Origin of the sequence: Cellulomonas wangsupingiae (genome assembly GCF_024508275.1) — a bacterium.
Taxonomy (GTDB): domain Bacteria; phylum Actinomycetota; class Actinomycetes; order Actinomycetales; family Cellulomonadaceae; genus Cellulomonas; species Cellulomonas wangsupingiae.
The window spans coordinates 3,441,695-3,499,365 of sequence record NZ_CP101989.1 but is presented as its reverse complement, the minus strand read 5'-3'; the positions used below and the strand labels follow the sequence as shown (position 1 = coordinate 3,499,365).

Below are 57,671 nucleotides of genomic sequence, written 5' to 3'. Positions count from 1 at the left end.
CACGTTCCCGCCATGCCCGTCGTCTCCGCCCGGGTGCGTGACCTGCACGCCCGGATGACCCTCGAGGAGAAGCTGGCGCAGCTGGTCGGCTACTGGCTCGACCAGAACGGCACCGTCGCCCCCATGCAGTCCGAGATGGCCTCGGGCCAGAAGGACTCGGGGCAGCTCGCCGAGATCACGCGGCACGGCCTCGGTCACTACACCCGCGTGTACGGGACGCGTCCCGTCGAGCCGGCCGAGCGCGCCGCGTGGCTGTGGGCCGAGCAGCGTCGCCTCAAGCGCGAGACGCGCCTGGGCATCCCCGCGCTGGTGCACGAGGAGTGCCTCACGGGCCTGGCCGCCTGGCAGGCCGCGAGCTACCCGACCCCGCTCGCGTGGGGCGCGTCGTTCGACCCCGAGCTGGTGCACGAGGCCGCGCGGGCCATCGGCGACTCGATGCGCGAGCTGGGCATCCACCAGGGCCTGGCCCCGGTGCTCGACGTCGTCGGCGACCCCCGCTGGGGCCGCGTCGACGAGTGCATCGGCGAGGACCCGTACCTCGTCGGGACCGTGGGCACGGCGTACGTGCGCGGTCTGCAGGAGGCCGGCGTCCACGCCACCCTCAAGCACTTCGTCGGCTACTCCGCCTCGGCCGCCGGGCGCAACCACGCCCCCGTGCACGCCGGGCCCCGCGAGCTGGCCGAGATCTACCTGCCGCCGTTCGAGATGGCCGTGCGCGACGGTGGCGTCCGCTCCGTGATGAACTCCTACGCCGACGTCGACGGCGTCCCCGTGGCGGCGGACCCCCACTACCTCACCGATGTGCTGCGCGAGCAGTGGGGCTTCGACGGCGTCGTCGTCGCCGACTACTTCGCGGTCGCGTTCCTGCAGGTCATGCACGGTGTCGCCGCCGACCGTGGCGAGGCCGCTGCGCTGGCGCTGGCCGCCGGCCTGGACATCGAGCTGCCCACGGGCGACGCGTTCCTCGAGCCGCTGGCCGAGCGCGTGCGGGCCGGGCTGGTCGACGAGGCGCTCGTCGACCGTGCCGTCCTGCGGGCGCTGGCGCAGAAGGAGGACCTCGGCCTGCTCGACGACGACGCGTTCGAGGACGAGCCGCCGGCGCACGTCGACCTCGACTCGCCGCGGCACCGCGAGCTGGCCCGCCGCCTCGCGGAGGAGTCCGTCGTGCTGCTGTCCAACGACGGCGTGCTGCCGCTCGCGCAGCCGCGCCGCGTCGCCGTCGTCGGGCCCAACGCCGCCCGGCCCGAGGCGCTCATGGGCTGCTACTCGTTCGCCAACCACGTGCTGGCGCACCACCCGGACCTGCCGCTCGGCTTCGAGATCCGCAGCGTCCACGAGGCGCTCGCCGCGACGCTCGACGGCGAGGTGACGTTCGCCGAGGGGTGCACGGTCGAGGGCGACGACACGAGCGGTCTCGCCGCGGCGGTGTCCGCGGCGGCGGACGCCGACGTGGCCGTCGTCGTGGTCGGCGACCAGGCGGGCCTGTTCGGCCGCGGGACCGTCGGCGAGGGCAACGACGTGCAGTCCCTCGAGCTGCCCGGCCGGCAGCGGGAGCTCGTCGAGGCGCTCGTCGCCACGGGTACCCCCGTCGTCATGGTGCTGCTCACGGGCCGCCCCTACGCGATCGGGTGGGCGCTGGACGGCGAGGGCCCGCGCCCCGCGGCCGTCCTCCAGGCGTTCTTCCCGGGCGAGGGCGGCGGCGACGCGATCGCCGACCTGCTGACCGGTGCCGCGACGCCGTCGGGCCGGCTGCCCGTGTCGCTGCCGCGCGCCGCGGGCGCGCAGCCGTTCCGCTACCTGCACCCGGTCCTCGGTGGGCCGTCCGACGTCACGTCGACCGACCCCACGCCGGTGCGGCCCTTCGGGTTCGGGCTGAGCTACACGACGTTCACGCACGAGGACCTGCAGGTGGACCCGACCGTCGACGCGGCGGGCACGTTCACCGCCGCCGTGACGGTCACCAACACCGGTGACGTCGCCGGCGCCGACGTGGTGCAGCTGTACGGGCGCGACGTCGTCGGCTCGGTGGTGCGGCCGGTCGCGCAGCTGCTCGGGTACGCCCGCGTGCAGCTCGAGCCCGGGCAGTCGCGACGCGTCACCTTCCGCGTCCCGACGACGCGCCTCGCGCTGGTCGACCGCCGCCTGGCGCGCGTCGTCGAGCCCGGCGACGTGCAGGTCTGGGTCGCCTCGCACGCCGGCGTCGCCAACCCGTCCGACGTCGCCGAGGCGACAGGCGGTGCGATCACCAGCACGGCCGAGGTCACGCGTCGTACGCTGCCGGGCCACAGCACACCGCGCGCGCTCCTGCGGGTGACCGGTGCTGTGCACGAGATCTCGGCCGCCGACCGGCGGATCGTCGACGTGGAGGTCAGCAACGCATGAGCACCGTCAGCAACCCCGTCCTGCCGGGGTGCTACCCGGACCCGTCGATCTGCCGGGTCGGTGACGACTACTACCTCGTCGCCTCGACGTTCGAGTACCTGCCCGGCCTGCCGGTGATGCACAGCCGCGACCTGGTCAGCTGGGAGCAGATCGGCCACGTCGTCGACCGGCCCGGGCAGCTGGACTACACGGGGATCGCGTCGTCGGGCGGGCTGTACGCCCCGACGATCCGGTACCACGACGGGCAGTTCTGGGTCGTCTGCACGCTCGTCGACCAGCGTGACGGCAGCCGGGGCGGCAACTTCCTCATGACCGCCACGGACCCGGCCGGGCCGTGGTCCGACCCGATCTGGCTGGAGTCGTTCGGCATCGACCCGTCGATCTTCTTCGACGACGACGGGCGCATCTGGGTGCACGGCACCCGGCTGGCGCTCGAGCCGCGCTGGCACGACCAGACCGAGGTCTGGGTGCGCGAGCTGGACCGCGAGACGATGCAGTGGGTCGGGCCGGAGACCGTCATCTGGCACGGGGCCGTCGAGGGCGTCGTGTGGTCGGAGGCGCCGCACATCTACAAGGTCGACGGCACGTACTACCTGATCGCGGCGGAGGGTGGCACGGAGTTCCACCACGCCGAGAGCGTCGCGCGCGCCGACTCCGTCACCGGCCCGTACGTGGGCAACAAGGGCAACCCGGTGCTCACGCACCGCCACCTGGGGCGGAAGCACCCGGTCGTCGGCGCCGGGCACGCGGACCTCGTCGAGGCCGCCGACGGCAGCTGGTGGGCCGTCCTGCTGGCGATGCGCACCTACGGCGGCTACCACTACCCGATGGGCCGCGAGACGTTCCTCGTCCCCGTGGTCTGGGAGGACGGCTGGCCCGTCTTCGCGCCGGGCGTCGGCATGGTGCCGTCCGAGGTCGAGGTGCCGTTCGCGGGCGAGCCCACCCCGGGTGTCGTCCAGGGCGGGGCCTCCGGGACCGTGCCGCCGGCCGACCTGCGGTGGACCGCCGTGCGGGCGCTGCCCACCGAGGTCGCGACCCCCGCGGGGGAGGGTTGGGACCTCCCGCTGCGCGCTGCGACGCTCGCGGACGTCGAGGTGCCCGCGTTCCTCGGCCTGCGGCTGCAGCACCCGGACGCGGACCTCGTGGCGCAGGTCGCCGTGGACCTCGCCGAGGGCGAGGAGGTCGGCGTGGCCGTGCGCCAGTCCGAGAAGGACCACGTGCGCCTCGCGGTCACCCCCGAGGGTGACACGCTGCGCGCGCGGGTCGTGCACCGGCAGCGCGGGGTGGAGACGGTCCTCGGCGAGGCCGTCGTGACCGGGGCGGGGACGCTCACGTTCGGCGTGCGCGCCCGCGGCGTGGACCTGGAGCTGCTGGTCGGCGCCGGGGACGCGACGCCCGTCGTCGTGGGCACGGCCGACGCGACGCTGCTCGACAGCGTGGCCACGGGCGGCTTCCTCGGCCTGTGGCTCGGCGTCTACGGCACGAGCAACGGCGCCCCGACGCACACGGTCGCCCACGTCGCCCACGTGGACTACACCCCGGCAACCTGACCCCCCGGGAGGGCGTGACCCCACCCCCTCCCCACAAGGCGTGAGAGAGCGATCCAGTCCTGTCCCCAGGACTGGATCGCTCTCTCACGCCGGGGTTGGTGATCGCACTGTCACGAGCACGAGCGTCACGAGCACGAGCGCTGCCCGTCCGCCCGGCCGCCCCCTCCCCCCGCGCGTGAGAGTGCCATCCAGTTCGGCACCGGTGTGCTGGATCGCACTCTCACGCGGGGGTGGGGTGCTGGATCGCACTCTCACGCGGGGGGGGTGCTGGATCGCACTCTCACGCGGGGGTGGGGTGCTGGATTGCACTCTCGCCGCCGGGGTGCCGCCGGGGGTGGGTGGGATTCCCCCCACGGGCGGTGAGAGAGCAATCCAGTCAGCCACGGGCGGTGAGAGAGCAGTCCCGTCAGGCTGGTCAGCGGCGGCGGGTCTGCGGGTTCGTGATCGACGGGGGGTGCCAGCCCGCGTCGGCGGGGTTGAGGGTGACGCCGGGCGGGACGATGCGGTCGATCTCGTCGAGGACGTCCGCGGGGAGCCGGACGTCCAGCGCCGTGAGGGCCGCGTCGAGGTGGGCCTGGGTACGCGGGCCGATGATCGCGCTCGACACCGCCGGGTGCTCCAGGACGAACCCGAGCGCGAGCTGCACGAGCGTCAGCCCTGCGGCCTCGGCGACCTTGGTGAGCTGCTGCACGGCCTCCGCCTTGCCGACGTTCTCCGGCAGCGACGGGTCGTGACGTCCCGGCTGCCGCTCGTGGCGGGGCGAGCCCGCGCGGGACCCGTCGAGCGCGCGTCCCGACAACCAGCCGCCGGCCAGCGGGCTCCACGGCAGCACACCCAACCCGTACTCCTGGGCCAGCGGCAGCACCTCGCGCTCGACGCCGCGCGCCAGGATCGAGTACGGCGGCTGCTCGGTCGCCGGCCGCGCCAGCCGGCGGTCGGCCGCGACCCACTGCGCCTGCACGATCTGCGACGGCAGGAACGTCGACGTCCCGACGTACAGCACCTTGCCGGCGCGCACGAGGTCGTCGAGCGCGCCCAGCGTCTCGTCGAGGGCCGTCCCCGGCTCGGGGCGGTGCACCTGGTAGACGTCGATGCGGTCGGTCTGCAGGCGACGCAGCGAGTCCTCGACGGCGCGCACGATCCAGCGCCGCGAGCTGCCCGCGTGGTTCACCTCGTCGGCCAGGCGGCCGTGCACCTTGGTGGCCAGGACGACGTCGTCGCGACGTCCCGCGAGCGCCTTGCCGACGATCGTCTCGGACTCCCCGCGCGCGTACACGTCGGCGGTGTCGACCACGTTGATGCCGGCGTCGAGCGCCCGGTGCAGGATCGCGGCCGTCTCGTGGTGGTCGGGGTTGCCCCAGGCGCCGAAGTTCATGGTCCCGAGCGTCAGCGGGGACACCTGGACCCCGGTGCGGCCGAGCGGGCGGTACGTGGTCATGCGCGTGCTCCTTCGTGGGCGGTGGAGGTGGCGTCGGCGGCGAGGACGCCGATGCCCAGGCCGGGCGTGGTGCGCGTGCGGGGGTGCGGGGGCCGCGCGAGCCCGTAGTGGTCGCGCAGCGTCGTGCCGGTGTACTCGCTGCGGAACAGGCCGCGGTCGACGAGCACGGGGACCACCTGGTCGACGAAGTCCTCCAGGCCCGACGGCAGCACGGCGGGCATGATGTTGAACCCGTCCGCCGCGCCCGCGTCCCACCACTCCTGGATCGCGTCGGCGACCTGCTCGGCCGTCCCGGAGAACGTGCGGTGTCCCCGCCCGCCGCCCAGGCGCCCGATGAGCTGCCGCACCGTGAGGCGCTCGCGCCGTGCCAGCTCGACGATCAGCGTGTACCGCGACTTGGCGCCCTCGATCTCGTCCTCGCTCGGCAGGTCGGCCGGCAGCTCGCGGTCCAGCGGCAGGTCGTCGGGGTCGACGCGCAGGGTCTTCGCGAGCTGGGCGCGCGCGTACTCGGGCCGGATGAGCCGGTCGAGCTCCTCCTCCTTCGCCCGCGCCTCCGCCTGCGTCGCCCCGATGACGGGCACGATCCCCGGCAGCACGAGCAGCCCGGCGGGGTCCCGGCCCCACTCGACGGCCCGGCGCTTGAGGTCGGTGGCGAACGCGAGGGCGTCGTCGAGCGTCTGCTGCGCCGTGAACACGGCCTCCGCGTAGCGCGCGGCCAGGTCCTTGCCGTCCTCCGAGGACCCGGCCTGCACCAGCAGCGGGTACGCCTGCGGCGACCGCGGGGTCGTCAGCGCCCCGGCGACGCGGAAGTGCTCGCCGACGTGCTCGGGCGGGTGGATGCGCGCGGAGTCACCCCACAGGCCGGCGTCCTTGTCGCCGATCTCGACGTCGTCCTCCCACGAGTCCCACAGCCGCAGCGCGACGTCGATGAACTCCGCGGCGCGCTCGTAGCGGGAGCGGTGCGACGGCAGCTCGTCCTGGCCGAAGTTGCGGGCGGCCTCCAGGTGCGCGGTCGTCACGATGTTCCAGCCCGCGCGCCCGCCGCTGATGTGGTCGACGGACGCGAACCGGCGCGCCAGGTTGTACGGGTCGTTGTACGTGGTCGACGCGGTCGCGATCAGCCCGATGCGGCTCGTCACCGCGGCGATCGCCGCCAGGACGACCGTCGGCTCGAGCGTGCCGGACGGCCGGCGGCCCACGTCGCGGAACAGCGCCGGGCCGTCGGCGAAGAAGATCGAGTCGAGGTGCCCACGCTCGGCCGTCTGCGCGAGCCGCTGCAGGTAGCCGATGTCGGTGCTGCGGTACGACGGGTCGGACTCGGGCAGCCGCCACGAGGCCTCGTGGTGGCCCGTGCTCATGAGGAACGCGTTGAGGTGCAGCCGGCCCTCGCGTCGGGGTGCGGTCATGGGGTGCTCCTGTGGGGCAGTGAGGTGGGCAGTGAGGTGGACGGGAAGGTGGACGGGGTGCCGGACGAGGGGACGACCGGGGGCACGCCGAGGGCGTCGAGCAGCCCTCGGCGCAGGGCCACGAACCCGGGGTCGGCCGGGTCGCGGTGGGTGACCGGGGTGTCCAGCGCGATGCGCCCGGCGTCGAGGACGACGACCCGGTCGGCCAGCGCGATCGCCTCGTCGACGTCGTGCGTGACCAGCAGGACCGCGGGCCGGTGCCGCGCGCACAGGTCCCGCAGCAGGGCGTGCATGCGGGTGCGCGTCAGGGCGTCGAGGGCCCCGAACGGCTCGTCGGCCAGCAGGAGCTGCGGCTCGCGGACCAGCGAGCGGGCCAACGACACCCGCTGCTGCTCACCGCCCGACAGCTCGGTGGGCCAGGCGCGCTCGCGGCCGGCCAGGCCGACCTCCGCCAGGCGCTCGGTGCCCAGGTCACGGGCGCCGGGGCCGCGGAGCCCGAGCACGACGTTGTCGAGCACGCGTGCCCACGGCAGCAGCCGCGAGTCCTGGAACACGACCGACACCCGCTCGGGCACCGCGATCGTGCCCGTGCCGTGCACGTCGTGGTCGAGGCCGGCCAGCGCGCGCAGCAGCGTGCTCTTGCCGGACCCGCTGCGTCCGAGGATCGCGACGAACTCGCCCGCCGCGATCGTCAGGTCCAGGCCGCGCAGCACGCGGCCGTCGCCCTCGCCCAGCCCGTACGCCCGGACCAGGTCCCGCACGACGACGGAGCCGTCGTCCGTCGTGACGCGCTCGTCCGCCAGGACGCCGTGGGCGGGTGCGGGGACGGCCGAGTGGGCCGGGACGCGCGCGTCCTCGGTGGGGCCGGGTGCGGTCAGCCCGCCAGCGTGCGCCGCCATGACAGGGCCCTCCTCTGCACGAGACGGACGAGCAGGTCGGAGCCGTAGCCGAGGATCCCGTACAGGACCAGCCCGACGACGATGACGTCGGTCTGCCCGTACGTGCGGGCCAGCTCCATCATGTAGCCGATGCCGGCGGTGCCGTTGATCTGCTCCACCACCACCAGCGCCAGCCAGCAGCCGGTGACGGCGAACCGCAGGCCCAGCAGGAAGCCGGGCAGCGCGCCGGGCAGCACGACCCGCGTGAGGAACCCCCAGCGCGTCAGCCCCACCGTCTCCGCGAGCTCGACGTAGCGCGCGTCGATGGTCCGCAGCCCGTTGTGGGTGTGGATGTACACGGGGATAAGGACGCCGAGCAGGATCGTGACGACCTTCATCGTCTCGCCGATGCCGAGCCACAGGATGAGCAGCGGCAGCAGCGCCAGGCTCGGGATGGCCCGCTTGACCTGCACGGGGCCGTCGACGAGCGCCTCGCCCCAGCGGCTCAGGCCGGCGACGACCGCGAGCACCGTCCCGGCGAGGACGCCGAGTGCGAGCCCGGACAGCGCGCGGCCGGCGGACACGGCCAGGTGCTCCTGCAGGCGGCCGTCGGCGACGAGGTCCGCGGCCGTCGTCACGACGGTCCAGGGTGCCGACAGCGTGCGCTGGTCGATGAGCCCGACGGCGGAGCCGACGGACCACACGGCGAGCAGCGCGCCGAGACCGATGAGGGTGCCGCCGCGCAGCGGGCGGCCCGGGCCGAGCCGCCGGCCCGGGCGCGCCGTGCGCCGGGCACGGGCGGCGCCCGGGGCCGGGCGGGCGACCGGCCGGCGGGTCAGGCCCTGGGGCAGGGACAGCGTCGACATCAGCCCGCCGTCCTCTCGCGGTAGGCGGCCGCGGCCTCGGCGACGACGGGGGCGAACCGCTCGTCCCACAGGTCGGCCGCGTCGAGCACGTCGTTGCCGGTGGCGGCGGCGAGCAGCTCGACCGTCTCCTGGTGGCGGGTGATGTGCTCGGTCCAGTCCGTCGGGACGTCGGGGATCCCGGCGCGCTCGACCAGGTAGTCCGCGTCGGCGGCGCTGAGGCCCTGGTCCTCCACGTAGTACCCGGCCTTCCACTCCTCCGGGTGGTCGTGGACCCAGAGCTTGGCCTGCACCCACAGCTCGACGTAGGCCCGCAGCGCGGCCGCCTTGGCGGGGTCGTCGACCACCGACGTGGGCACGTAGAGGTGGCTGGGGTCGTCGCGCAGGCCGTGGCGCACGGTGTGCGCGCCGTCGGCGCCGTACTTGTCGAGGTAGCGGGCGATCTGCACGCCCCCGATGGGCGCGATGTCGACCTCGCCGGCCGCCAGGGCGGTCGTGTAGACGTCGCCGTTGCTCGGCAGCTCGACGAGCGTGACGTCGTCGGTCGTCAGCCCGGCCTCCTGCAGGGCGCGCAGGACGATGACGCCCTGGGCCTGGCCGGGGGAGTAGGCGACGCGGTGGCCGGCGAAGTCCTCGAGGGACTCGACCCCGTCGACGCCGGGCGCGACGCCGAACTCGTAGATCGGGTTCTCCTGCCAGTCCTCGCGGTACACCGCGGCGACGATCTTGACGTCGAGCCCGGTCCACTCGGCGTGGATGGGCGGGATGTCGGCGACCGCTCCCACGTCGAGCGCGCCGGCGCGGAACGCCTCGGACGTCTGCGGACCGCCGGAGAGGTTGGCCCACTCGATCGTCAGTCCGGGGTCCGTGACGAGGTCGTCGCCGGCGAGCTCGACGGCCTTCTGCGTGGTGGGGTCGCCGACGACCAGCGTCGTGCCGGTGGGGATCTCGGTCGGCAGCTCCGCGGTGGCGGCGGCCGCCGTCGTGGGGGAGTCGGCCGTCGCGTCACCGGCGCAGGCCGCCAGCAGCGCGGGCAGGAGGGTCGCGGCGGCGACCGCCGCGAGGCGATGACGCGCGGTGCGGCCGGACGTCGTCCGGTCGGGAGGTGCGAACGGCATGGCGGAACCTTCCGGGCAGGGGTGGGGACGCCGACGTCGGGGACGTGGCGGTGGTCGGGTGGTGACGGGCTCGTGCCGCCTGCGGGGCGGGAGCCCGGCGGTGTCCGTGTCTCGGTGCCGCGCAGGCGGCGGCCACGGGTGAGCGGAGGCCCCGGGCGGGTGGCCCGGGGTCCGGCGGGACGCGGGTCGCTGTCAGCGACAGTCGGCGGCCGGACACGACCGACACGCACGGCGGTGCCGCGGCAGGGCTGCGGCGTGCGGTGCGGTGGTCACGCGACGACAATGACATACCAAAGTGGTCGGGAATAACCCGATGATCGCATCCTGAGACGGCTCGCGCGTCACGGGCTTCACCCGAGCGCCGCCCGGTCGGTGCCCCGTCGCGCCGCACAGGTGCGGCACGATGCTCGGATGGGGACGTGGAGGCGTGCGGCAGCGGTGGCGGCAGGGCTCGTGGTGCTCACCGGGTGCGCGGGGGCCGCAGGCCCGGAACGGCCCGCAGCGCAGGTCGCCGACACCGCCGACTGCGCCGTGCGCGAGACCCTCGACGCGTTCGGGACGGGCGGCGGGGACGACCTGCCCGCCGCGCCCCCCGCCGGCAGCGTGCCCGACGGGTTCGAGCCCGTGGCCGCCGTCGAGTGCCGCCTGGGCGTCGAGGTGGCGCCGGCGCCCGAGCCGCAGCCCGTCCCCGACGCGATGGCACCCGACGCGACGGCACCCGACGCGACGGCACCCGCCGCGGACGAGCCCGCGACGGCCGGCACCCTCGTCGACGTCGTGCGCCTCGAGGGCGACCTGGCCCCGCTGCTGGAGCAGCTGCAGCGCCCCGACGTCCCCGCGCAGCCCGACCAGGCGTGCATGGCGATGTTCGAGGTCGTGCCCGTGCTCTACCTCGTGGACGCCGGCGACAGGGCCGTGCGCGTGCAGTGGCCGACCGGTCCGTGCGGCTTCCTGCTCGACGGCGCGCGGACGGCCGTCGACGCTCTCGAGGTGACGTCCCGCAGCACGATCACCGTGGCCTGACGTCGTCCCGGGCGCGCGTTCGGCGACCCGCGACGTGCCGCCCACTTGCTGCGCGGCCGCCGATCCGCGACGGTGGGCGCCTGTCGGCGTTCCACCCGGTGTGGCCTCCTGGCGCAACGGTGGTGGGCACGCGGGCCATGAGGCGGTGGATGGACGGGGGGGCGCCATGGCGGAGACGGACCAGGTGGAGCTGGTCGACGAGGCCGGCCGGCCGACGGGGGTGACCACCGTGGGGCGGGCGCACCGCGCACCGGGGCAGCTGCACCGGGCGTTCTCGGTGATGCTGACGCGGCCCGACGGGCGCATGCTCCTGCAGCGCCGCGCCGCGTCGAAGCTGCGGTTCGCCGGGCTGTGGACCAACTCGTGCTGCGGTCACCCCCTGCCCGGCGCGGACGTCGCGGCGCGGGCCGCGCTGCGCGTCCGCGAGGAGCTGGGCGTCGAGCTCGTCGACGCCCGCGAGGTCGGCCGGTTCCGCTACCGGGCGCCGGACCTGTCGTCGGGTCACGTCGAGTCCGAGTACGACCACGTGCTCCTCGGCGCGTTCCACGGCGGGCTGCGGCCGGACCCGCGGGAGGTCTCCGAGACCGCCTGGGTGACGCCCGACGAGGCGCGCGGACTGGTCGAGCAAGGGCTGGTCACGCCCTGGTTCGCCGACGTGCTGCGGCTCGTCGACGGCGCCGTGGTCGATGCCTGAGCGCGGAACCGTCGCCGCGGAGGCCGGACCCGGCGGCCCCGCGGCCGAGCTCGACGCGTACGTGGCCCGCGTCGAGGACGAGGTGGCGCGGCGGCTGCGGCCGCGCCCGGGCGCCGGCGTGCTGGGCCCGCACGCCGACGCCGTCGTGGGGGAGGTCCGGCGCCTCGCGCTGGCACCGGGCAAGCGGATGCGTCCGCGGTGGGTGCGCGCGGCGTTCGGCGCCGCGGGCGGGACAGCGCCCCTCGACGACGTGGTGCTGCTCGGTGCGGCGCTCGAGCTCTACCACTGCGCCGCGCTGATCCACGACGACGTCATCGACGGTGCCGACCTGCGCCGCGGGCAGGCGTCGTCCCACCGCTGGTGGGCGGACGCGCACCGGGCGTCGCGGTGGCGCGGCGACGCCGACGACTTCGGGCGCAGCGTCGCCATCCTGGCGGGCTGCCTGGCCCTGGGGGCCGCGGACACCGTGGTCGCCGGGCTGCCGCCCGCGCTGCAGCCGCACTGGGCGGCGATGCGCACCGCCACGGTCGTCGGGGAGTTCGCCGAGCTGTACGCGACGGCGTGCGGCGACGACGGCCCCGGCGTGATGGCCGAGGTCGCCCGGCTCAAGACGTCGCACTACTCGGTGGTCACGCCGCTGCTGATGGGCGCCGTGCTCGCGGCACGGGACGAGCTGCAGGAGCCCTTGCGGGAGTTCGGCGAGGCCGTGGGCGAGGCGTTCCAGCTGTGCGACGACCTGCTCGACGCCACGGGCACCTCCCTGACGGCCGCCAAGAGCACGGGCGTGGACGCCGCGGCGGGCCGCTCGACGGGCCTGCTCGCGCGCCTCACCGCGTGGGAGCCGGCCATCGCCGCGGAGCCCGACATGGTGCGCCGTCACGGTCTGGCCCGCGTGCTGCTGCAGGACCCGGCGGTGCTGGGCCGCGTGCGGTCGACGATCGACGACCTCCTCGACCGTGCGGGTGCGGCGCTCGACGGGGCCGCGCTCGACCCCGGGTGGGACGCGGTGCTGCGGGCCGCGGCCGCGCGCCTCGTGCAGGCGCCCGTCGCGGCGGTCGACGCGCACGTCTGACCCGGAGGGCTCCGGCCGCGGGTGGGCCGCCCCGGCGGCCCGGTCACGGCGCGGCGGCGGTCCACCAGGTCGAGGCGTCCGGCGTGAAGGTCGCGCCCAGGGCCGTGCCCGCGCCGGCCAGGAGCGCACCCGTCGGCGTGTGCACCAGCCGGACGCGCGACCCCTCGCGCCACGCACCGCCGCCGTCGACGACGACGCGCCACCCGTCGGCGGCCCCGGTGCCGGGCTCCGTGTCCGGTGCCGACGGGCCGGGCGCGAGCGTCGGGGAGCCGGCGTCCAGCACGAGCGCGTCCGGGGCCGCGGGACGTGTCCCGTCGGCGACGAGCCGCACGACCGACCCGTCGCGCAGGGGTCCGTCGGGCACCTCGACCGTCGGCCGCCACGTCGTCGCACCGCTCGCGCGCAGCGCGGGGCGGCCGTCCTCGACGACCAGCAGGCGTCCCGTGGCCACGTGGGCGAGCCGGAGCGGGGCGCCGGGCCGCACGCGGGCGGAGGGCCGCCGTGACGCGCTCGGCAGCGCCGGCGCGGCGCGCGGGACGTGGGTGTGGGGGAAGAACCCGCGCCACAGCCGGCCGTTGCTCGCGCGCCAGCCGTCCGGCGCCTCGACGAGCGTGACCTCGCGGTGCGGGGTGTTCGGGTCCAGGAGCGTGAGCGTCACGGCGCCGCTCGCGGAGCGGGCGAACCCGGTCGCGACGACCTGGTGGTTGTCCCCGGCACGCAGCACGTTCCGCGCGACGACCATGCCGAGGGGCACGGGGCGGCCTTCGGCCAGGGCGCGCAGGACGCCCGGCAGCGCGCGCCGCGTCCGGGTGCGCACCCCGGCGAGCGGCCCCCGGTCGTCGTCGGGCAGGACGCACCACGTGAGGAACCGCAGCGCCGAGACCGACCGGAACGAGTCGAGCTGCCGGGCGCGCAGGTGGTCGGCCACGAGGTGGCCCTCCGGCGGCACGTGCCCGGGCGCGAAGAGCGCCGCGGGCCACGACGGCACGTCGCGTCCCGCCGCCCGGTGGTCCAGCACGGAGAACGTCATGCCGCCGCAGCGACCGGCGGTGCGCACGGCCGCGCCGTTCGGCAGCCGGACGAGCACGTCGACGAACCTGTTGGCGAACGCGTACCCGCCGCGCTCCGGGTCGATCCTGGCTGTCACGTCGCCTCCCGCCCTCACCCTGCCACCCCGGGAGGGACGGCGGCAGCACGACGCCCCCGGCGGGTGGCCGGGGGCGTCGGTGCCGTCCCGCGTGGCGGTGGAGCGGCCGCGCGGTCAGGAGATCGCGGCCGTGACCTCCTGGACGAACTGCTCGGCGGCCTGCTGGGGCGTGAGGCGGCCGAAGAGCACCTCGGCGTTGAGCCGCTTGGTGATCTCGGTGACCTGGCCGGCGCCGGCCGGCGGCACGACGGGCCCGTCGACGATCTCGTCCTCCAGGCTCGACAGGAACTCGGCCGCCTGCTTGTCGGTGGCGGCGAACTCGTCCGTCACCGCGGCGCGCACGTCCGTGTTGGCGGGCAGGCCGCGGTCGGACAGCAGGATCGCGCCGGCCTCGGGGTCGTTGAGCAGGAAGTCGACGAGCTTCGCGGCCGCCTCGGGGTGCGCGGACTTCGACGACACCGAGTAGTACATCGCCGGCTTGAAGTACATGCCCGTCCGGTCGAACTGCGACTCGCCCGGGACGCGCAGTAGCTGCAGGTCGCGGCCCGACGCGTTGCTCAGCGCCGTGAGCTGGTTGGACCAGAACCAGGCCATCGCACCGGCGTTGGTGCCGACGAGCGACTGCTCCGGCCCGCCCGCGTCGACCTCGACGGTCTTCGCCGGGTCGGGCTGGCCGCCCGACGCCTGCAGGTCCAGCGAGTGCTGCCACCACTGCTCCAGCAGCTCGGGCTCGAAGCCCAGCTCGCCCTTCTCGTCGTACAGCGACTGGCCGTTCTGCCGCGCGAGGATCGAGAAGCCCGGCTCGTTGAACCCGTAGTCCTGCGCGCCGTACACCGCGCCGCCGGACTTCGCCGAGATCTCGGTGGCGACCTCGACGTAGTCCTCCCAGGTCCACGTCGTGTCGTCGGGCATCTCGACGCCCGCGTCGGCGAACGCCTGCGGGTCCGCGACCACCGAGTACACGTTGACGCCCGTGGCGATCCCGTACACGGCGTCGTCGATCGTGCCGGACTGCAGGATCGTGTCGTCGATCTTCGAGGTGTCGATGTCGAGCTGCGAGAGGTCCGCGAGGACGCCCTTCGACGCGTAGTCCGCGAGGTAGCGCTCCTCCTGCGTGATGACGTCGGGTGCGTCACCGCCGGCGACGGACACCGAGAGCTTGTCGAAGTAGCTGCCCCAGTCGGTGTAGTCGGGGACCACCGTGATGTTCGGGTTCTTCTCCTCGAAGAGGTCGATGACCTCCTGCGTGAGGGTGTGGCGCGTGTCGGAGCCCCACCACGACCACCGGATCGTCACGGGCTCGTCGGGGTCGGCGGAGCTGTCGCCCGCGGCGGCGTCCGTGCCGCCGCCCTGGGCGCACGCGGTGAGGGCGAGCGCGGTGGCCAGCAGGCCGGCGGCGAGGGCGGCCGGACGCCGACCGCGTCGGGTGCGAAGGGTGCGCATGTCTCTCCTTGGGGTGAGCAGGACGGCGGTGTCCGTCACGACGGTCCGGGCCGGCGAGGCGCCGCCCGGGGTGGAGGTGCTACTTGATGCCCGTCGTGGCGATGCCCTTGACGAGGTACTTCTGGCCGAACAGGAAGACGAGGAAGATCGGCAGGATCGACACGATCGACATGGCGAACATCGGTCCCCACGAGCTCTGGCCCGTGGCGTCGAGGAACGTCCGCAGCGCGATGGGTGCGGTGTACATGTCGGGGTTGGTGAGGAAGATCAGCTGGCTGAAGAAGTCGTTCCACGTCCAGATGAACGTGAAGATCGCGGTGGTCGCCAGTGCCGGCATCGCGAGCGGCATCATGATCCGCAGGTAGATGCGTCCGTGGCCGCAGCCGTCGAGGCGCGCGGCCTCGTCGAGCTCGCGGGGGATGCCGCGGAAGAACTGCACCATGAGGAACACGAAGAACGCGTCGGTGGCCAGCAGCTTGGGGACGATCAGCGGCAGGAACGTGTTGATCCAGCCGAGCTGGGAGAACAGCACGTACTGCGGCACGATCACGACGTGGATCGGCAGCATGATCGACATCAGCATGATCGCGAACCACACGCGGCGGCCCCGGAACTCCAGCCGGGCGAACGCGTAGGCGGCCATCGAGCACGCGATCAGGTTGCCCACCAGCGACCCGAGCACGACGATCGCGGAGTTCATCATGTAGTGCCCGAACGGGTGCAGCAGGGCGTTCCAGCCGGCCGTGTAGTTGGTCAGGTCGATCTCGCCGGGGATGATCGACACGTCCCGGAAGATCGTCTCGCTGGGCTTGATCGAGCTGACCAGCAGCCAGATCAGCGGGTAGATCATCATCACCGCGAGGGCGACGAGGCCGACGTGCTTGCCGGTGGAGCGCAGGCGGCGGGGCCACGGGGAGCGCGCCGCGCGCACGGGGCTCTCGGCGGCCAGCTCGGCGGTGCGGGCGGCGAGGCCGGCGTCGCGACGGGGTGCGGGCTCGGGGTGCGGATCGGTGCGCACGCGGACCTCAGTCATCGTAGAAGACCCAGAACTTGGAGGCGAAGAAGTTGATGGCGGTCAGGATCGCCACGATGATCACGAGCAGCCACGCCATCGCGGACGCGTAGCCCATCTCCAGCGACGTGAAGCCCTTCTGGTAGAGGTAGAGCGTGTAGAACATCGTCGAGTCCGCCGGGCCGCCGGTCCCTCCCGAGACGACGAACGCCTGCGTGAACGACTGGAACGCGCCGATCACCTGCAGCACGAGGTTGAAGAACACGATCGGCGTGAGGAGCGGCAGCGTGATGTGGAAGAACTGCCGCACCCGGCTCGCGCCGTCGATGGCCGCGGCCTCGTAGTACATCTCGGGGATCTGCCGGAGCCCTGCGAGGAAGATGATCATCGGGGCGCCGAACGTCCACACGTGCAGGATCACGAGCGTCCACAGCGCGGTGTCCGGGTCGGACACCCAGCCGCGGCCCTGCACGCCGAAGAACCCGAGGAACACGTTCACCAGGCCGTCGACGCCGAAGATCTGGCGCCACAGGATCGCGATGGCCACCGACCCGCCGAGCAGCGACGGCAGGTAGAACACCGAGCGGTAGAACGACAGGCCCCGCATGCCCCGGTCGAGCAGCATCGCCAGGCCCAGGGCCACGACGAGCTGCAGCGGCACGCCGGTCAGCACGTAGGTGAACGTCACGCGCAGCGCGTTGTGCAGGCGCGCGTCGTCGAGCATGCGGACGAAGTTCTCCAGGCCGACCCAGGTGGGGTCCGTCAGGAGGCTGTAGTCGGTGAAGGCGAGGTAGGCCGAGGCGACCATCGGGCCGACCGTGATGAGCAGGAGGCCGGCGAACCAGGGGGCGAGGAAGACGGCCGCGGCCCGGCCGTCGCCCCGGCGCAGCGGTGCCTGCCCACCGGCCCTCCTGGGTCCGGAGCGCGCCGTGCGGCGCAGCTCGGAGACCACGGACATCGTCGATCACCTCTTCGTGCTCGGCGGGCTCCGTCGCGTCGTCGCGGCGGAGGCAGCGGGGCGCCGTGCTCCGGCCGCGGCGCAGACCACCACGAACGAGTTGGAAACCGGTTCCCGGCCGGGACGCTACCACGCGTGGAGTCCCGTGGGAACCGGTTTCTCGTGGTGTATCGTCCCGTCGCAGCGTGCCGGTCCCGGCGCCACGACGACGTGGCCGGGCGACGGCCCGCCCGACCCGCAGGAGGCCGCAGTTGACCGCTCCACGGCCGCAGACCCGCCGACCCCGGGGCACCGCGACGATCGCCGAGGTCGCCGATGCCGCCGGCGTCTCGCGCGCGACGGTCTCGCGCGTCATGAACGGGCACGACACCGTCGACGCCGACCTCGTCGCCCGCGTGCGCGAGGTCGCCGACCGGCTGCACTACCGCCCCAGCAACGTCGCCCGCAGCCTGTCGCTCGGGCGCACCGAGACCGTGGCCGTCGTCGTCCCCGACCTGGCGAACCCGATGTTCCAGCAGGTGCTGCGCGGCGTCGCCGCGGCAGCCGCGGACGCCGGGTACCGCGTGCTCGTCGCGGACACCGCCGAGCACGCCGGTGACGAGGAGCGCGTGGTCGTCGACGCCCGCATGCGCTGCGACGCGCTCGTCCTGGTCTCGCCGCGCATGCCCGAGCGCGCGCTGCGGGCCCTGCTGCCCGAGGTGCGGCCCGTGGTCGTCGTCAACCGCGACCCCGACGGCACGACGCCGACGCTCGAGATCGACTACGCCGACGGCATCGGGCAGATCGTCGAGCACCTGCTCGTGCTCGGCCACCGGCACCTGCTGTACCTCGCCGGGCCCGTCGAGAGCGCGTCGCACCGGCGTCGGCTCGAGGCGCTGCGCGCCGCCGCCGCCGCCCGCGGGGACGTCCGGCTGTCCGAGATGCCGGCCGGGGCGACGGTCGAGGCCGGCTACGCCGTCGCCGAGGACGTGCTGGCCGCCCGGCCCACGGCCGTCGTCGCGTACAACGACCTCGTCGCGTTCGGCCTGCTGGCGCGGCTCAACGAGATCGGCGTCGCCGTGCCGGGCGACCTGTCGATCGTCGGCTTCGACGACGTCGAGCTGGCGCGTTTCGCCACACCGTCGCTCACCACCGCCGCCGTCCCGCAGGCCGAGCTGGGGCGCATGGCCTGGCAGCACCTGCAGCCCCTCCTGAGCGGGCAGGACCCCCTGGCCGACCCGGTCCCGATCCGCCCGCGCCTGGCGGTGCGGGCCAGCACCGGGCCGGTGCCGCCGTCCGTGCGTCTGGCGCGCGCCGAGCGGGGCGGTGCGCAGCCCGCCGGCCCGGCGCCGCTCACCGGCCTCGCCTGGCGGCTCGACGACGCCGACGGCGACACGGCCGCCGTCGCCACGGCCGACCTCGTCGGCACCTCCACCGGGCACGGCGCGCTGCCGCTCGCGCGGTACGTCACCGGGGCGGACGTACCGCCCGTCCACGCGCCGCGCCCGTACCTGCACCCCGTGCACACCGCCGGCGGCACGTCCCTGACGGACGTCAGCCCGGTCGACCACCGTCACCACTACGGCATGTCGTTCGCCGTGCCGGTCGTCAACGGCACGTCGTACTGGGGCGGTCGCACGTTCCTGCGCGACGAGGGCCCGACGCTGCTGCCCAACCACGGCCGTCAGGTGCCCACCGCGCGCCGGGCCGCGGGGCCCTCGCTCGTCGAGGACCTGGTCTGGCTGGACGAGGACGGTGCGCCGCTGCTGCGCGAGGAGCGCACGCTCGACGCCGCGCCGTGGCCCGACGCCCTCGCCTGGACGCTGCGCTGGCGCAGCCTGCTGCACGCGGACCACGGCCCGCTGCGCATCGAGAGCCCTGCGACGAACGGCCGTCCGCAGGCGGGCTACGGCGGCCTGTTCTGGCGGCTGTCGCCGGCGGACACGACGTCGGTCCTGGGCGACGGCCTCGCCGGCGAGGCGGCCGTGCACGGCTCGCACTCGCCGTGGCTCGCGTTCGTCCAGCGGCGCGAGCTGTCGACGACCACGCTGCTGCTCGTCCAGCCCCCGGCGCACGTGCGGCCCTGGTTCGTCCGCGTCTCCGAGTACCCCGGCGCCGGGCCGGCGCTGGCCTGGGACAGCGTCTGCGACGTGCCCGCGGGCGGCACGCTCGAGGCCGGCCTCGCCGCGGTGCTCGTCGACCGGGCGCTGCCCGCCGAGGAGGCCGCCGAGCTCGCCGCCCGGGCATGGGCGTGAGCACGCCCCGTCCCGCGCGGGTCGCGGTCGTCGGCGTGCACGGGCACGGGCGCTCGCACCTGCGGACCGTGCGGGACCTGGCCGCCCGCGGCCGCGCGACGCTCGCCGCGGTCGTCGACCCCCGGCCCGTCGAGGGCACCGACCTCGTCGCGGGCGACGCCCCGCTCGTCCCCGCCGGCACCCCCTGGTACCCGGACCTCGCGGCGCTGCTCGCCGACCGCCCGCCGGACGTCGTCGTCCTGGTCACGCCCATCCACACGCACCTCGGGCTCGCGCGCGACGCGATGCTCGCCGGCTGCGACGTGCTGCTGGAGAAGCCGACCGCCGCGTCGCTCGCGGAGCACGACGCGCTGGTCGCTGCCGCGGCCGCGACCGGGCGCCGCTGCCAGGTCGGGTTCCAGACGTTCGGGTCCGACGCCCTCGACGAGCTCGCGCGCGTCGTCGCGTCCGGGGAGCTGGGCGAGGTGCGGGTGGTCGGCGCCGTCGGGACGTGGGTGCGGACGTCGGCGTACTACGCGCGCTCGCGGTGGGCCGGCCGCCGCGTGCTCGACGGGGTGCCCGTCGTCGACGGCGTCGTGACCAACCCGCTCGCGCACGCCGTGGCGTCGGCGCTGCGGGTCGCGGGCGCGACGCGCGCGTCCGACGTCGTCGACGTCGAGGCCGACCTGTGGCACGCGCACCCCATCGAGGCCGACGACACGTCGTCCGTCGTCGTGACGCTCGCCGACGGGCGCCGCGTCGCGGCCGGGCTGACGCTGTGCGCCCCCGAGCGCGCCGCCGCGACCGTCGTCGTGCGGGGCAGCGCCGGCAGCGCCACGCTGCGGTACGAGCACGACGAGCTCGACGTCGCGTCACCGCGCGGGACGCGGACCGTGCGGGCGCCACGCACCGACCTGCTGGACGACCTGCTCGCCGCGCGCCTCGACCCCACGCGCCCGCTGCGGTGCGACGTCGCGGCCACCGGGCCGTTCATGGCCGTCCTCGACGCCGTCCGCGCGGCACGGGACCCGCGCCCGATCGCCCCGGAGCACGTCGCGTGGCAGGGCACGGGGCCGGACGCGCACCCGGTCGTGCACGACGTCGCCGCCTGGTGCGCCCGCGTCGCCGAGCACTGCGCCACCTTCACCACCCTCGGCGCCCCCTGGACCCACCCCACCCCCACCCCCACCCTCCGGGCGTGAGAGTGCAATCCAGTCCGTGGGGGTGACGGGATTGCACTCTCGCCGGGAGGTTGGGGTGTCCCGGCCCCACCCTCCGGGCGTGAGAGTGCAATCCAGCCGGGGTGGGGTGACTGGATTGCGCTCTCGCGGGGGGGGGGGGGGGGGGGGGGGGGGGGGGGGGGGGGGGCGCGTGGGCGTGAGAGTGCCATCCAGTCGGGTGGGGTGACTGGATTGCACTCTCGCGCCCGGGGGTGGGGGTTGGGGGTGGGGTGGGGGGTCGGGTCAGCGGACGTAGATCCTCGGCTGGGTGGGGGGCGTGAACGGGTCCCCGAGGAAGAACGACGGGTGCGGGGGCTGGTTGTAGGCGGTGTTCTGCCAGGCCAGCGCCACGCGGTACATCGAGTCGTGGAGCAGGGTCGGCACCCGCAGGGACGTCAGCTCGGGTGTCGCGTAGATGCGCAGCGCGCTCTCGTCGGACCGCGCCCAGACGACCTCCTCGCGCCAGTCGCCGAGGATGTCGCCGGACAGCACGGGTGTGGCCTTCGTGCCGTTGTTGGAGCGCACTCCGGACCCGGTCAGCAAGCGGGTCTCACCGCCGGGGCCGTACTTGTCGACGCGGGTCTGGTCGAGCAGCTCGCGCACCGGGTCGCCGTCCCACCAGGCCAGGAAGTTCGCGGACGACGGCTTGCGGCCCACGGACGCGCCGGTGGCGGCGTCGCGCAGGTCCGCCTCGGCCGATGACCACGCCTCCGCGCCCGGGCTGCCCGCCCACACGTCGCCCGCCACGCCGCGCCCGTTGTCCGCGCCGCTGCCGCTGCGCCACAGGGTCTGGCCCGTCCGCGCGTCGGCCACCCACATGTTCGGCTGGGCCTTGTCCTCCGTGACCTTGAAGTACTCGAGCCCGGGCCGGGACGGCACCAGGTCCCCGACGTGCCCGGCGTCGCCGTGGCCCGTGCCGTTGACCCACAGCCCGCGCCCGTCGTCGTCGATGGTCGACGCGCCGTACACGATCTCGTCGCGCCCGTCGCCGTCGACGTCCGCGATCGACAGCGAGTGGTTGCCCTGGCCGGCGTACGCCGCGTTGCCCGGCGTCGAGCTGGTCGAGTCGAACGTCCACCGGCGCGTCAGGCGCCCGTCGCGGTAGTCCCACGCCGCGACGACGGTCCGCGTGTAGTAGCCGCGCGCCATGATGATCGACGGCCGCTGCCCGTCCACGTAGGCGGTGCCCGCCAGGAAGCGGTCCACCCGGTTGCCGTAGGAGTCCCCCCAGCTCGACACCGTGCCGCGCGGCGGGACGTAGTCCGTCGTCGCGCCGATCGCCCCGGTGTCGCCGCGGAAGACCGTGAAGTACTCCGGCCCGGACAGCACGTAGCCCTCGCCGTTGCGGTGGTCGGCCGACGCGTTGCCGATGACCTGCCCGGTGCCCGAGCGCGTGCCGTCGGCGGTCTTCACCGCGACCTCCGCGCGCCCGTCGCCGTCGTAGTCGTAGACCTGGAACTGCGTGTAGTGCGCGCCGGCGCGGATGTTGCGGCCCAGGTCGATGCGCCACAGCCGCTCGCCCTGGAGCGTCACGCCGTCGAGGAAGACGTTGCCGGTGACGCCGGCCTGGCTGTTGTCCTTGGCGTTGGACGGGTCCCACTTCAGGACGACGTCGAGGTCGCCGTCACCGTCGAGGTCGCCCACGGAGCCGTCGTTGATGACGTGGTCCGACGACGGCCGGGACACCGGCACGTCGAGGTAGCCCTCGTCGAACGTCAGCGACGGCGCCGACGCGGCCCGCTCGACGCCGCCGGCGACGGCCCGCACGGTGTACCGCGCGCCCGGGGACACCGCGGTGTCGAGGTGGTTGGTCGAGCCGGTGACCGGGGACGACGTGATGCGCGTGCCGTCGCGGTACACGTGGAAGCCCGTCGTGCGGTCCTCCCAGCCCAGCAGGCGCCACTGCACGAGGTTGCCGGTGCCCGAGCGCACGGACACGACGCCGCGGTCGAGGTTCTCGAGCTGTCGGGCGCCGGTGGTCGGGGTGGTGGGGTCGGGGTCGCCGGTGGGCTGGGGGGTGGGCTGCGGGCTCGTGGTCGGCGTGGGCGACTGGGTGGGGCCGGCCGTCCGCGTGGGCGTCGGCGTGGCCGTGGGGCCGACGGTGCCGGTGCAGGCCGTGCCGTTGAGGCTGAACGCCGCCGGCGCGGGGTTCGACCCCGACCAGGCGCCCGTGAACCCGAACCCGGCGCTGCCACCGGACGGCAGGGTGCCGTTGTAGGAGGCGTTGCGCGCCGTGACGGTCGTGCCGGACTGCGTGGCGGTGGCGTTCCACGCCTGGGTCACGGTCTGGCCGGCCGGGTAGTCCCAGGTCAGTGCCCAGCCGTCGACGGCGTCCCCGAGGTTGTCGATGCGGACGTCGGCGTTGAAGCCGCCGCCCCACTGGTTGGTCACCGCGTACGTGACGCGGCAGCCGACCGCGGCGTGCGCCGCCGGGGTGAGCGCGAGGCCCGTGGCGGCGGTCGCGAGCGCGGCGACGGCGGCGCCGGTCCGGAGTGCTCTCATGTCGTCCCCTTCGACGCGCGACGGGCGAGCGCCCGGCGGGTGCGAGGACCGTAGGCCGGAGAACGATTTCCACGTCCAGTCGCGAAACCTTTCATGGCCGCCACGACCGTCGAGGCCGGTCAGGGCAGGCGCACGTGCCGCTCGCTCAGCCCGCCCACGTCGGCGACGCCCAGCAGCGCCATCGTCCGGCGCACCTCGCGCTCGAGGATCTCGACCGAGCGGTCCACGCCGCGCTCGCCGCCCGCCATCAGGCCGTACAGGTACGCGCGCCCCACCAGCGTGGCGCGGGCACCGAGGGCCAGCGCCGCGACGACGTCCGACCCGTGCGTGATGCCCGTGTCCATCCAGACCTCGGTGCGGTCGCCCACCGCGTCGAGCACGTCGGGCAGCAGGCGCAGCGGGACGGGAGCCTTGTCGAGCTGTCGGCCACCGTGGTTGGACAGCACGACCGCGTCGGCGCCCGCGTCGGTCACCCGGCGCGCGTCCTCGACGGTCTGGACGCCCTTGATGATGAGCGGGCCGTCCCACGACGCCCGCAGCCACTCGAGGTCGGCGATCGTCATGGTCGGGTCGAACAGCTTGTCGAGCAGGTCGGCGACGGTGCCGCTCCACGAGCTCAGCGACGCGAAGGTCAGCGGCTCGGTCGTCAGCAGGTCGACCCACCAGCCGGGGTGCGTCGCGGCGTCGAGCACGGTCGACGGCGTCAGCGCCGGCGGGATCGAGAACCCGTTGCGCACGTCACGCAGGCGCGCGCCGGCCACGGGCACGTCGACCGTCAGCATGAGCGCCTCGTACCCCGCCGCCCGGGCGCGCGCCATGAGGTCCTCGCCGGCGGACCGGTCCTTCCACACGTACAGCTGGAACCACCGGCGCGCGTCGGGCGCCACCGCGGCGACGTCCTCGATCGAGGTCGTCCCCATGGTCGACAGCGCGTACGGGATGTCGCGGCGCTGGGCGACGCGTGCGACGGCGCGCTCGCCCTCGTGGTGCATCAGGCGCGTGAACCCGGTGGGCGCGAACGCGAAGGGGAGTGCGGACGGGCGCCCCAGGTAGGAGGTGGTCGTGTCGACGTGCGACACGTCGTGCAGGACCGACGGACGCAGCTCGAGGTCGCGGAACAGCCGCCGGGCGCGGCGCAGCGTGAGCTCCCCCTCGGCGGCGCCGTCGGTGTAGTCGAACACGGCGCGCGGCGTGCGGGCCCGGGCGACCCGGCGCAGGTCGGCGATCGTCTGGGCGTCGGCCAGACGCCGCTCCACGGGGTCGAGGCGCAGCGGCCGCGGACGCAGCAGCGGCGCGAGCTCGGACCACTTCGGCAGCCGGCGGTGGGTCACCTGCACCTCCTCGAGGTGGACGCGGGGCAGGACTCGACGGTAGTCGGCCCGGCCCGCGCACGTGCGAGGCTGGCGGGGTGAGCACGCAGCATCCGCCCGACCCGGGCGCGCCCCACCCCGAGACCGACGGTCGCCCGGAGGTTGACCCCGAGCCGGGCGCGGCGCCTCGTGCGCCCCGCCGCGGGATGCCGCCGGTGCGTGAGCTGCTGCTCGTGGTGCTCGCCGTCGGCGTGCTGAGCCTGCCGCTCGTCACGGTGCTGCCCGCCGTCGCCGCGGGAGCGGCGCACCTGCGGTACCCGAGCGGGGCGGCGGGAGGGCCGCGGGCCCTGTGGCGGGACTTCGTCGCGGCGCTGCGTGGCGTGTGGCCGTACGCGCTCGGCTCGCTCGCGCTGCTCGTCCTGCTCTGGTTCGACGTCGCCGCGGGCGACGGCGGCCTCGCGGGCGGCGCGGGCACGCAGGTCTTCGCGTGGCTCGTCGTCGCCGTGCTCGTCGTCGGGCTGCTGCGGGCCGCGGGGGACTGGCGACCGGGCGCGTCGTGGCGCGAGGTCGTGCGGGCGGGCGGCCGTCGCGCGGGCGACGACCTCGCGGGGTCGGCGCTGGTGCTGCTGGCCGTCGGCCTGTGTGCCGTGGCCGTGCGGGCGGTCCCGCCGCTCGGCGTGCTGGTGCCCGGCGTGCTGGCCCTCGTGGTCGTCGCAGTGGAGCGTCGCGCGGTGGGCGCTGGGAGTCCCCGGTGAGGAGCACGCATCGGCGCTACTGTGCGGTGAGCGGCTCGCGGTGGAGCCCCCTGCCGGTCGACCACCTGGAGGTGAGCGTGCCCGCCGAGCCCGACGCGCCCACACCGACTCCGCCGTACCGTCCCGCGGCCCGCGGCCCGCGCCGGGACGCCCGGTGACGGCCCGGCCCCGGCCACCGGCGATCACGGACGTCGCGAGCGTCGCCGGTGTGTCGTACCAGACCGTCTCGCGGGTGATCAACGACCACCCGAACGTCGCGACGGACACCCGCGAGCGCGTCCTGGACGCGATGCAGCAGCTCGGTTACCGCCGCAACAGCGCGGCGCGCACCCTCAAGACCCGCCGCAGCGGCGTGTTCGGCGTCGTCGCGTCGGGCTCCCACCTGTTCGGCCCGACGCGCACCCTGGTGTCGATCGAGCAGGCGGCCCGCGCGAAGGGCCTGTTCGTGTCCCTGGCCACCGTGGACCTGCAGCACAAGGACGAGGTCGCCTCCGCGATCGAGCACCTCCTCGACCAGGGCGTGGACGGGATCGTCGTCGTCGCGTCGCACGACGAGGCCGCCGCGGCGGTGCTCGAGTCGAAGGCGCAGGTCCCGGTCGTCGTGGCCGGGCGCGCGGGCGGGGAGCACGCGCTCGCGGTGGCGATCGACCAGGAGGCCGGGGCGAAGGTGGCGACGCGTCACCTGCTCGACCTCGGGCACCGCGACGTGCTGCACCTGGCCGGGCCGGCGCCGTGGGTCGACGCCCGCGCACGGGCCGTCGGGTTCCGCGAGACCATGGCGGCGGCGGGGCTCGCGCCGCGCACGCTGTGGGCGGACGACTGGAGCGCCGAGGTCGGGTACCTCGCCGGCCAGGAGCTCGTGGCCCGCGTGCGGCGGCGTCGCTCGACCCTGCCGACCGCGATCTTCGCGGCGAACGACCTGCTCGCGCTGGGCATGATGCACGCCCTGGCCGACGCGCGGCTGCGGGTGCCGGACGACGTGTCGGTCGTCGGGTACGACGACGGTGACGGCTCGGCGCACTTCGTCCCGCCGCTGACGACGGTCGCACAGGAGCTCGAGGAGCTGGGGTACCGCTGCGTCGAGCTGTTGCTGGCGGCGCGTGACGGCGCGTCGACGTCGTCGTCGGTGGCGGTGTCGCCGCGGCTGCTGGTGCGGGAGAGCACGGCCCCGCCGCGGGACCCGGCGCGCGTCCTGCTCTGACACCGGTCGCGGGACCGTTGCGCGCGCGCCGCGCGTGCGGGAGCCTGGGCTCGCGCACGGTCGTGTCCTCGCAGGTCACGGCCCGGTGTGGATGTGATCGCTCACATGTCGCGTGGCGGGAACCGCGTTTCGGCCCGCGACCTGCGGCGACGCTCGTGATCGAACCGCAACCTCAACTCGTTGACGTGCTCGTTGAGAACGTTCACACTCATCCCGTCACGCATCCCTGGACGGCTGACGACGACGTCGGCCGCGCTGCTCGAGGAGGAGTTGCATGAAGGGCATCAACCGCGCGCGGACCGGCATCGCCGGTGCCGTCGCGACGTTCACGGTCCTGGCCCTGGCGGCCTGCGGCGGCGGTTCCGACACGTCGGGCGACGGCGGTGACGGCGAGAGCGGCGGCGGCGGCAGCGACGCCATCCGCGTCGGCTTCTCGCAGCTCGGCGCCGAGTCCGGCTGGCGCACCGCCAACACCGAGTCCGTCAAGGAGAGCCTGTCGGAGGAGAACGGCTTCGACCTCACCTTCGTCGACGCGCAGCAGAAGCAGGAGAACCAGATCAAGGCGCTGCGCGACTTCATCGCGCAGGACGTCGACGTCATCGCGTTCTCCCCGGTCATCGAGACCGGCTGGGACGAGGTCCTCCAGGAGATCAAGGACTCCGGCATCCCGGTCGTGCTCGTCGACCGCACGGTCGACACGACGGTCGAGGACCCGTACGTCACGTGGATCGGCGCCGACTTCACGCAGGAGGGCACGACCGCGGGGGAGTGGGTCGCGGAGAACGCGCCCGACGCCAAGATCTTCGAGCTCCAGGGCACGCTCGGCTCCGGTGCGCAGGTCGACCGCGAGGAGGGCTTCGGCGAGGTCGTCGGCGAGCAGATCATCGGCAAGGCGTCCGGCAACTTCACGCGTGCCGAGGGCAAGACGGCCGTCGAGGCCGCGCTGCAGGCGTACCCCGACATGACGATGATCTTCACGCACAACGACGACATGGGTCTCGGCGCCATCGAGGCCATCGAGGCGGCCGGCAAGGTGCCGGGCAAGGACATCCAGATCGTGTCCGTCGACGGTGTACGCGACGGGCTGCAGGCGCTCGTCGACAAGAAGTTCAACTACGTCGTCGAGTGCAACCCGGTGTTCGGTGACCAGCTCGCCGAGCTCATCAAGAAGGTCTACGACGGCGAGGACGTGCCGAAGGAGACCATCGTCATCGACGAGGCGTTCGACCAGACCATCACCCAGGAGACGGTCGACGCCCGCGCGTACTGACACGTGACCGGCGCCCCGGGCGGCAGGTGAGCACCTGCCGCCCGGGGCCCGTCCGCAGGAAGGACACCGATGTCCGCAGCACAGCCCGAGGCGGCCGCCGGTCCGGCCGCCGAGCGCACCCCCGTCGTGCAGATGACGGGGATCTCGATCGCGTTCCCCGGCGTCAAGGCCCTCGACGACGTGCCGTTCCGCCTGTTCCCGGGCGAGGTGCACGCGCTCATGGGCGAGAACGGCGCCGGCAAGTCCACCCTCATCAAGGCGCTGACCGGGGTGTACGCGATCGACTCCGGCCGCATCGAGGTCGACGGGCAGGACCTGCGCTTCGACGGCCCGAGCCAGGCGCAGGCCGCCGGCATCTCGACCGTCTACCAGGAGGTCAACCTCTGCGCGAACCTCACGGTGGCCGAGAACGTCATGCTCGGCCACGAGGTGCGCCGCGGGCCCTTCATCGACTGGCGGGCCACGCGCCGCCGGGCGGCGGAGTTCCTCGCCCGCCTCAACCTCGACGTCGACCCCCGCTCGATGCTGTCCTCGCACACCATCGCGGTCCAGCAGCTGTGCGCGATCGCGCGCGCGCTGGTCGTCGACGCCAAGGTCCTCATCCTCGACGAGCCCACGTCGAGCCTCGACAACGCCGAGGTCGCCGAGCTCTTCCGCGTCGTGCGGCGCCTGAAGGACGAGGGCGTCGCGATCCTGTTCGTCTCGCACTTCCTCGACCAGATCTACGAGATCTCCGACCGCGTGACCGTGCTGCGCAACGGGCGATTCGTCGGTGAGCACCTCGTCGCCGACCTGCCGCGGCGCGACCTCATCGCGGCGATGATCGGCCGCTCCCGCGAGGCGCTGGCGGGCATCGAGGAGAAGGCGCGCTCGACCATCACGATCCACTCCGAGCGCGAGACGCCGTTCCTCACGGCCGTCGGCCTGGGCAGGAACGGCTCGGTGCAGCCGTTCGACGTCAACCTGTACGCCGGGGAGATCCTCGGCGTCGCCGGCCTTCTCGGGTCCGGCCGCACCGAGATGGCGCGGCTCCTGGCCGGCGCCGACCGGCCCGACGCCGGCGAGGTGCGCGTCCAGAGCACGCTGACCCGGCTGACGTCGCCGCTGACCGCGCTCGCCCGCGGCATCGCGTACTCCACCGAGGACCGCAAGAAGGAGGGCATCGTCGGCGACCTGACGGTCCGCGAGAACATCGCCCTCGCGCTGCAGGCCCGCCGCGGCACCTGGCGGCCGCTGCCCCGGCGTCAGCTCGACGACGTCGTCGCGAAGTACATCACCGCGCTGCAGATCACGCCGCCCAACCCGAACGCGCTGATCCGCAACCTGTCCGGCGGCAACCAGCAGAAGGTCCTGCTCGCCCGCTGGCTCGCCACCGCGCCGCGCCTGCTCATCCTCGACGAGCCGACGCGTGGCATCGACGTCGGGGCGAAGGCCGAGATCCAGAAGCTCGTCACCGAGCTCGCGCAGGACGGCATGTCGGTCGTGTTCATCTCCTCCGAGCTCGAGGAGGTCCTGCGCCTGAGTCAGCGGCTCGTCGTCATGCGCGACCGCCAGAAGGTCGACGACCTCGTCAACACCGACGACGTCACGACTGCCACGATCCTCGAGACCATCGCCGAGAGCGGAGCGCACGCATGACCCCGACCCTGCCGTCGACGACGCCGGCGGCGTCGGGGACGTCCCGTGGCGCCGCCGTCTGGCGCGAGGTCTCCCACCACGGGCTGTTCTGGCCCGTGGTCGCGCTGATCGCGCTCCTGCTGGCGTGCGGCGTGATGAGCCCCGGCTTCCTCGACGTCACCGTGCGCGACGGGCACCTGTTCGGCCAGATCGTCGACCTGCTGCGCAACAGCGCGACGCCGCTGCTGCTGGCGCTCGGCATGTGCCTCGTCATCGCCACGGGCGGGATCGACCTGTCGGTGGGCGCCGTCATGGCGATCGGCCTGGCCGTGTCGCTGACGTACCTCGACACCGCCGCCGACCCGTCGAACGTCGGCACCGTGCTGACCGCCGTGCTGCTCGGGCTCGCCGTCGGGGCGCTCGGCGGTGCGTTCAACGGGGCGATGGTCGCCGGGCTCGGCATCCAGCCCTTCATCGCGACGATGATCCTCATGGTCGCGGGCCGCGGCATCGCGATGCTCATCACGCAGGGCCAGATCACCACGGTCACGAGCCCGCCCTTCAAGACCATCGGCTCCGGCTTCGTCCTCGGCGTCCCGACACCCGTGGTCATCGCCGTCGGGGCGTTCGTCGTCGTGGCGGTCGTGGTGCGGCGCACCGCGCTCGGGATGTTCCTCGAGTCCATCGGCATCAACCGTGAGGCGAGCCGCCTCGCGGGCGTGCAGGCCCGACGCACCACGTGGACCGTCTACGTCATCGCCGGCGTCCTCGCCGCGCTCGCGGGCCTCGTCTACGGCGCGCCGACCATGGCGGCCGACGCCAACAACATCGGGCTGATGAAGGAGCTCGACGCGATCATGGTCGTCGTGCTCGGGGGCACCAAGCTCGACGGCGGCCGGTTCTACCTGGGCGGTCTGCTGGTCGGGGCCATGCTGCTGAGCACGCTCGAGCGGGCCGTCATCATCTTCCAGCTGCCGTCGCAGACCACGCCCCTGTTCAAGGCGATCGTGCTCATCGCGGTGTGCGTCGCGGCGTCCCCGACGCTGCGGGCCATGCTGCGTGGCCGACGACGCGCCGACCGCAGCGACGCCCCGGCCGCCCCGGTGGAGACGACGACCGCCGCGGAGGTCACGGCATGAGCACGCAGGAGATGGTCCGGACCGACAAGGACGTGGACACCGTGGCCCGCCGGGCGCGCCGGGCGCTGCGCGGCATCGACCGGCGCTTCCTGCCCGTGCTGGGCACGCTGATCACGCTGGCGCTGATGCTCGGCATCGGCCAGCAGCGGTACTCCACCGAGCGCGTCGACTTCGTCAGCATGAAGCTGCTGTCGAACCTGCTGGTCGACAACTCCTACCTGCTGGTGCTCGCCGTCGGCATGACGTTCGTCATCCTCACCGGCGGCATCGACCTGTCCGTCGGGGCGGTCGTCGCGCTCGTCGGGCTGTCGATCGCCGAGATGTTCACCGCAGGGCTGCCGCTGGCGGTGGTGCTCGTGGTCGGTGTGCTCATCGGCACGTCGTGCGGGCTGCTCATCGGCGTGATGGTCCAGGTGTTCGACATCCAACCGTTCATCGCGTCGCTCGCGGTGATGTTCCTCGCGCGCGGCCTCGCCAACGTCATCAGCGTCAACTCGCTGAAGATCGACGACGAGGGCTTCTCCGCGCTGGCCGCCTGGAGCCTGAAGTTCGGTGAGGGTCGCCAGCTGTGGCGCATCAACGCCAGCATGCTCGTCGCGCTGGCGGTGCTGCTGATCGCGTTCCTGATCCTGCACTACACGCGGTTCGGCCGGTCGGTGTACGGGCTGGGCGCGGGCGACGGGGGAGCGGCGGTCAACCTCATGGGCCTGCGGCCCGCGCGCACGCGCGTGTGGGTGTACGTCATCTCCGGGACGTGCGCCGGCATCGCGGGGGTCCTGTTCGCGCTCTACACGAAGTCCGGCTTCAACCTCACGGGCATCGGCATGGAGCTCGACGCGATCGCGGCCGTCGTCATCGGGGGCACGCTGCTGTCCGGAGGGGTCGGGTTCGTCCTCGGCACCGGTGCCGGGGTGCTCGTGTACGGGCTGATCCAGGTGCTCATCGCGCGCGAGGGCCTCGACTCCTGGTGGACGCGCGTGTTCATCGGCGTCGTCCTGCTCGCGTTCGTCATCCTGCAGCGGGTCCTGGCGGTCCGCCGCCGCTGACGCCCCTCCCAGCCGGACTGGATCGCCCCCTCGCGCGTGAGAGAGCGATCCGGTCCGGTGGCGGAGCTGGATCGTCCTCGGGGCGTGAGAGAGCGATCCGGTCCGGGGCACCTCCCGCGGCGGCCTCAGGCGTAGGCGGCGACCGTGCGGGCGCCGACGGCCTGACGGGCGCGGGTGGCGGCGCCCGCCGAGGCGAGGACGCTCGCGACGCCCCACAGGAGCAGGGCGACGACCGCGCCGAGGAGCGACGCCGGCGACTCCCCGACCACGGCGCCCAGGCCGTCGGCGACCGGGCCCAGCGGGAGCCAGCCGACCGAGCTGCCCACCCAGGCGGGGACCGTCACCGCGAGCCCCGCGACGAGGAAGGCGAAGCCCGCCACGACCGCGACGACCCGGCCGGCCGTGCCGAACCAGGCGGCGACCGCCTGGTGGAACGCGGCGAGCGCCACGGCGGCGAGCGCACCGACGGCGACGAGCCCGAGCGTGCGCCCGAGGCCCTGGTCGGTGATGCCCCCGGCCACGGCTCCCACGGCCGCACCCGCGACCGCCGACACCGCCGCAGGCAGCGCCAGTGCCCCGGCGACCAGGCCGAGCGCCGAGCGCGTCGACCCGGCCACGCGCGCGGGCAGCGGCCGGAACACGAGGAACAGCACGAGGGCGCCGATCCACAGCGCCACGGCGACGAGGGTCGAGACGAGCCCCAGCGGCGCCGACACGGCCGACGACGGCGCGGCGACGGGCGCGGTGACGACCTGCGCGAGGTTCGCGCGCTCGTCCTCCGGCGTCGTGGGGAGCTGGTCGACGGCCTGACCCAGGCCGGTGCCCAGCTCCGCGGTCCCCTGGGCGAGCTGACCGGCGCCCTCGTTCGTCTGCCGCACGCCGTCGGCCAGCTGCGCGCTGCCGTCCGCGAGCTGCGACGCGCCGCCACCGAGCTGCGCGACGCCCGCCGCGAGCTGCGACGACCCGCCCGCGAGCTGCGACGCGCCGTCCGCGAGGGTGGACGCGCCGTCCGCGAGGCCGGACGTGCCCGCCGCGAGCTGGTCGATGCCGTCGGCGAGCTGACCGGCGCCGCCGGCCAGGGTCCGGGCGCCCGTGTCGAGCGCCGCGGCGCCACCGGCGAGCTGCTGGAGGCCGACGACGAGGCCGGGGTTCTCGACGGTGCCGTCGCCGTTCACGGCGACGCCGATCCCGCCGGCGAGCCGGTCCGCACCGTTCACGAGGGACTCGGCGCTGGCGGGGTCGAGCTGCTCCTGCAGGGCCGCCACCTGGCCGAGCGCGATCCCGCAGGTCGGGCTGTCGGTGGGAGCCGTGCAGCCGTTGACCGTCGCCAGGAGCTGCGCCGTCGAGAGCATCTCGGTGACGAGCTGACGGGTGCCCGTGGCCAGCCCGGTCGCACCGGCGTCCAGGGCAGGCAGGCCGGTCGTCGGGTCGGCGATCTGCGCCGCCGTCTGCCCCAGCCCACCGGCGAGCTGCGACGTCCCCGTCGTCAGCCCCGTGGCGCCGTTCGCGAGCTCGCGGGCGCCCGTCGCGGACGCCCCCGCACCGTCGGCGAGCTGCTGCGCACCGTCCGCGAGACCCCGGGCACCGGTGGCGAGCTGCGACGTGCCCGTCGCCAGCTCGTACGACCCGTCCTGCAGCTGCGTGGTGCCGTCGGCGAGCGTCGCCGCACCGGTCGCGAGCCCGTCGGCACCCGTGGCGAGCTGCCCGGTGCCGTCCGCGAGCTGGCCGACCCCGTCGGCCAGGGCGGTCGCGCCGTCGGCGGCCTCGCCGAGCTGCTCGCTGAGGGTGGTGAAGCCGACGAGCACGTTCTCGATGTACGTCGTGGTGAGCTGTTCGCCCAGCACCCGGGTGGCGGCCGTGGTGACGGTGGACGCGACGGCCTGGTCGACGGTCGTGGCACCCGGGGGCGACGTGATCTCGACGGTCGCCTGCTCGGCGGTGCCCTCCCCGGAGGCGAACGACGTCGCCGCTGCCGAGAAGTTCTCGGGGATCGTCACGACGGCGGCGTACGTGCCGTCCTGCAGGCCGGCGGTCGCGTCGGCCTCGTCGGTGACGACCCACTCGTAGTTCGCGGCGACCTCGGAGCCCTCGACGAGCGCACCGGCGAGCTGCCGGCCGAGCGGCGTGTACTGGCCCTCGAGCGTCACCGGCTCGTCCTCGTTGACCACCGCCGCCTGCACCCGTGCCAGCCCGTCGGCCGGCGCCCACGAGGCGGCCAGGAGCACCACCACCAGCGCGATCGGTGCCGCGAGGGCGACGACGACGGCGGGCCACCGCCGTGCGGAGGGGCGGGTCACCGGGGTGCGGGACATCGGGGTTCCTTCCTGCGCGCTCACGCGAGGACGCCGGTCTGCGGCGCGAGGGTGGTCACGGGGGTGCCGTCCGGCAGGAGGTCGTCGGCGGGGGCGGCACCGACGACGCCCAGCAGGAGCGTCGTGCCGGCCGCGGCGGCGCGGGCGAGCGTCGCGGTGAGGTGCGCTCGCTCGTGGGGGTCGGTGACGAGGTCCGTCCGGTCGACGGCGAGGACGGCGGGCCGCTCGGCGACGGCCGCGTCGAGCGCGTCCACCGCCTCCGTGCGCAGGTCCACGTACCCGACGCGGCGTCGCACGGCGGCCGCGCGCACCGGCAGCAGCAGCCCGTCGACCTTGAGGTCGCCGCCCGCGGGCGCGAGGCGTCCCGCGACGGTCAGCAGCAGGGCCGCGACGCGTGCGGGCTCGTCGGCGTGGACGACGAGCGCGTCGCCCCGTCGCACGGCGAGGTGCAGGACGTCGCTGCGGTCGGCGGCGGCCAGACGCAGGTCGCGGGCCGCGACGACGACGTCCGGGTCGCCCGGCCACGCGTCCAGCCCGATCTCGCGGTGCAGGGCCTCGCCCTCGACGTCGAACGACGGCAGGACACGGTCGAGCGCGCGGGGCATCCACCAGGCCTTGTCGCCCAGCAGCTGCATGACCGCCGGGACGAGGGTCATGCGGACGACGAACGCGTCGACCGCGACGCCGACGGCCAGGCCCAGCGCGATGGGCTTGATGTTGATGTCACCCTCGGGCACGAACGCGAAGAAGACGGCGACCATGATGACGGCCGCGGCCGTCACGACCTTGGCCGAGCCGACGAACCCGGACGCGATCGCGGCCCGCGCCTTGCCGGAGTGCACGTAGTCCTCACGGATGCGGGACACGAGGAACACCTCGTAGTCCATCGCGAGCCCGAACAGCACACCCATGAGCACGATCGGCATGAACGAGATGACCGGTCCCAGGCGTGACACGTGCAGCAGGTCCGCCCCGACGCCGTGCTCGAACACGCTGGTCACGACGCCGAACGCGGCGGCGACGGACAGCAGGTACCCGAGGGTCGCCTTGAGGGGCACGGCGATCGAGCGGAACACCATCGTCAGCAGCACGAGCGACAGGCCGACCACGAAGACGCCGAACGGCAGGAGCGCCGCACCGAGCTTGGCGGAGACGTCGATGCCGACGGCCGTGAAGCCCGTGACGGACAGGTCGAACCCGTGCTCCTCGAGGATCTGCGGGCGCAGGTCGCGGATCGCGCGCACCAGGTCGGCCGTCTCGGGGTCGGTGGGTCCGGTCGTCGGGACGACCTGGATGATGCCGGTGTCGATCGACGCGTTGGGCGTCGCGAGCGGCACGTCCTCGACACCGGGCAGCGCGCGCAGCTCGTCGGCGACGTCCTCCATGAGGCCCAGCGGGTCCTCGCTGGTCACGATGCTGCCGGTGACGACGAGCGGGCCGTTGGCGCCCGGGCCGAAGTGGTCGGTGATGCGGTCGTACGTCACGCGGGCCGCGGAGCCCGTGGGCTGGACGCCGGCGTCGGGCAGGGCGAGGCGAAGGTCGAGGGCGGGCAGCGCGAGCGCGACGAGCGCACCGACGGTGGCGACGACGGTGAGCCAGGGGCGCGCCGTCGCGAGCCGGACCCAGCCGGCGAAGAACCGGTTGTGGTGCGGCGGCAGGTCCCAGTCGTCGCCCGCGGGAGGGGTGGCGGCGGGGGCGGCTGCGGGTGCGGCGTCCGCGGCGGCGCGGCGTGCGCGGCGCGACGGACGGGGGCGCAGACGCTCCCCGGCGACGCCGAGCATCGCCGGGACGAGGGTGACGGACACGACGACCGCGACGCCGACGGCCACGGCACCCGCGACGCCCATGGTCGTGAGGAACGGGATGCCGGCGACGCCCAGCCCGACGAGGGCGATCATCACGGTCAGGCCCGCGAAGATGACGGCCGACCCGGCGGTGGCGTTGGCGCGCGCGGCCGCCTCCTGCGGCGGCTGCCCGGCGGCGAGGAGCTCGCGGTGCCGCGAGACGATGAACAGCGCGTAGTCGATGCCGACGGCCAGGCCGAGCATCAGCGAGAGCAGGGGCGTCGTGGAGTTGACGGACGTGAACGCGGCCGCGACCAGCACGAGCAGCGTGGACAGGCCGACGCCGAGCAGCGCGTTGATCAGCGGCATGCCCGCCGCGGCGAACGACCCGAGCGTCGCGAGCAGGACGATGAACGCGACGAGCACGCCGAGGGCCTCGGTGATCGTCAGGCCGGGGAACTCCTGGGAGTAGAGCTGGCCGCCGATCGTCGCCTCGTAGTCGTCGGGCAGGGCCGCGTCGAGGTCGTCGGCGATCCCGCGCAGCGCGTCCTTGACGTCGGCGCCGATCGCGACCCCCTCGCCCTCCAGCGAGATGGTCACCAGGGCGGCCTCGCCGTCGTCGCTCACCGCGGACGCCCCGGGCATGTCGGTGTCGAACGGCGACTGCGCGGACGTGACGGCCTCGACCCGCGTGAACGCGTCGACGGCGTCCTCGACGGCCGTCGCGACCGCCGGGTCGTCGACCTGTGCGCCGTCGACGCCGACGACGAGCACCTGCGCGGTCGTGCCCGCGGCCTCGGGGAACGTCGCGGTGAGGCGGTCGAGCGCTGCCTGGGACTCGGTGCCGGGGATCGACACGGAGTTGTCGAGCTTGCCCCCGAGCAGCAGCGCACCGCCGCCGACGAGCACCAGGAGGGCGAGCCAGGCGCCGATGACGGCGCGCCGGCGCGCGTACGCGGCCCGGCCGAGGCGGTAGAGCGCAGAGGACACGGCTGCTCCTGGTTCGTGGGGAGGGGGGACGGCGGCGTCCGGCGGCCGCGTCCTGCAGCGACTCGATACAGGACTGTATGCGATACATGGCTGTATCGGTACCGCTAGGCTCCTGCCCGAGCACACGGGCGACGGTGGGGGAGAGCGCGATGATCGACGCGGGCAGCACGGGCGCCCAGGACGCCGACGCCGCGGTGTCCCGACGCCGGCAGCACACGCGCGAGCGGCTCCTCGACGCCGCCTTCGACCTGTTCGCCGACGAGGGTGTCGACGCCACCTCCATCGAGGCCGTCTGCGAGCGCGCCGGCTTCACCCGCGGCGCGTTCTACTCCAACTTCGACAGCAAGTACGCGCTCCTCGTGGTCCTCGCCGCCCGCGAGCACGGTCGCCGCCTGCGCGAGCTGCGCAGCGCGCTGGCGATCGCGCAGGACGAGTGCGCGCACAGCAGCGCCCTGGACCTCGAGGCGATGAGCCGGTTCCTCGAGATCCTGCTCGAGCGCATCTCCGACGACCGCCGCTGGCGGGTCATCAACGCCGAGCTCACGCTCATCGCGATGCGGCAGCCCGACATCGCGCGGCACCACCGCGACCTGGACCGGCAGATGACGGACGAGGTCGCCGACGAGATCGAGGCGCTCATGCCGCGCATCGGCCGCCGGCTCGTCCTGCCCGCGCGCCAGGTGCTGCGCGTGCTCGCCGCCGGGTACATGGCCGGGCTGAGCGCGGCCGACCTGTCGGGGGACCCCCAGCCCGCCGCGCGCGCCCGCGAGGACGCGGCGGCGTGGCTCCCGACGGTCGCGGACCGGCTCACCGAGCCCGTCTGACCGGGGGCGCGAGCACGGCACCCGTCCGCCGAGCGCGGTACTCGTGCGCCGAGCGCGGTACTCGTTCCCCCCGCGCTCGGCGACTGTGTGCCGCGCTCGGCGGGGTCATCCGGGCGGGGTGGTCCGGGCGGTGGCGTCAGGCCGGGTACGCGGCGGTGAGGCGGGCGTGGCGCTCGCGGGTCAGGGGGACGACGACGCCGTGCTTCGTGTCCGGCGGCAGCGAGAACTGCGAGGACGGCACCGGCTGCCAGGCGCCGGACGCCAGGTCGTCCGTGCGCAGCGCGACGTAGCCCTGCGGCCGCTGCGCGTACTGGTCGACCCACAGGTACCAGGTGCCGTCGCGGTGGTCCCGGAACACCAGCGGCGCCTCGACGTGCGGGAACAGGCCGTCGGCGAGCCGTGACGCGAGCACCTCGAAGTCGTCGGCCTCGAGGGCCGAACCTGCCTCGTGAAACAGCTTGAGCGACTCCGGAGCGTCGACGTCCTGCTTGGAGAAGCGGTGCACACGCCCGTCCGGTGACTGCGACGCGGGCACGACCGTGGTGTCGATGACGCCGGTGCCGCGGTCGATGAGCACCCGGGCCGGGGTCACCGTGCGGAAGTCGCGGGTGCGCGCGACGAGGACCCGCGGGTACGACGCGGTCGCGTGCGCGGGGTCGTCGGCGGGGTACAGGCTGGACGAGAACGTCACGGCGAACTCGCCGGTCGCCGGGTCGTACGTCGCCTCGGGCGCCCAGGCCATGCCGGCCCAGGGCGGGGCCACCTCGAGCAGCCACGGCGCGGACCACTGCACGAGGTCCGTCGAGCGCCAGACCACCAGCGACCGGCTGCCGCGCCGGGTCCACGCGTCCCAGCCGGCGTCGTCGCCGCCGTAGATGCGCAGGTCGGTCGCCAGGAGGAACCACTCACCGTCGCCCGCGACGAGGTGCGGGTCGCGCACGCCGGTCGTCCCGAGGTCCGAGCGCAGGACGGGACGCCCGCGGTTGGCCCGGACCCAGCGGCACGGGTCGTCGCCGACGGACAGCGAGAAGTAGATCTGCTCGCCGTACCCGTCGGGTGCCTCGACGTGGTGCACCAGCAGGTAGCCGTAGGGCTCGTCCATGCGTCCTCCGATCGGGCACTGCTGGATTGCTCTCTCGCGACCCGGTGGCCGGGTCGCTCGCGACCGGGGGACCGGGTCCCCCTCGCACGACAGGTGATGAACCACCCCCTTCACCGTGAGAGAGCAATCCAGTTGGCTCTTCCCTGGTGCGGACCGGTTCGCTCTCCCACGGGAGAGGGTGGTCCGGCCTGCGGTGACTGGATTGCCCTCTCACGGGAGAGGGGTGGTCCGGCCTGCGGTGACTGGATTGCCCTCTCGCGGGAGGGGTGGTGGGGTCAGGTGAGGGTGGCGGTGCCGGAGAGGGCCGTCCACGACTCGGGGGCGAGGCGGACCGTCGTCGTGCCCGGGGCGCTCGCCGTGACGGGGGCGGCGTCGAGCGTCGCGACGTGCTCGGCCTCGATCTGCGCCGCGTGCTCGGGGCCGTGGACCGCGGGCTCGTGGTCCGCCGTGACCTCGACGCCACCGCCGAGCGTCAGCGCCACGCCGGGGTGGCGCAGCTCGACCTCGACCGGCTCGGCCGTGCGGTTGACGAGGAACACCCCGAGCTCGCCGGACTCGCGCTCGCCGGCCCACGTGACGGCCGCGGTGACGGCGGGCACGTCGCCGTGCCGCGTGGTCGTGATCGTCGGGGTCTGCACGCGCACGTCCAGGACGTCGCCCTGCGCGAGGCGCGCGGTGGCCGCGAACGGGTGGAAGGTCGGCTGCTTCCACGCCGGGCCGCCGGGCTCGGTCATGATCGGGGCGATGACGTTGACGAGCTGCGCGAGGCACGCGACGGGTACGCGGTCGGCGTGGTTGAGCAGCGTGACCATGAGGTCGCCCAGGACGACGGCGTCGAGCCCCGAGTAGACGTCCTCGATGATGCGCGCGGGCTGGTGCTGCAGCGGCAGGTTCGTCTCGCCCGGGAACCGCGACTCGAGGTACCAGACGTTCCACTCGTCGAACGAGATGGTGATCTGCTTGTCCGAGCGCTTGCGGGCGCCGACGGCGTCGGCCGAGGCCACGACGCGGCGGATGAAGCGGTCCATGCCGGTCGCGGAGCCGAGGAACGACGCGCGGTCGCCGTCGAGCTCCTCGTAGTACGCGTGCATCGAGATGTGGTCGACCAGGTCGTACGTGTACGACAGGACCGTCTGCTCCCACTCTCCGAAGGTCTCCATCTGCATGGAGGACGACCCGCAGACGACGAGCTCGATCGACGGGTCGACGAGCTTCATGGCCTTGCCGGCCTCGGCGGCGAGCTTGCCGTACTCGTGGGCGTCCTTGTGGCCGATCTGCCAGGGCCCGTCCATCTCGTTGCCGAGGCACCACAGCCGGACGCCGTAGGGCTCCTCGCGGCCGTTGGCGATGCGCAGGTCGGCCCAGCGGGAGCCGGCCACGCCGTTGCAGTACTCGACGAGCGCGGCCGCGGCGGCGACGCCGCGCGTGCCGAGGTTGACGGCCATCATCGGCTCGATGCCCTCGCGCTCGGCCCACTGCAGGAACTCGTCGGTGCCGACCAGGTTGGGCTCGACGGTCCGCCACGCGAGGTCGATGAACGGCTTGCGCTCCTCGACGGGCCCGACGCCGTCCTCCCACACGTAGTTGGAGACGAAGTTGCCGCCCGGGTAGCGCACCATCGTCACGCCGAGCTCGCGCGTGAGGTCCGCGACGTCGCGCCGGAAGCCGTGCTCGTCGGCGGTGGCGTGCTCCGGCTCGTAGATGCCGGTGTAGACCGCCCGGCCGAGGTGCTCGACGAACGACCCGAAGAGCCGCCGGTCGATGGTGCCGGTGCGGAAGTCGGGGTGCAGCAGGACGGTGGCGTTGGGGTGCATCGGTGCTCCGAATCGGGCTTCACAACGTTGTAACGGCGTCCAGCATACGTGCTGACCTGCGACGCCCCGTCATCCTGGGTTACTGTGGCGCACGCCACGGAACGCGCTTTCCGATGGGTCGGAGGACCGCTCGGGAGGGTGCGTGGACCGCCCCGCGACGTCGAAGGACCCTCGTGACCGAGCCGACCGCCCCCCGCACGCTCGACCAGAACCCCACCGCACCGAGGCCCGCGTCGGCCCGCGCGACGCAGGGCGACCCGTCGGTCGTCCCCGTCTTCGCGCCCCCGCCACCCGGCCGGCGACGACGCCGGTACGCCGTGGTCGGCACCGGGCACCGGGCCGGCATGTACGTCGGTGCCGTCACCGGCGACCACGCCGACGTCGCCGAGCTCGTCGCGTGGTGCGACACGAACCCGGCCCGCATGGCGTACTACGACGCCGAGGCCGGGACTGCGCTCGGCCTCGCCGGGCCGGCCGGGCTGCCGCGCTACGGCCCCGACGACCTCGAGCGCCTGGTCGTCGACGAGCGCGTCGACGTCGTCGTCGTCACCACCCCCGACGCGACGCACGCGTCGCTCGTCGCGCGCGCCCTGGACGCCGGCGCCGACGTCGTCGTCGAGAAGCCCCTGACCACGACCGTCGAGGGGTGCCGCACGGTGGTGCGGGCGGTCGCGCGCACCGGCCGCGACGTCGTCATGACGTTCAACTACCGCTACGCGCCGCGCAACTCCGCCCTGCGCGAGGTCGTCGCGTCGGGCGAGATCGGCCGCGTGACGTCCGTGCACTTCGAGTGGGCGCTCGACACGGTCCACGGCGCCGACTACTTCCGCCGCTGGCACCGCGACAAGGCGACCTCCGGCGGCCTGCTCGTCCACAAGGCCAGCCACCACTTCGACCTCGTCAACTGGTGGCTGGACGACGTGCCGGCGCGCGTCTACGCCTCGGGCGGGCTGCGGTTCTACGGGGACACCAACGCCGCCGAGCGCGGCCTGGGCCCCCGCCCCGAGCGCGGCACCGGGACCGTCGGGGACCCCTGGGCGCTCGACCTGACGCACGACCCCCGCCTCAAGGCGCTGTACCTCGACGCCGAGGAGCACGACGGGTACCGCCGCGACCAGGACGTGTTCACGTCCGGCATCACGATCGAGGACAACATGGCGGTGCTCGTCGACTACGCCGGCGGTGCGACGCTCACCTACTCGCTCAACGCGCACAGCCCCTGGGAGGGGTACCGCGTGACCGTGAACGGCACCGCGGGGCGTGCCGAGCTCGAGGTCGTCGAGCGCGGCGCCGTCGTCCTCGACGGCGACGGCCGGGCGGTGCTCGACCCGTCGGCGACACCCGACGGCGTGCGGGCCGAGACGGCGCGCCCGTCCGGTGAGCGGCTGCGGGTGCAGCGCCACTGGGAGCCCGCGCGGGAGTGGCCCATCCCGTCCGGCGTCGGCGGCCACGGGGGCGGCGACGCGATCCTGCTCATGGACGTCTTCCGTCGTCACCTGCGCGAGGGGCCGGACCCGCTCGGGCGCGCCGCGGGCTACCGCGAAGGGCTTCGGGCCGTCGCCGTCGGCATCGCGGCCAACCAGTCGATGGCCACCGGCCTGCCCGTGCGCGTCGAGGACCTGGGGCTGGGTGACCTCACGCCGCCGGACCTCCCGACGGCGGCGGCCGCCGGGACGGGGTGACCCGGTGAGCGCGCCCCACTGACCCGAGCTCGCGCGGCTCGCGCCGCGGCCCGCGCTGCGGGCACTGCACGACGTCGGCCGGGCCGTCGACGTCGTCCTCGGCGACGTCACGCTCGCGGTACGTGCACGTCCCCGACGACGTGCAGCTGCGAGCACGTCGACCTCGCGCACACGCTCGCCTGGCACACGCAGGCCGGCGAGCACGTGGTCGACGAGGTGCGCGAGCTGTCCGTCGTCGTGCCGCCGGACCGCGCGTGGGTGCTGCTGTTCACCACCACCATGACCAACGTGTCGGGCCGGGAGCTGCCCATCGGCTCGCCCACGACGCGCGGCGACGGTCGTCATGGTCGACGGCACCGGCAACCCGTTGCACCCACCGCAGTGGTTCGCCCGCCGCGACATGTTCGCCTGCCTGTGCCCGGCGCGGTTCTTCAGCGAGGAGGTCGACTTCGACCCCGGTGCGTCCGTGACGTTCCGATATGCCGTGGTCGTCGCCGACGGAACGGGTGATCCCGGCCACGCCGCCGCCCTCGCCGAGCTCGGGGGAGGCATGCTCGGCGCATGACCACTCTGCCCGGGGGCGTGTCCGTCAGCAGGTTGCGCGTGTACGACTGGCCGGCCCCCGACGGTGTCGGGCGCGCCGGCAGCGGCACCCCGCACGTGCACATCGCGTCGAGCGAGGCGTACGTCGTGCTGTCGGGGTCCGGTGCGCTGCACACGCTGAGCCCCGACGGGTTCGCGGAGCACCCGCTGCGGGCCGGCGTCGTCGTGACGATCCAGCCCGGCGTGATCCACCGGGCCGTCAACGACGGTGACCTGGAGATGCTGGTCGTCATGTCGAACGCAGGGCTGCCCGAGGCCGGGGACGCCGTCATGACGTTCCCGCCCGCCGCGCTCGTCGACATCGCCACGTACCGCGACGCCGCGAGCCTGCCGTCGGGTGCCGGCGCGCACGCCGAGGTCACCGACGAGCACGTCGCGCACGCGGCCCGCGCCCGGCGGGACCTGGCGCTCGAGGGCTACGCGCAGCTGCGGGCGGCCGCCGAGCGGCAGGGCCCCCGGGCGGCCCTGCAGCCCTTCTTCGACGCCGCCGTCCGCCTGGTGCGGCCGTCCGTGCCGCGCTGGCAGGACCTGTGGGGGCGCACCGCGTTCGCGGAGACCGACGCGACGGCCGGCGTGCTGGAGGGCCTGATGCGCGGCGCGGCCCCGCACCTGCAGGTGGGCCGGGCCGAACGCCTGGAGTCGGCCCCGGCGCCGCGCCGCTACGGGATGTGCGGACGTCTGGAGACGTGGCACCTCGGCTGACCCGCGAGCAGGGGTCGCTCGGGTGGCCGCCGGGGTGACCGGTGGCCAGTGGTCCCCCCGGGGGTGACCACTGGTCAGTCGGGGGTCGTGGGGTCGGTGTGTCGGCCGCCCACCTGACCAGTGGTCGCCGGCGTGGCCCTCAGGTCGACCAGTGGTCAGTTGGGGGTCGGTGCCTCGGCGTGTCGGTCGCCGAAGTGACCACTGGTCGCTCGGGTGGCTGCCCAAGTGACCAGTGGTCGCTGGGGTGGCTGCCTGAGTGACCAGTGGTCAGTTGGGGGTGGGGGTGTCGGCGTGTCGGTCGCCGAAGTGACCAGTGGTCAGTCGGCCGTCACCCCAGCTGACCAGTGGTCGCCCAGCCCGCCGTTCCCGTCAGCCGGCGGCGGCCGTCAGGACCTGGTGGCGGTCGGTCGTCATGGCCGTGAGCAGCTCGCGCTCCGACTCGGCGTGCCGGCGCAGGTCCGCGCGCCCGGTCGCGGCCTGCTGGCGCTGGAACGCCAGCGTCGTCGCGTCGCGCTGGAACCGGCGCATCGCGTCACCCGCGGGCCGGCCGCCGGCGCGCGTCGCCCAGCCCACGGCGGTCCGGCGGCGCTGCAGGGACGCGAGCATGTCCACCTCGTGCGGCGCGAGCCACCCGACCTGGGCGTACTCGGAGAGCCGGTGCCGGATCACGGCCGACTCCTGGCGGCGCAGCCAGAACGCCAGGCCGACGACGCCCCCGAACAGCGGCACCTGCACCACCGCGAACACGGCCAGGTACGCGGCTCCCGCCACGAGGCTCGTCGCGTTCCACAGGCCGTGCCCGACGATCGCGCCGAGCAGCCCCAGCGGCAGGAGCCACCACGCGGCGTAGCGGTTGCGCGAGCGCGCCGCCAGCCCCAGGGCCGCGCCCGTGCACGCCGTGAACAGCAGGTGCGCGAACGGGGTCGCCAGCCCGCGCAGCACGAACGTCTCGGCGAGCATCTCGCCCGCACGGCCGAAGTAGAGGATGTTCTCGGTGAACGCGAAGCCGGCGGCGACGACGCCCGCGTACACGAGCCCGTCGACGACGCCGTCGAAGTAGCGGCGGCGCGCGAGGAAGAGGACCAGGACGCCCGCGCCCTTGGCGACCTCCTCGACGATCGGTGCGGACACGACGGTGGCGGCGGCGACGCCGGCGTCGATGTCGCCCGTCAGCTGCGCGACGGTGTACAGCGTGAGGTCGTTGACGACCAGCGACACGAGCACGGAGATCCCGGCGCCCCAGAGCAGCCCGAACGCCAGCGCGCCGCGCGGCTCGGGCTCCCAGCGGTCGAGCCAGCGGATGCCGAGCAGCACGACGGTGAGCGGGACGACGGCGAGCAGCGTGCCGACGACACCCGCCCCGACGCCCACCTGCAGGAGGACCAGCGCGACCGCGCCGAGCGCCGCGACCGCGATGAGGACGACGGCCAGCAGTGCGAGCACGTCCCGCGCGCCGGTCCCGCGGCGCGGCGGTACCCACTGGGCGGGGAGGGCGCCGGGCGGGGAGTCCGGACGGACGGTGGAAGGGCTGGTCACGCGCACACCCTAGGGCGCGCCGGGACGCCTGTCCCGACGGTGGCGCGGTGCCCACCCGTAGGGTGGCCCGGGCCCGGTGACGGGTGTTCACGGAAGGGTGGGGCATGGACGAGCGCGAGGTGCGCCGCAGGATGCGGGCGCAGGAGCTGTACGACGACGAGGGCCCGGGCCTGGAGGCGCTGGTCGCCGAGCGGCAGCGTGCCAAGGAGCTGACGTGGCGGTTCAACATGATGAACCCCACGGATGTCGCTGCACGTCAGGCGATCCTGCGTGAGCTGTTCGGTCCGATGGGCGAGCGCGTGTGGATCGAGGCGCCGCTGCAGGTGTCGTACGGGTACAACGTGAGCTTCGGCGACGACGTGTTCGTCAACGTCGGCTTCACGCTCGTCGACGACATCGAGGTCAGCATCGGCTCGCGCGTCATGATCGCGCCCAACGTGACGATCTCGGTGACCGGCCACCCGGTGCACCCCGAGCTGCGTGCCGGCATGGCGCAGTTCTCGGCGCCGGTGACGATCGAGGACGACGTGTGGCTGGGCGCCCACGTCGTCGTGCTGCCGGGCGTGACGATCGGCGCGGGGTCGATCGTCGGCGCCGGCAGCGTGGTGACGAAGGACGTGCCGCCGGGCGTCGTCGTGGGCGGGGTGCCCGCGCGCGTGCTGCGGGCGATCACCGACGAGGACCGCCGGTTCGCGTACCGGGCACCGGGGACGATGGCGTGACGTCGGCGCCGTCCGTCACGGCGGGGCTCGTCGCCCGTGCCGTGGTCGGGCTGGCGCTGCTGGCGGCGCCCGCGTGGGTGGTCGCCGCGGCCGGCGACGCGGTCGGGCACCAGCACCGGTCGCTCGCGGCGCTGCTGGTGGTCAGCGCGCTCGCGGGCGTGCTGACGCTCGTGCGCGTGGTCGTCCTGGCCCGGCGCGGCCCCGCGCCGGACGCGGGTCGACGCGTGCTGCGGCGCGCCGGTGCCGTCGCCGGCTACGCGCTGCTCGTCGTGCTCGCCGGTGCGGCCGCGTGGCTGCGGCCGTTCCCGGCGACGCCCGACGCCCTGGCGGCGCTGGTCCCGGACGCGGCCGTCGACGTGGTCGAGGAGGACGGCTGGTACGCCCTGGTGCCCCGCGACGCGGGCCCCGTCGGCCTGGTCTACACACCCGGTGCACGGGTCGACGTGCGCGCGTCGGCGGCCGTGCTGCGGCCGTTGGCGGAGGCGGGGTACCCGGTGGTCGTGCTGCGACCACCCCTCGGCATCGCGCTGACGGCACCCGACGCGCCGGCCGCGGCGATGGACGCGTTCGCCGAGGTCGACCGGTGGGTGGTCGGCGGGCACTCGCTCGGCGGGGTGGCCGCCGCGCGGTACGCCGCCGACCACGGGGACGACGTCGCCGGGCTGCTGCTGCACGCGTCGTACCCGATGGCCGACATGAGCGACGCGGACCTCCAGGTCACGTCCGTCTGGGCGTCGGACGACGGGCTGACGACCCCCGCCGACATCGCCGCGTCGCGCGCGCTGCTGCCGGCCGGCACGACGTTCGTCGAGGTCGACGGCGGCGTGCACGCGTTCTTCGCCGACTACGGCGCGCAGCCCGGTGACGGGCAGCCGACCGTCGGGCGGGCGCAGGCGCAGGCCGTCATCGGGAGCGCCGACCTCGACCTCATGGCGCGCGTCGCCGGGACGGACGGCGCGGCGGGCTGACCGGCCCGGCCGGGTCCGCACCGCTCACGCGTCCGCGTACGACTCCACGACCGACAGGTCCAGCGCGAACTCCACGGGCGCGGACCCGAACAGCAGGCGCCCGGCCTCGTCGGCGGCGTCCCGCACGGCCTGCGCGACCTCGTCGGCGTCGGAGGCGGGGGAGTGCACCACGACCTCGTCGTGCAGGAAGAAGACGAGGTGCGCGCGGCCGTCGCCGATGTCGCGCAACCGGCGGCGCAGGGACGCGAGCCAGCACAGCGCCCACTCGGCGGCGGTGCCCTGGACGACGAAGTTCCGGGTGAACCGGCCGCGGTCGCGCGCGCGACGGCGGGCGTCGCGCACGTCGTCGGGGTCGGAGCCCTCCGCGCCGGCCGCGCCCAGGCGGTCGAGGAACGCGGCGCTCGCCGGGGGTGATGTGCGGCCCAGCCACGTCGAGACGGGCTCACCGCGCTCCCCGGCCCGGGCGGCGGCCTCGACGAGCGCGACGGCCTGCGGGTACGCGCGCGTCAGGCGCGGCATGAGCATGCCCGCGGTGCCGGTGGTCGCCCCGTAGATCGCGCCGAGCAGCGCGTACTTCGCGTCCTTGCGGGTCGGGACCGTGCCCGCGTCGGCGATGCGCTGGTAGAGGTCGGCGCCGCGGGCCGCCTCGGCCATCGCGCGGTCGCCCGACATCGCGGCGAGCACGCGCGGCTCGAGCTGCGCGGCGTCCGCCACGACGAGCCGCCAGCCCGGGTCGGCGCGCGCGGCGCCCCGCAGGGACGCGGGCAGCTGCAGCGCGCCCCCGCCGTCGGTGGCCCAGCGCCCCGTGACGACGCCGCCGACGACGTACGTCGGCCGGAACCGTCCGTCGCGCACCCAGGCGTCGAGCCACGCCCAGCCGTTGGCGCTCAGCAGCCGCGACAGGCGCTTGTACTCCAGCAGCGGCTCGACCACGGGGTGGTCGAGCTCGCGGACCTCCCACTTGCTCGTCGACCCCAGCGAGAAGCCCTGCCGCCGCAGCGCGGCGAGCAGGTGCGGCTGGGAGTCGGGGTTGAGGCGGGGGTCGTTGAGCAGGTCGCGGACCTGTGCGGCCAGGTCCTCGAGCCGGCGGGGGCGGCCGCCGCCGAGGGGTCGCGGGCCGACGAGGTCGGTGAGGAGCTCGTCGTGCCGGACGGGGTCCCACGGCAGGCCGTCGTGCTGCATCTCGGCCGCGAGCAGCGCACCGCCCGACTCGGCGGCGAGCAGCAGGCGCAGCCGCCCGGGACGGGCCGACCCGGCGACCGCGTCGAGCTGGTCGCGCAGCTCGGCGAGGAGGTCGCCGGCGGGTGCGGTGGTCCCGCCGAGAGGGTCGTCGGGCGTCCCGCCGGCGGGCGGCGGGTCCTCGTCCTCGTCCGTCAGCTCGCGCAGGGCGTCCAGGAGGTCCGGCTCGCGGGCCGCCGGCGCGTGCGGGGCCGGTGCGTCGAACGGGCCGGGAGGTGCCGCCTGCAGCCGGGAGCCGGCGGCGTCGGCCGCGAGGCGCAGGATCGCGTGGCACAGCCGCAGGTCGTGGCAGCGGTCGACGCGGACGCCCGCCGCGAGCAGGGCGGGGTACCAGCGCCGCGTGTCGTCCCACACCCACCGGGGGTGCGCCTGCGCCTCGACGCGACCGACGACGTCCGCCAGGGCGTCGTCGGGCACGACCACGTCGGGCCCTGCCTCCGGGGTGCCGTCGGGCCCCAGCGACGTCAGCGTGGCCGTGCGCGCGTGCGCGTCACGGGTGAGCAGGACGTACGCGGGCACGCCTCATCCTCGCGCGCCGCACCCACACCCGCGTCACTCGTCGCGGCTGGACAGCACGCAGAACTCGTTGCCCTCAGGGTCGGCCAGGACCGTCCACGACACGTCCGGGCCCTGGCCCACGTCGACGTGCGTCGCCCCGAGGGCGAGCAGGCGCGCGATCTCGGCGTCGCGGTCGTCGGACGTGTGGGGGGCCAGGTCCATGTGGAGGCGGTTCTTGGTCGTCTTGTCGTGCCCGACCTCGACGAAGCACAGGTCCGGCGGGCGCCGGTGGAACGGCAGCCCTGTGAGCTCGTCCGCCCACGGCGGCCCGACGTCGGTCTCGTCGTCGTCCTCGTAGACGACCTCCCAGTGCAGGGCGTCGGCCCACCAGCGGCCCAGCGCGCGGGGGTCGCGCGCCTCGATGACGTTCGAGTACCAGCGCAGCGGCATGTCGGCTCCTTCGTCGGCTCGGGGCGAGGCTACGCCGGCGTGCCGGTCGGAGGCCCGGGTTTTTCGCCTCGTCCGGCGGGCGTGCGCCGGCGGGCTCGCCCGCGCGGCGAGAGGTTGAACCGATTCATGGGTCGACGGGACACCAGGCGGGCGAGCACGAGCACGGCCACCGGCGGTCCCCGCCGACGACGCGGCGGCACCGTGACCGACCGGAGGGGACGACCCGTGCACGAGGACGCCGCGACGTGGTGGGCCGACGGCGTCGACGCCGACGCGCCGCGCTCGTCGCACACCGCCCAGCTCGGGGCGGTCCTCGACGCGCTCGACGCCGGCACGCCGCTCCCGGTGCCGCTGCGCGAGGCCCGCGACACCATGGACCCCGACCACCGGTCGTCGCGCGGCAGCCTCGCGGTGCCCGTCACCGCGGGGTGCGCCACCTGCGCAGCCGTTACCGCGCGCGGCCCGTCCTGCGTTAGCGTCGTCCGGCCGGTCGCTCGATCCGAACAGCCCAGAGGACCCCTTCGTGGACACGCTCCCCTACCAGGACCCGTCGCTGCCGATCGCCGAGCGCGTCGCGGACCTGCTGAGCCGCATGACCCTGCCGGAGAAGGTGGGCCAGATGCTGCAGCTCGACGCGCAGCCCGGCGTCGAGGACCTCGTGCTGGACCAGCACGTGGGGTCGATCCTGCACGCGTCGCCGCAGCGTGTCCTCGAGGCCCTGGACGCGGTCGAGCGCACCCGGCTGCGCATCCCGCTGCTCGTGGCCGACGACGCGATCCACGGCTACTCGTTCTGGCGCGGCGCGACGATCTTCCCCACGCAGCTCGGCGTCGCGGCGTCGTGGGACCCGGCAGCGGCCGAGGCCATGGCGCGCGTGACCGCCGTCGAGGTGTCCGCCACCGGCCTGCACTGGACCTTCTCGCCGGTCGTCTGCATCACGCGCGACCTGCGCTGGGGGCGGGTCACCGAGACGTTCGGGGAGGACCCGTTCCTCATCGGCGAGCTGGCCGCCGCGATGGTCCGCGGCTACCAGGGCGACGGGCTGGACGACCCCACCGCGATCCTCGCGTGCGCCAAGCACTTCGCCGGGTACTCCGAGACGCAGGGCGGGCGCGACGCGTCCGAGGCCGACATCTCGCGCCGCAAGCTGCGCTCGTGGTTCCTGCCGCCGTTCGAGCGGGTCGCGCGCGAGGGCGCGCGGACGTTCATGATCGGCTACCAGTCGACCGACGGGGTCCCGATCGTCGTCAACAAGTGGCTCCTGCAGGACGTGCTGCGCGGCGAGTGGGGCTGGACCGGGACGCTCATCACGGACTGGGACAACGTCGGGCGCATGGTCTGGGAGCAGAAGATCGCGCCCGACCACGAGCACGCCGCCGCCAACGCGGTGGCCGCCGGCAACGACATGGTCATGACGACGCCCGGGTTCTTCGAGGGCGCGCAGAAGGCCGTCGCCAACGGCCTGCTCGACGAGGCGCAGCTCGACGCGGCCGTCGCGCGCATCCTCACGGTGAAGTTCGAGCTCGGGCTCTTCGAGGACCCGCGCCGCCCCGACCCGGTGCGGCAGGCGGAGGTCATCGGCTCCGACGACCACCAGGACATCAACCTGCAGGTCACGCGGCGCTCGCTCGTGCTGCTGCAGAACTCGGGCGTCCTGCCGCTGGGCGGCGGGCTCGAGAGCGGTCTCGACGGGCACGCCACCGCCCCCGACGGGTCCGCACCCCCGCCCCTGCGGATCGCGCTGGTCGGCCCCAACGCGGACGACGTCGACGCCCAGCTCGGCGACTGGGCCGGCCGCTCGGGCCAGGTCGACTGGATGCGCGAGGAGGGCCACCCGCGCGAGATGACCGAGACGGTCCTCGACGGCCTGCGCGGCCTGCTGCCCGAGACGTGGGAGCTGACGTACGCGAAGGGCGCCGAGATCGGCACGCTCGGCCCGGACCCCGAGGGCGAGCTCTACCCCGACGGCCAGCCGCGCATGCCGATCATGCACCCGGCCGCTCCCGACGCGGCGATGATCGCGGAGGCCGTCGCCGCGGCGCAGGCCTCCGACCACGTCGTCGCGGTCGTGGGCGACACCATCGGCCTCATGGGGGAGACGCGCTCCACGGCGACGCTCGAGCTCGTCGGCGGGCAGGTCGCGCTGCTCGACGCGCTCGCCGCGACGGGCGTCCCCATGACCGTCGTGCTCATCGCGTCCAAGCCGCTCGTGCTGCCGGACTCGGCACTGGCCGCGGACGCGATCGTGTGGGCCGCGAACCCGGGCATGCGCGGCGGGCGCGCGATCGCCGAGCTGCTGCTCGGCACGATCGACCCCGCCGGCCGCCTGCCGCTGACGTTCGCACGCCACGTGGGCCAGCAGCCCGTCTACTACAACGGCCTGCGCGGACAGCATGGCTCGCGGTACGCGGACCTCACGCAGGACCCCGCGTTCGCGTTCGGCGAAGGCCTGACGTACTCGACCGTGGAGTACTCCGGTCTCACGGTCTCGACGCCGCTCCTGGGTCGCGACGACGTCGTGCGCGCGCAGGTCACGGTCACCAACACGGGGTCGCGCCCGTCGCACGAGGTCGTGCAGGTCTACGTCAGCGACCTCGTCACGTCGCTGACGTGGGCGGACAAGGAGCTCAAGGCGTACCGGCACGTCGACGTCGAGCCGGGGGAGTCGGTGGTCGTCGACGTCGAGGTGCCCGTGGCCGACTGCACGATCGTCGACGCCGAGGGGCGCCGGGTCGTCGAGCCCGGCGAGTTCGAGCTGCTGGTCGGGCGCTCGTCGCGCGACCGCGACCTGCTGCGCGCGGGGTTCACGGTCACGGGCTGAGGTCCGCCCGCCGCCGGGCCTCGAAGAGGCTTGCCGGATAGGAAAGTGACATGTAACTTGTCGCTATGGAAAACCACTCGACGACGACGGACCCCGCCCGGGCGGGTCAGCTCCTCGCCGGCCTGGACGCGGACCGGGCGGCGCTCGTGGACCGCGTCACGACTCCGACCTGGTACGTCGTCGCCCTGGCGGCGCTGACCGCGGCGTTCGTCGCCGGGCCGCTTCTCGGCGACCGCCAGACCGCCCTGTTCGGCATGATCGCGCCGGCCGCTCTCGTGCTCGCACTGGAGCTCCGCCAGCGCCGGCTCGTGCGACCCGCGGGCCCCGGCGCGGCCGGGTGGGGCGTCGTCGCGGTGCTGCTGGGCGGCGTGCTGCTGCTGCTGAGCGTGTCGTTCGGGCTCGTCGCGAGCGGTCTCGACGCGTGGGTCGTGCTGCCGGCGCTCGCCGCCGGCGCACTGACGTACCTCGCGGTCGGTCGCGTCGACGCCCACGTCCGGCGGCGGACCGCCCGTGTCGCCTGACCCTGCCGGCGCGCCCGATCGCACGACGGCGGCGGACGCCGGCTCGTTCGACGAGATCGTCCACGCGCCGGTCCGGCTGCGCGTGTGCGGCATGCTGGCGGCGGCGGACGAGGTCGAGTTCTCGGTGGTCCGCGACGCCGTGGGCGTCTCCGATGCGACGCTCTCGAAGCACCTGCGGGTGCTGACGGAGGCGGGCTACGCCGAGGCGCGCAAGGCCGCCTCGCGCAGCCGCGACGACGCCCGCCGGCTGACGTGGCTGCGGCTCACCCTCGCAGGGCGGCGGGCGTTCTCGCGGCACGTCGCGGCCCTGCGGGCGATCGCCGAGGGCGTCGTCGGCTGACCTCGTCCGGTGTCACGGCCCGGCGACCGTGCTGCCGCGCACGACCAGCTCGGGCTCGAACAGGACGCGCTGCGGCTCGGCGTCCGGGGACGCCTCCTGCAGGAGCAGGTCGGCCGCCGTCCAGCCGATCGTGTGCATGGGCTGGCGCACCGACGTCAGCGGCACGGTGAGCATCGCGGCGACCGGGATGTCGTCGTAGCCGACGACGGCCATGGCACCGGGCACCGGCACGTCCGCGCGCCGCAGGGCCCGCAGCGCCCCGACCGCCGTCAGGTCGTTGGCGCAGAACGTCGCGGTCGGCCGGGCGGCGGCCGGCAGCGCGAGGAGCTCGGTCATGGCGGCGTCGCCGGCCTCGGCGCTGAGGGACGGCGCGGCCACGTCGACGAGGGCGTCCGCCGGGTCGAGGCCGGCGGCCAGGAGGGCCTCGACCGCACCGGCCCGTCGGCGGGCGCACGCGGCGACGGTGTCGGGCCCGCTGACGAAGCCGATGCGGCGGTGCCCCAGCTCCAGCAGGTGCTCGGCGGCCATGCGCCCGCCGCGCACGTCGTCCACGCCGACGCTCGACACGTCGGGGTGGCCGGCCGCCGCGTCGAGCAGGACGACCTGGATGCCGCGGTCGCGCACGGCGAGGATGCGGTCGAGCGAGCCGTGCGTCGGGGTGACGAGGATGCCCTGCACGCCGTGCTCCTCGTGCAGGCGCAGGTAGCGGGCCTCGCGCTCCGGGTCCTCGTCGGAGGAGGACAGCAGGAGGGTGTAGTCCTCCGACGCCAGGCGGTCCTCGATGCCGCGCGCGACCTCGGTGAAGAACGGGTTGCCGATGTCGAGGAGGATGGCTCCCACCGTCCGGATCGTGCCGGCCCGCAGCTGACGCGCCGACGCGTTGCGGACGAAGCCCAGGGCCTCGATCGCCTCCTGCACCCGCTCGCGCGTCGCGGGGGCGACCTGGTCCGGGCGGTTGAGGACGTTGGAGACGGTGCCGACCGACACCCCGGCGCGCCGTGCGACGTCGGTGATGGACGGCCGCCGTGGCCGTCCGTTCGCCTTCGTCGTCACGACGACCCCCGCCCTTCGTGCGCCCCCGCCGTGGCCGGTCCGCCGCCGATGCTAGCCCGCGGTCGGCGTCCCGGCGCCCCGAATCGGGGGTCGCCCGGGGCGGGCCGGGGGACGCGCCTCGGGGGCGGGCCGGCGGGGGACGAGTCGGGGCGTTCGTGGGCGTACCACCCGCAGCCCGCTGGCCTGCGGGGACGCCGTCCGGCGGGCTCGACGACCGACTCGCGGGGCGGGTCGGTCGACGGACCCGTTGTCACCCGGGCGGTGGTGCATCCGGCGCGGCGCGTCCAGGGCCGGTGAGCGTTGTCCGTCGAAACGTTTAGCGGCAGATGTGGCCCTCGGCACACCGGCGTCGTCATGCCATTGTGAACGTACACACGGCCGATCCGGGCATTCCGGGTCGACCGACCGCGTGGGGGGCCGACGGTGTCCTCCCGGGTGCTCGGGGCCGGGGTGGCACCCTCGCGAGCCCGATGTGGGGCGCCCGCGGGCGGGCCCTGTGGAGCTGGCCAGTCAGACCCACTCACCCACCGGTCAGCGGCGGGTGACGGCAGAGAGGGTGACGCATGCAGAACACCACGCGACGAGGCCGCAGGGTCCTCGTCGCCGCGACCTCGGTCGCCGCCATCACGATCACGGGCGTGCTCACCACGCTGCCGGCGCACGCCGCGGCGAGCACGCTCGGCGCAGCCGCGGCGCAGAGCGGCCGCTACTACGGCGTGGCGATCGCGGCCGGCCGCATGAACGACTCCACGTACATGGGGATCGTCGACCGCGAGTTCAACTCGATCGTGGCCGAGAACGAGATGAAGATGGACGCCACGGAGCCGAACCGCAACCAGTTCAACTTCACCAACGGCGACCGGATCGTCAGCTACGCGCTGGGCAAGGGCAAGCAGGTCCGCGGCCACACCCTGGCCTGGCACCAGCAGCAGCCCGGCTGGATGCAGAGCCTGTCCGGCCAGACGCTGCGTGACGCGCTGATCAACCACGTCACGCAGGTCGCGTCGCACTACCGCGGCAAGATCCACAGCTGGGACGTCGTCAACGAGGCGTTCGCGGACGACGGGCGCGGCTCGCGGCGTGACTCGAACCTGCAGCGCACGGGCAACGACTGGATCGAGGCGGCGTTCCGTGCCGCCCGTGCCGCGGACCCGGGCGCCAAGCTCTGCTACAACGACTACAACACCGACGGCGTCAACGCGAAGTCCACCGGTGTGTACAACATGGTCCGGGACTTCAAGTCCCGCGGCGTGCCGATCGACTGCGTCGGGTTCCAGTCGCACCTCGGCACAGGAGTGCCGAGCGACTACCAGGCCAACCTGCAGCGGTTCGCCGACCTGGGCGTCGACGTGCAGATCACCGAGCTCGACATCGAGCAGGGGTCCAACCAGGCCAACGCCTACCGGCAGGTCACCCAGGCGTGCCTGGCCGTGTCCCGCTGCACCGGCATCACCGTGTGGGGCGTGCGCGACCCGGACTCCTGGCGCACCGGGGCGAACCCGCTGCTGTTCGACTCCTCGGGCAACAAGAAGGCCGCCTACACCTCGGTGCTCAACGCGCTGAACGCGGCCGCCCCGACCACGCCGCCGCCGACCACGCCGCCGCCGACCACGCCGCCGCCGTCGACGCCGCCGCCGTCGACGCCGCCGCCCAGCTCCCCGCCGCCGTCCAGCCCGCCGCCGGACTCCGGCACGGGCACGTGCTCGGTGGTCTACACGGTCACGACGCAGTGGCCCGGTGGCTTCACGGCCGACGTGCGGATCACCAACCGCGGCCCCGCGCTGAACGGCTGGACGCTCGGCTTCGCCTTCCCCGGCAGCCAGTCCGTGCAGCAGGCGTGGAGCGGTGTGGCCAGCCAGAGCGGCAACCAGGTCACCATCAGGAACGCCGACTACAACGCGTCGCTGCCCAGCGGCGGGACCGTGCAGCTCGGCTTCAACGGCGTCTTCTCCGGCAGCAGCAACCCGGTGCCGACGGCGTTCACGCTCAACGGTGCCGGCTGCAACGGTGCGGCGACCCCGACCCCGTCGCCGACGAGCCCGCCGCCGGTCAGCCCGTCGCCGACGACCCCGCCGCCGGTCAGCCCGTCGCCGACGACCCCGCCCCCGACGACCTGCAACCTGCCGTCCTCCTACCGCTGGTCGTCCACGGGTGCCCTCGCGCAGCCGCGGTCCGGCTGGGTTTCGCTGAAGGACTTCACGGTCGCGCCGGTCAACGGCCAGCAGCTCGTGTACGCCACGACGCACGACACGGGCACGCGCTGGGGCTCCATGAACTTCGGGCTCTTCTCGAGCTACTCGCAGATGGGCTCGGTGAGCCAGAACGCGATGCCGTTCAGCGCGGTCGCGCCGTCACTGTTCTACTTCGCGCCGAAGAACGTCTGGGTGCTGGCGTACCAGTGGGGCGGCCCGGCGTTCTCGTACCGGACGTCGACCAACCCGACGGACGTGAACAGCTGGGGTCCGCACCAGGACCTGTTCACCGGCTCGATCAGCAACTCGGGCACCGGTCCGATCGACCAGGCGCTCATCGGTGACGACCGGAACATGTACCTGTTCTTCGCCGGGGACAACGGCCGCATCTACCGGGCCAGCATGCCGATCGGGAACTTCCCGGGCAGCTTCGGGTCGAGCTACGAGACGATCATGACCGACTCGACGAACAACCTGTTCGAGGCGGTCCAGGTCTACAAGCTCGCCGGGCAGCAGCGGTACCTCATGATCGTCGAGGCCATCGGGTCGCAGGGCCGCTACTTCCGGTCCTTCACGGCCACCAGCCTCGGCGGCACGTGGACGCCGCAGGCCGCGTCCGAGAGCAACCCGTTCGCCGGCAAGGCCAACAGCGGCGCGACGTGGACGAACGACATCAGCCACGGTGAGCTGCTGCGCACCAGCGCGGACCAGACCATGACGGTCGACCCGTGCAACCTGCAGCTGCTCTACCAGGGCCGCTCCCCGAGCTCGGGTGGCGACTACGGGCTGCTGCCGTACCGGCCGGGGCTGCTCACGCTGCAGCGCTGACCTCGGGCCCGGGCTCGGAGCCGGGGAGGGCAGGGCGGCAAGGGCCGCCCTGCCCTCCCCGTGAGGGGGTCCCGCGCCGACCGGTCGCCCGCCGCGGCGGCGGTCAGGCGGGCGGGCGCCCGCCCGTCAGCTCGGGCAGCGAGGCCGCGATGGCCTGCGTGTCGGGGTGCTGCGGGTCGCGCAGGACGTCGCGCAGCGGCCCGGACTCGACGATCGTGCCCTCGGCGAGCACGAGCACGTGGTCGGTGAGGCGGTCGAGCAGCCGGACGTCGTGCGACGCGACGAGCAGCCCGATGCCGTCGGCGCGGACCAGGGCGCGGACGTCGTCCGCGATCTCCTCGCGCATCGACTGGTCGACGGCGGTCAGCGGCTCGTCGAGCAGCAGCAGGTCGGGGCGGGTCGCCAGCGCGCGGGCGATGGCCACCCGCTGGCGCTCGCCGCCGGACAGCGTCCCGACGCGGCGGGTCACGAACCGGATCGGCATCCCGACGACGGCCAGTGCGGCCTCGACGTCGTTGTTCGTCGTCCGGCCGGCCTTCCGGGCCTCCTTGAACGCGTCAAGGATCGTCTCCTCGACGGTGCGCTGGACGTCGACGCCCGCGATGCCGTTCTGGTGCACGGTCCGCAGGCGGGCCTTGACGTCCTTGCGCCGGCGACGCGGCGTCTTGCCGACGGGCACCCCGTCGAGCGTCACGTGCCCCTGCCCGGGGCGCATGCCGCCGCCGAGGATCTCCACCAGGGTCGACTTGCCGACGCCGGACCGGCCGAGGATCCCGACCGCGTCCCCCGGGCGCAGGGTCAGGTCGATGCCCGCGAGCACGGGCGGTCCGCCGTACCCGGCCCAGACGTCGGTGGCCTGGAGGACTGCGGTGCTGCTCATGCGTGGTGCTCGTCTCGTCTCGTGGCGGGGGCGCCGGTCGGCGCCGTTGCTGGTCCCAACGTACGGGTCCCGCCGTGGGATCCCGGGATCGTCGCGCGGCGGGGGTAGCGTTCACGGACCATCTTCCCGCCGAGACACCGCACAGCGGCACCGCGGGGCGGGGGCGACGACGCCGGTACGGCCCCACGCCCGTCGCCGGCGTCGCCCCCCCAGGAGGTCCCCCGTGCCCACCGACGCGCGCATCCGCTACGGCGCCGACTACAACCCCGAGCAGTGGTCGCAGGACGTCTGGGACGAGGACGTGCGGCTCATGCGCGACGCCCACGTCACGACCGCGACCGTCGGCGTCTTCTCCTGGTCGCGCCTGGAGCCGCGCCCCGGGGAGTACGACTTCGCGTGGCTCGACGACGTCCTGGACCGCCTGCACGCGGGCGGCGTCCGCGTGGTGCTCGCGACCGCCACCGCGTCCCCGCCCGCGTGGTTCGCCCGCCGGTACCCGGACTCCCTGCCCGTCACGGAGGACGGCGTGCGCCTGGCGTTCGGGTCCCGGCAG

43 protein-coding genes and 1 pseudogene (1 of these 44 cut by a window edge) are annotated in these 57,671 nt (G+C 74.5%); 24 read left to right on the top strand and 20 right to left on the bottom strand.

Annotated features, from left to right (window positions below; genetic code table 11):
• Positions 1-12 precede the first annotated feature (12 nt).
• Together NP075_RS16115 and NP075_RS16110 are read left to right on the top strand one after the other, a co-directional pair.
• Positions 13-2,382 carry a beta-xylosidase/alpha-l-arabinosidase gene (locus tag NP075_RS16115; protein WP_227566448.1) on the top strand — a complete coding sequence of 790 codons (2,370 nt, stop codon included), beginning with the start codon at positions 13-15 and terminating at the stop codon, positions 2,380-2,382.
• On the top strand, positions 2,379-3,932 hold the full coding sequence (locus NP075_RS16110) for a glycoside hydrolase family 43 protein (protein WP_227566447.1): 1,554 nt from the start codon (positions 2,379-2,381) through the stop codon (positions 3,930-3,932). The genes NP075_RS16115 and NP075_RS16110 overlap by 4 nt, the downstream gene beginning before the upstream one ends.
• Positions 3,933-4,347: 415 nt before the next feature.
• On the opposite strand, the gene NP075_RS16105 is transcribed toward NP075_RS16110, so the two are convergent.
• From NP075_RS16105 to NP075_RS16085, 5 genes are read right to left on the bottom strand one after another with little or no spacing between them, the layout of a single operon-like run.
• Positions 4,348-5,370: an aldo/keto reductase gene (locus tag NP075_RS16105; protein ID WP_227566643.1), complete on the bottom strand. Its 1,023-nt coding sequence runs from the start codon at positions 5,368-5,370 to the stop codon at positions 4,348-4,350.
• A complete protein-coding gene (locus tag NP075_RS16100; RefSeq protein ID WP_227566644.1) occupies positions 5,367-6,776 on the bottom strand; it encodes an LLM class flavin-dependent oxidoreductase in 1,410 nt (469 codons plus the stop codon). The genes NP075_RS16105 and NP075_RS16100 overlap by 4 nt, the downstream gene beginning before the upstream one ends.
• Positions 6,773-7,675, bottom strand: coding sequence for an ABC transporter ATP-binding protein (locus NP075_RS16095; RefSeq protein ID WP_227566645.1), 903 nt, complete (start codon positions 7,673-7,675; stop codon positions 6,773-6,775). The genes NP075_RS16100 and NP075_RS16095 overlap by 4 nt, the downstream gene beginning before the upstream one ends.
• Positions 7,651-8,520, bottom strand: a complete 870-nt coding sequence (locus NP075_RS16090) for an ABC transporter permease (protein ID WP_256791234.1) — start codon at positions 8,518-8,520, stop codon at positions 7,651-7,653. The genes NP075_RS16095 and NP075_RS16090 overlap by 25 nt, the downstream gene beginning before the upstream one ends.
• Positions 8,520-9,635 carry an ABC transporter substrate-binding protein gene (locus tag NP075_RS16085; protein WP_227566633.1) on the bottom strand — a complete coding sequence of 372 codons (1,116 nt, stop codon included), beginning with the start codon at positions 9,633-9,635 and terminating at the stop codon, positions 8,520-8,522. Before NP075_RS16085 ends, NP075_RS16090 begins: the two co-directional genes overlap by 1 nt.
• A gap of 411 nt (positions 9,636-10,046) precedes the next feature.
• Between NP075_RS16085 and NP075_RS16080 the strand changes: the two genes are divergently transcribed.
• The 3 genes from NP075_RS16080 to NP075_RS16070 all read left to right on the top strand — a co-directional run bounded on the left by NP075_RS16080 (position 10,047) and on the right by NP075_RS16070 (position 12,424).
• Positions 10,047-10,658: a hypothetical protein gene (locus NP075_RS16080; protein ID WP_227566634.1), complete on the top strand. Its 612-nt coding sequence runs from the start codon at positions 10,047-10,049 to the stop codon at positions 10,656-10,658.
• A 166-nt stretch (positions 10,659-10,824) separates the two neighbouring features.
• Positions 10,825-11,352, top strand: a complete 528-nt coding sequence (idi, locus tag NP075_RS16075) for an isopentenyl-diphosphate Delta-isomerase (RefSeq protein WP_227566635.1) — start codon at positions 10,825-10,827, stop codon at positions 11,350-11,352.
• A complete protein-coding gene (locus NP075_RS16070; protein WP_256791231.1) occupies positions 11,345-12,424 on the top strand; it encodes a polyprenyl synthetase family protein in 1,080 nt (359 codons plus the stop codon). Before idi ends, NP075_RS16070 begins: the two co-directional genes overlap by 8 nt.
• A 43-nt stretch (positions 12,425-12,467) precedes the next feature.
• Here NP075_RS16070 and NP075_RS16065 read toward each other — a convergent pair whose 3' ends face one another.
• The 4 genes from NP075_RS16065 to NP075_RS16050 form a co-directional block, all read right to left on the bottom strand.
• The gene (locus NP075_RS16065; RefSeq protein ID WP_227566637.1) at positions 12,468-13,571 is read right to left on the bottom strand and encodes a hypothetical protein; all 1,104 of its coding nucleotides are present in this window, start codon (positions 13,569-13,571) and stop codon (positions 12,468-12,470) included.
• A gap of 114 nt (positions 13,572-13,685) precedes the next feature.
• Positions 13,686-15,014, bottom strand: a complete 1,329-nt coding sequence (locus NP075_RS16060; RefSeq protein ID WP_227566638.1) for an ABC transporter substrate-binding protein — start codon at positions 15,012-15,014, stop codon at positions 13,686-13,688.
• A 79-nt stretch (positions 15,015-15,093) separates the two neighbouring features.
• Positions 15,094-16,047, bottom strand: a complete 954-nt coding sequence (locus NP075_RS16055) for a carbohydrate ABC transporter permease (RefSeq protein WP_227566639.1) — start codon at positions 16,045-16,047, stop codon at positions 15,094-15,096.
• Positions 16,040-16,984, bottom strand: a complete 945-nt coding sequence (locus NP075_RS16050) for a carbohydrate ABC transporter permease (RefSeq protein ID WP_227566640.1) — start codon at positions 16,982-16,984, stop codon at positions 16,040-16,042. The genes NP075_RS16055 and NP075_RS16050 overlap by 8 nt, the downstream gene beginning before the upstream one ends.
• Before the next feature lie 251 nt (positions 16,985-17,235).
• On the opposite strand from NP075_RS16050, the gene NP075_RS16045 reads away from it, so the two are divergent.
• Positions 17,236-19,218 (top strand): DUF6807 family protein, encoded by a 1,983-nt coding sequence (locus NP075_RS16045; RefSeq protein ID WP_227566641.1) that lies wholly within the window; start codon positions 17,236-17,238, stop codon positions 19,216-19,218.
• Complete coding sequence (locus tag NP075_RS16040; RefSeq protein WP_255630800.1) at positions 19,209-20,399, top strand: Gfo/Idh/MocA family protein; 1,191 nt, start codon at positions 19,209-19,211, stop codon at positions 20,397-20,399. The genes NP075_RS16045 and NP075_RS16040 overlap by 10 nt, the downstream gene beginning before the upstream one ends.
• A gap of 261 nt (positions 20,400-20,660) precedes the next feature.
• Here the strand turns inward: NP075_RS16040 and NP075_RS16035 are convergent, their stop codons facing one another.
• Positions 20,661-22,919 carry a rhamnogalacturonan lyase family protein gene (locus NP075_RS16035; RefSeq protein WP_227565992.1) on the bottom strand — a complete coding sequence of 753 codons (2,259 nt, stop codon included), beginning with the start codon at positions 22,917-22,919 and terminating at the stop codon, positions 20,661-20,663.
• A gap of 119 nt (positions 22,920-23,038) precedes the next feature.
• Complete coding sequence (locus NP075_RS16030; protein ID WP_227565993.1) at positions 23,039-24,250, bottom strand: alpha-hydroxy acid oxidase; 1,212 nt, start codon at positions 24,248-24,250, stop codon at positions 23,039-23,041.
• Positions 24,251-24,444: 194 nt separating this feature from the next.
• Between NP075_RS16030 and NP075_RS16025 the strand changes: the two genes are divergently transcribed.
• The 6 genes from NP075_RS16025 to NP075_RS16000 all read left to right on the top strand — a co-directional run bounded on the left by NP075_RS16025 (position 24,445) and on the right by NP075_RS16000 (position 31,257).
• The gene (locus NP075_RS16025) at positions 24,445-24,984 is read left to right on the top strand and encodes a hypothetical protein (protein WP_227565994.1); all 540 of its coding nucleotides are present in this window, start codon (positions 24,445-24,447) and stop codon (positions 24,982-24,984) included.
• 154 nt (positions 24,985-25,138) lie between these two features.
• Positions 25,139-26,185 carry a LacI family DNA-binding transcriptional regulator gene (locus NP075_RS16020; RefSeq protein ID WP_227565995.1) on the top strand — a complete coding sequence of 349 codons (1,047 nt, stop codon included), beginning with the start codon at positions 25,139-25,141 and terminating at the stop codon, positions 26,183-26,185.
• A gap of 274 nt (positions 26,186-26,459) precedes the next feature.
• Complete coding sequence (locus NP075_RS16015; protein ID WP_227565997.1) at positions 26,460-27,455, top strand: ABC transporter substrate-binding protein; 996 nt, start codon at positions 26,460-26,462, stop codon at positions 27,453-27,455.
• A 69-nt stretch (positions 27,456-27,524) separates the two neighbouring features.
• Entirely contained in the window at positions 27,525-29,093 is a 1,569-nt protein-coding gene (locus NP075_RS16010; RefSeq protein WP_227583778.1) for a sugar ABC transporter ATP-binding protein, read from the top strand.
• Complete coding sequence (locus NP075_RS16005) at positions 29,090-30,211, top strand: ABC transporter permease (protein ID WP_227566001.1); 1,122 nt, start codon at positions 29,090-29,092, stop codon at positions 30,209-30,211. The genes NP075_RS16010 and NP075_RS16005 overlap by 4 nt, the downstream gene beginning before the upstream one ends.
• Entirely contained in the window at positions 30,208-31,257 is a 1,050-nt protein-coding gene (locus NP075_RS16000) for an ABC transporter permease subunit (protein WP_227566004.1), read from the top strand. The genes NP075_RS16005 and NP075_RS16000 overlap by 4 nt, the downstream gene beginning before the upstream one ends.
• A 125-nt stretch (positions 31,258-31,382) precedes the next feature.
• Here the strand turns inward: NP075_RS16000 and NP075_RS15995 are convergent, their stop codons facing one another.
• Together NP075_RS15995 and NP075_RS15990 are read right to left on the bottom strand one after the other, a co-directional pair.
• Entirely contained in the window at positions 31,383-33,569 is a 2,187-nt protein-coding gene (locus NP075_RS15995) for a YhgE/Pip domain-containing protein (RefSeq protein WP_227566006.1), read from the bottom strand.
• Between the two features lie 20 nt (positions 33,570-33,589).
• A complete protein-coding gene (locus NP075_RS15990) occupies positions 33,590-36,343 on the bottom strand; it encodes an MMPL family transporter (protein ID WP_227566007.1) in 2,754 nt (917 codons plus the stop codon).
• Positions 36,344-36,492: 149 nt separating this feature from the next.
• Between NP075_RS15990 and NP075_RS15985 the strand changes: the two genes are divergently transcribed.
• On the top strand, positions 36,493-37,167 hold the full coding sequence (locus tag NP075_RS15985; protein WP_227566008.1) for a TetR/AcrR family transcriptional regulator: 675 nt from the start codon (positions 36,493-36,495) through the stop codon (positions 37,165-37,167).
• Between the two features lie 136 nt (positions 37,168-37,303).
• On the opposite strand, the gene NP075_RS15980 is transcribed toward NP075_RS15985, so the two are convergent.
• Both NP075_RS15980 and arfA read right to left on the bottom strand, forming a co-directional pair.
• Positions 37,304-38,269: a glycoside hydrolase family 43 protein gene (locus tag NP075_RS15980; RefSeq protein ID WP_227566010.1), complete on the bottom strand. Its 966-nt coding sequence runs from the start codon at positions 38,267-38,269 to the stop codon at positions 37,304-37,306.
• 275 nt (positions 38,270-38,544) lie between these two features.
• Complete coding sequence (gene arfA, locus NP075_RS15975; RefSeq protein WP_227566012.1) at positions 38,545-40,083, bottom strand: arabinosylfuranosidase ArfA; 1,539 nt, start codon at positions 40,081-40,083, stop codon at positions 38,545-38,547.
• A 173-nt stretch (positions 40,084-40,256) separates the two neighbouring features.
• Between arfA and NP075_RS15970 the strand changes: the two genes are divergently transcribed.
• From NP075_RS15970 to NP075_RS15960, 3 genes and pseudogenes are all read left to right on the top strand, one after another.
• Complete coding sequence (locus tag NP075_RS15970) at positions 40,257-41,765, top strand: Gfo/Idh/MocA family protein (protein WP_227566014.1); 1,509 nt, start codon at positions 40,257-40,259, stop codon at positions 41,763-41,765.
• 204 nt (positions 41,766-41,969) lie between these two features.
• Positions 41,970-42,330: pseudogene (locus tag NP075_RS19170) on the top strand (DUF6807 family protein).
• A complete protein-coding gene (locus NP075_RS15960; RefSeq protein ID WP_227566018.1) occupies positions 42,327-43,070 on the top strand; it encodes a cupin domain-containing protein in 744 nt (247 codons plus the stop codon). The pseudogene NP075_RS19170 and the gene NP075_RS15960 overlap by 4 nt, the downstream one beginning before the upstream one ends.
• A 369-nt stretch (positions 43,071-43,439) precedes the next feature.
• Here the strand turns inward: NP075_RS15960 and NP075_RS15955 are convergent, their stop codons facing one another.
• Positions 43,440-44,606 carry a PrsW family intramembrane metalloprotease gene (locus NP075_RS15955; protein WP_227566020.1) on the bottom strand — a complete coding sequence of 389 codons (1,167 nt, stop codon included), beginning with the start codon at positions 44,604-44,606 and terminating at the stop codon, positions 43,440-43,442.
• A 104-nt stretch (positions 44,607-44,710) separates the two neighbouring features.
• Between NP075_RS15955 and NP075_RS15950 the strand changes: the two genes are divergently transcribed.
• A complete protein-coding gene (locus NP075_RS15950) occupies positions 44,711-45,328 on the top strand; it encodes a sugar O-acetyltransferase (RefSeq protein ID WP_227566022.1) in 618 nt (205 codons plus the stop codon).
• Positions 45,325-46,296, top strand: coding sequence for an alpha/beta hydrolase (locus NP075_RS15945; RefSeq protein WP_227566024.1), 972 nt, complete (start codon positions 45,325-45,327; stop codon positions 46,294-46,296). Before NP075_RS15950 ends, NP075_RS15945 begins: the two co-directional genes overlap by 4 nt.
• A 24-nt stretch (positions 46,297-46,320) precedes the next feature.
• Here NP075_RS15945 and NP075_RS15940 read toward each other — a convergent pair whose 3' ends face one another.
• Together NP075_RS15940 and NP075_RS15935 are read right to left on the bottom strand one after the other, a co-directional pair.
• Positions 46,321-48,054 carry a bifunctional 3'-5' exonuclease/DNA polymerase gene (locus NP075_RS15940; protein ID WP_227566026.1) on the bottom strand — a complete coding sequence of 578 codons (1,734 nt, stop codon included), beginning with the start codon at positions 48,052-48,054 and terminating at the stop codon, positions 46,321-46,323.
• 33 nt (positions 48,055-48,087) lie between these two features.
• Entirely contained in the window at positions 48,088-48,483 is a 396-nt protein-coding gene (locus NP075_RS15935; RefSeq protein WP_227566027.1) for a VOC family protein, read from the bottom strand.
• Between the two features lie 523 nt (positions 48,484-49,006).
• Here NP075_RS15935 and NP075_RS15930 point away from each other — a divergent pair.
• From NP075_RS15930 to NP075_RS15920, 3 genes are all read left to right on the top strand, one after another.
• Positions 49,007-51,304: an exo-beta-d-1,3/1,6-glucosidase gene (locus tag NP075_RS15930; protein ID WP_227566028.1), complete on the top strand. Its 2,298-nt coding sequence runs from the start codon at positions 49,007-49,009 to the stop codon at positions 51,302-51,304.
• Positions 51,305-51,369: 65 nt separating this feature from the next.
• A complete protein-coding gene (locus NP075_RS15925) occupies positions 51,370-51,825 on the top strand; it encodes a hypothetical protein (RefSeq protein ID WP_227566030.1) in 456 nt (151 codons plus the stop codon).
• Positions 51,815-52,165, top strand: a complete 351-nt coding sequence (locus NP075_RS15920) for a transcriptional regulator (RefSeq protein WP_227566032.1) — start codon at positions 51,815-51,817, stop codon at positions 52,163-52,165. Before NP075_RS15925 ends, NP075_RS15920 begins: the two co-directional genes overlap by 11 nt.
• 12 nt (positions 52,166-52,177) lie before the next feature.
• On the opposite strand, the gene NP075_RS15915 is transcribed toward NP075_RS15920, so the two are convergent.
• Positions 52,178-53,218: a LacI family DNA-binding transcriptional regulator gene (locus NP075_RS15915; protein WP_227566034.1), complete on the bottom strand. Its 1,041-nt coding sequence runs from the start codon at positions 53,216-53,218 to the stop codon at positions 52,178-52,180.
• A 563-nt stretch (positions 53,219-53,781) separates the two neighbouring features.
• Between NP075_RS15915 and NP075_RS15910 the strand changes: the two genes are divergently transcribed.
• Positions 53,782-56,238, top strand: a complete 2,457-nt coding sequence (locus tag NP075_RS15910; RefSeq protein WP_227566036.1) for a non-reducing end alpha-L-arabinofuranosidase family hydrolase — start codon at positions 53,782-53,784, stop codon at positions 56,236-56,238.
• 103 nt (positions 56,239-56,341) lie between these two features.
• Here NP075_RS15910 and NP075_RS15905 read toward each other — a convergent pair whose 3' ends face one another.
• On the bottom strand, positions 56,342-57,118 hold the full coding sequence (locus NP075_RS15905; protein WP_227566038.1) for an ATP-binding cassette domain-containing protein: 777 nt from the start codon (positions 57,116-57,118) through the stop codon (positions 56,342-56,344).
• Positions 57,119-57,341: 223 nt separating this feature from the next.
• Between NP075_RS15905 and NP075_RS15900 the strand changes: the two genes are divergently transcribed.
• Positions 57,342-57,671 carry the start of a beta-galactosidase gene (locus NP075_RS15900; RefSeq protein ID WP_227566040.1) on the top strand. The gene runs 1,626 nt beyond the window's last position, so only the first 330 of its 1,956 coding nucleotides appear in the window; it begins with the start codon at positions 57,342-57,344; its stop codon lies off the right edge, out of view.

What these genes read in the sequence shown, in the direction of transcription:
- NP075_RS16050 (WP_227566640.1), bottom strand. Translation starts at nt 16,984, where the DNA reads ATGTCCGTGGTCTCCGAGCTGCGCCGCACGGCGCGCTCCGGACCCAGG.
- NP075_RS16080 (WP_227566634.1), top strand. Translation starts at nt 10,047, where the DNA reads ATGGGGACGTGGAGGCGTGCGGCAGCGGTGGCGGCAGGGCTCGTGGTG.
- NP075_RS16055 (WP_227566639.1), bottom strand. Translation starts at nt 16,047, where the DNA reads ATGACTGAGGTCCGCGTGCGCACCGATCCGCACCCCGAGCCCGCACCC.
- NP075_RS16005 (WP_227566001.1), top strand. Translation starts at nt 29,090, where the DNA reads ATGACCCCGACCCTGCCGTCGACGACGCCGGCGGCGTCGGGGACGTCC.
- idi (WP_227566635.1), top strand. Translation starts at nt 10,825, where the DNA reads ATGGCGGAGACGGACCAGGTGGAGCTGGTCGACGAGGCCGGCCGGCCG.
- NP075_RS16105 (WP_227566643.1), bottom strand. Translation starts at nt 5,370, where the DNA reads ATGACCACGTACCGCCCGCTCGGCCGCACCGGGGTCCAGGTGTCCCCG.
- NP075_RS16110 (WP_227566447.1), top strand. Translation starts at nt 2,379, where the DNA reads ATGAGCACCGTCAGCAACCCCGTCCTGCCGGGGTGCTACCCGGACCCG.
- NP075_RS16115 (WP_227566448.1), top strand. Translation starts at nt 13, where the DNA reads ATGCCCGTCGTCTCCGCCCGGGTGCGTGACCTGCACGCCCGGATGACC.
- NP075_RS16085 (WP_227566633.1), bottom strand. Translation starts at nt 9,635, where the DNA reads ATGCCGTTCGCACCTCCCGACCGGACGACGTCCGGCCGCACCGCGCGT.
- NP075_RS16090 (WP_256791234.1), bottom strand. Translation starts at nt 8,520, where the DNA reads ATGTCGACGCTGTCCCTGCCCCAGGGCCTGACCCGCCGGCCGGTCGCC.
- NP075_RS16040 (WP_255630800.1), top strand. Translation starts at nt 19,209, where the DNA reads ATGGGCGTGAGCACGCCCCGTCCCGCGCGGGTCGCGGTCGTCGGCGTG.
- NP075_RS15910 (WP_227566036.1), top strand. Translation starts at nt 53,782, where the DNA reads ATGCAGAACACCACGCGACGAGGCCGCAGGGTCCTCGTCGCCGCGACC.
- NP075_RS16035 (WP_227565992.1), bottom strand. Translation starts at nt 22,919, where the DNA reads ATGAGAGCACTCCGGACCGGCGCCGCCGTCGCCGCGCTCGCGACCGCC.
- NP075_RS16095 (WP_227566645.1), bottom strand. Translation starts at nt 7,675, where the DNA reads ATGGCGGCGCACGCTGGCGGGCTGACCGCACCCGGCCCCACCGAGGAC.
- NP075_RS16010 (WP_227583778.1), top strand. Translation starts at nt 27,525, where the DNA reads ATGTCCGCAGCACAGCCCGAGGCGGCCGCCGGTCCGGCCGCCGAGCGC.
- NP075_RS15925 (WP_227566030.1), top strand. Translation starts at nt 51,370, where the DNA reads ATGGAAAACCACTCGACGACGACGGACCCCGCCCGGGCGGGTCAGCTC.
- NP075_RS15960 (WP_227566018.1), top strand. Translation starts at nt 42,327, where the DNA reads ATGACCACTCTGCCCGGGGGCGTGTCCGTCAGCAGGTTGCGCGTGTAC.
- NP075_RS16100 (WP_227566644.1), bottom strand. Translation starts at nt 6,776, where the DNA reads ATGACCGCACCCCGACGCGAGGGCCGGCTGCACCTCAACGCGTTCCTC.
- NP075_RS16015 (WP_227565997.1), top strand. Translation starts at nt 26,460, where the DNA reads ATGAAGGGCATCAACCGCGCGCGGACCGGCATCGCCGGTGCCGTCGCG.
- NP075_RS15935 (WP_227566027.1), bottom strand. Translation starts at nt 48,483, where the DNA reads ATGCCGCTGCGCTGGTACTCGAACGTCATCGAGGCGCGCGACCCCCGC.
- NP075_RS16070 (WP_256791231.1), top strand. Translation starts at nt 11,345, where the DNA reads ATGCCTGAGCGCGGAACCGTCGCCGCGGAGGCCGGACCCGGCGGCCCC.
- NP075_RS15995 (WP_227566006.1), bottom strand. Translation starts at nt 33,569, where the DNA reads ATGTCCCGCACCCCGGTGACCCGCCCCTCCGCACGGCGGTGGCCCGCC.
- NP075_RS15980 (WP_227566010.1), bottom strand. Translation starts at nt 38,269, where the DNA reads ATGGACGAGCCCTACGGCTACCTGCTGGTGCACCACGTCGAGGCACCC.
- NP075_RS15905 (WP_227566038.1), bottom strand. Translation starts at nt 57,118, where the DNA reads ATGAGCAGCACCGCAGTCCTCCAGGCCACCGACGTCTGGGCCGGGTAC.
- NP075_RS15985 (WP_227566008.1), top strand. Translation starts at nt 36,493, where the DNA reads ATGATCGACGCGGGCAGCACGGGCGCCCAGGACGCCGACGCCGCGGTG.
- arfA (WP_227566012.1), bottom strand. Translation starts at nt 40,083, where the DNA reads ATGCACCCCAACGCCACCGTCCTGCTGCACCCCGACTTCCGCACCGGC.
- NP075_RS16060 (WP_227566638.1), bottom strand. Translation starts at nt 15,014, where the DNA reads ATGCGCACCCTTCGCACCCGACGCGGTCGGCGTCCGGCCGCCCTCGCC.
- NP075_RS16000 (WP_227566004.1), top strand. Translation starts at nt 30,208, where the DNA reads ATGAGCACGCAGGAGATGGTCCGGACCGACAAGGACGTGGACACCGTG.
- NP075_RS15950 (WP_227566022.1), top strand. Translation starts at nt 44,711, where the DNA reads ATGGACGAGCGCGAGGTGCGCCGCAGGATGCGGGCGCAGGAGCTGTAC.